The 55,939-nt window shown below is 72.4% G+C and carries 54 protein-coding genes (1 of these 54 cut by a window edge); 27 read left to right on the forward strand and 27 right to left on the reverse strand.

All coding sequences use genetic code 11. The features are described 5' to 3' along the window. From AB0K28_RS37730 to AB0K28_RS37745, 4 genes are all read right to left on the reverse strand, one after another. Positions 1–692 (reverse strand): glycine betaine ABC transporter substrate-binding protein (locus AB0K28_RS37730; RefSeq protein WP_364379548.1); only part of this gene is annotated, 692 nt, incomplete at its 3' end. 73 nt (positions 693–765) lie between these two features. Beyond that, positions 766–1,539 carry an ABC transporter permease gene (locus AB0K28_RS37735; protein WP_364379551.1) on the reverse strand — a complete coding sequence of 258 codons (774 nt, stop codon included), beginning with the start codon at positions 1,537–1,539 and terminating at the stop codon, positions 766–768. Next, positions 1,536–2,528 carry an ATP-binding cassette domain-containing protein gene (locus tag AB0K28_RS37740; protein WP_364379554.1) on the reverse strand — a complete coding sequence of 331 codons (993 nt, stop codon included), beginning with the start codon at positions 2,526–2,528 and terminating at the stop codon, positions 1,536–1,538. The genes AB0K28_RS37735 and AB0K28_RS37740 overlap by 4 nt, the downstream gene beginning before the upstream one ends. Then, complete coding sequence (locus AB0K28_RS37745) at positions 2,515–3,168, reverse strand: ABC transporter permease (RefSeq protein WP_355432505.1); 654 nt, start codon at positions 3,166–3,168, stop codon at positions 2,515–2,517. Before AB0K28_RS37745 ends, AB0K28_RS37740 begins: the two co-directional genes overlap by 14 nt. Positions 3,169–3,337: 169 nt before the next feature. Between AB0K28_RS37745 and AB0K28_RS37750 the strand changes: the two genes are divergently transcribed. After that, positions 3,338–4,261 (forward strand): IclR family transcriptional regulator C-terminal domain-containing protein, encoded by a 924-nt coding sequence (locus AB0K28_RS37750; protein WP_364379937.1) that lies wholly within the window; start codon positions 3,338–3,340, stop codon positions 4,259–4,261. Positions 4,262–4,295: 34 nt separating this feature from the next. On the opposite strand, the gene AB0K28_RS37755 is transcribed toward AB0K28_RS37750, so the two are convergent. Beyond that, the gene (locus tag AB0K28_RS37755; RefSeq protein WP_364379557.1) at positions 4,296–4,874 is read right to left on the reverse strand and encodes a dihydrofolate reductase family protein; all 579 of its coding nucleotides are present in this window, start codon (positions 4,872–4,874) and stop codon (positions 4,296–4,298) included. Positions 4,875–4,974: 100 nt separating this feature from the next. Then, on the reverse strand, positions 4,975–5,496 hold the full coding sequence (locus tag AB0K28_RS37760; protein ID WP_364379560.1) for a peptidase inhibitor family I36 protein: 522 nt from the start codon (positions 5,494–5,496) through the stop codon (positions 4,975–4,977). 179 nt (positions 5,497–5,675) lie between these two features. Between AB0K28_RS37760 and AB0K28_RS37765 the strand changes: the two genes are divergently transcribed. Beyond that, positions 5,676–6,482, forward strand: coding sequence for an SAM-dependent methyltransferase (locus AB0K28_RS37765; protein ID WP_364379563.1), 807 nt, complete (start codon positions 5,676–5,678; stop codon positions 6,480–6,482). A gap of 6 nt (positions 6,483–6,488) precedes the next feature. Here AB0K28_RS37765 and lexA read toward each other — a convergent pair whose 3' ends face one another. Continuing rightward, positions 6,489–7,142 carry a transcriptional repressor LexA gene (lexA, locus tag AB0K28_RS37770; protein ID WP_364379566.1) on the reverse strand — a complete coding sequence of 218 codons (654 nt, stop codon included), beginning with the start codon at positions 7,140–7,142 and terminating at the stop codon, positions 6,489–6,491. A 160-nt stretch (positions 7,143–7,302) separates the two neighbouring features. On the opposite strand from lexA, the gene AB0K28_RS37775 reads away from it, so the two are divergent. After that, the gene (locus tag AB0K28_RS37775; protein WP_364379569.1) at positions 7,303–8,304 is read left to right on the forward strand and encodes a hypothetical protein; all 1,002 of its coding nucleotides are present in this window, start codon (positions 7,303–7,305) and stop codon (positions 8,302–8,304) included. Between the two features lie 42 nt (positions 8,305–8,346). On the opposite strand, the gene AB0K28_RS37780 is transcribed toward AB0K28_RS37775, so the two are convergent. Next, positions 8,347–8,727, reverse strand: coding sequence for a hypothetical protein (locus AB0K28_RS37780; protein WP_364379572.1), 381 nt, complete (start codon positions 8,725–8,727; stop codon positions 8,347–8,349). 143 nt (positions 8,728–8,870) lie between these two features. On the opposite strand from AB0K28_RS37780, the gene AB0K28_RS37785 reads away from it, so the two are divergent. The 3 genes from AB0K28_RS37785 to AB0K28_RS37795 are packed head-to-tail and all read left to right on the forward strand — an operon-like array spanning position 8,871 to position 10,710. Further along, positions 8,871–9,521 carry a hypothetical protein gene (locus AB0K28_RS37785; protein WP_364379575.1) on the forward strand — a complete coding sequence of 217 codons (651 nt, stop codon included), beginning with the start codon at positions 8,871–8,873 and terminating at the stop codon, positions 9,519–9,521. Between the two features lie 10 nt (positions 9,522–9,531). Next, positions 9,532–10,161 (forward strand): helix-turn-helix domain-containing protein, encoded by a 630-nt coding sequence (locus AB0K28_RS37790; RefSeq protein ID WP_345385552.1) that lies wholly within the window; start codon positions 9,532–9,534, stop codon positions 10,159–10,161. A 45-nt stretch (positions 10,162–10,206) separates the two neighbouring features. Continuing rightward, on the forward strand, positions 10,207–10,710 hold the full coding sequence (locus AB0K28_RS37795) for a hypothetical protein (RefSeq protein ID WP_364379579.1): 504 nt from the start codon (positions 10,207–10,209) through the stop codon (positions 10,708–10,710). A 169-nt stretch (positions 10,711–10,879) separates the two neighbouring features. On the opposite strand, the gene AB0K28_RS37800 is transcribed toward AB0K28_RS37795, so the two are convergent. Next, a complete protein-coding gene (locus tag AB0K28_RS37800; protein WP_364379582.1) occupies positions 10,880–12,493 on the reverse strand; it encodes an FAD-binding oxidoreductase in 1,614 nt (537 codons plus the stop codon). Positions 12,494–12,605: 112 nt separating this feature from the next. Next, positions 12,606–13,178 carry a MarR family transcriptional regulator gene (locus AB0K28_RS37805; protein ID WP_364379585.1) on the reverse strand — a complete coding sequence of 191 codons (573 nt, stop codon included), beginning with the start codon at positions 13,176–13,178 and terminating at the stop codon, positions 12,606–12,608. Between the two features lie 164 nt (positions 13,179–13,342). On the opposite strand from AB0K28_RS37805, the gene AB0K28_RS37810 reads away from it, so the two are divergent. Then, positions 13,343–15,295 (forward strand): serine/threonine-protein kinase, encoded by a 1,953-nt coding sequence (locus AB0K28_RS37810; protein ID WP_364379588.1) that lies wholly within the window; start codon positions 13,343–13,345, stop codon positions 15,293–15,295. Here the strand turns inward: AB0K28_RS37810 and AB0K28_RS37815 are convergent. Further along, on the reverse strand, positions 15,292–15,612 hold the full coding sequence (locus AB0K28_RS37815) for a metalloregulator ArsR/SmtB family transcription factor (RefSeq protein WP_345385540.1): 321 nt from the start codon (positions 15,610–15,612) through the stop codon (positions 15,292–15,294). The genes AB0K28_RS37810 and AB0K28_RS37815 overlap by 4 nt on opposite strands. A 31-nt stretch (positions 15,613–15,643) precedes the next feature. Further along, on the reverse strand, positions 15,644–16,675 hold the full coding sequence (locus AB0K28_RS37820) for a saccharopine dehydrogenase NADP-binding domain-containing protein (RefSeq protein WP_364379593.1): 1,032 nt from the start codon (positions 16,673–16,675) through the stop codon (positions 15,644–15,646). A gap of 72 nt (positions 16,676–16,747) precedes the next feature. Between AB0K28_RS37820 and AB0K28_RS37825 the strand changes: the two genes are divergently transcribed. The 10 genes from AB0K28_RS37825 (at position 16,748) to AB0K28_RS37870 (ending at position 27,469) form a co-directional block, all read left to right on the forward strand. Beyond that, positions 16,748–17,686 (forward strand): helix-turn-helix domain-containing protein, encoded by a 939-nt coding sequence (locus tag AB0K28_RS37825; RefSeq protein WP_364379596.1) that lies wholly within the window; start codon positions 16,748–16,750, stop codon positions 17,684–17,686. A 94-nt stretch (positions 17,687–17,780) separates the two neighbouring features. Then, positions 17,781–18,770 (forward strand): sugar ABC transporter substrate-binding protein, encoded by a 990-nt coding sequence (locus AB0K28_RS37830; RefSeq protein ID WP_364379599.1) that lies wholly within the window; start codon positions 17,781–17,783, stop codon positions 18,768–18,770. Continuing rightward, positions 18,767–19,798, forward strand: a complete 1,032-nt coding sequence (locus tag AB0K28_RS37835; RefSeq protein WP_364379602.1) for an ABC transporter permease — start codon at positions 18,767–18,769, stop codon at positions 19,796–19,798. Before AB0K28_RS37830 ends, AB0K28_RS37835 begins: the two co-directional genes overlap by 4 nt. Beyond that, a complete protein-coding gene (locus AB0K28_RS37840) occupies positions 19,795–20,574 on the forward strand; it encodes an ATP-binding cassette domain-containing protein (RefSeq protein WP_364379605.1) in 780 nt (259 codons plus the stop codon). The genes AB0K28_RS37835 and AB0K28_RS37840 overlap by 4 nt, the downstream gene beginning before the upstream one ends. Before the next feature lie 79 nt (positions 20,575–20,653). After that, positions 20,654–21,625: an alpha/beta hydrolase gene (locus AB0K28_RS37845; RefSeq protein WP_364379608.1), complete on the forward strand. Its 972-nt coding sequence runs from the start codon at positions 20,654–20,656 to the stop codon at positions 21,623–21,625. 192 nt (positions 21,626–21,817) lie between these two features. Beyond that, complete coding sequence (locus tag AB0K28_RS37850) at positions 21,818–23,125, forward strand: MFS transporter (protein ID WP_345385532.1); 1,308 nt, start codon at positions 21,818–21,820, stop codon at positions 23,123–23,125. After that, complete coding sequence (locus tag AB0K28_RS37855) at positions 23,122–24,066, forward strand: hypothetical protein (RefSeq protein WP_345385530.1); 945 nt, start codon at positions 23,122–23,124, stop codon at positions 24,064–24,066. The genes AB0K28_RS37850 and AB0K28_RS37855 overlap by 4 nt, the downstream gene beginning before the upstream one ends. Further along, positions 24,054–25,088: a DUF917 domain-containing protein gene (locus tag AB0K28_RS37860; protein ID WP_345385528.1), complete on the forward strand. Its 1,035-nt coding sequence runs from the start codon at positions 24,054–24,056 to the stop codon at positions 25,086–25,088. The genes AB0K28_RS37855 and AB0K28_RS37860 overlap by 13 nt, the downstream gene beginning before the upstream one ends. Beyond that, complete coding sequence (locus AB0K28_RS37865) at positions 25,085–26,581, forward strand: helix-turn-helix domain-containing protein (RefSeq protein ID WP_364379612.1); 1,497 nt, start codon at positions 25,085–25,087, stop codon at positions 26,579–26,581. The genes AB0K28_RS37860 and AB0K28_RS37865 overlap by 4 nt, the downstream gene beginning before the upstream one ends. Positions 26,582–26,605: 24 nt before the next feature. Further along, positions 26,606–27,469 (forward strand): metallophosphoesterase, encoded by an 864-nt coding sequence (locus tag AB0K28_RS37870; protein WP_364379615.1) that lies wholly within the window; start codon positions 26,606–26,608, stop codon positions 27,467–27,469. A 72-nt stretch (positions 27,470–27,541) separates the two neighbouring features. Here AB0K28_RS37870 and AB0K28_RS37875 read toward each other — a convergent pair whose 3' ends face one another. From AB0K28_RS37875 to AB0K28_RS37885, 3 genes are all read right to left on the reverse strand, one after another. Further along, positions 27,542–29,170 (reverse strand): hydantoinase B/oxoprolinase family protein, encoded by a 1,629-nt coding sequence (locus AB0K28_RS37875; protein ID WP_364379618.1) that lies wholly within the window; start codon positions 29,168–29,170, stop codon positions 27,542–27,544. After that, a complete protein-coding gene (locus tag AB0K28_RS37880) occupies positions 29,167–31,191 on the reverse strand; it encodes a hydantoinase/oxoprolinase family protein (protein ID WP_364379621.1) in 2,025 nt (674 codons plus the stop codon). The genes AB0K28_RS37875 and AB0K28_RS37880 overlap by 4 nt, the downstream gene beginning before the upstream one ends. Positions 31,192–31,363: 172 nt before the next feature. After that, a complete protein-coding gene (locus AB0K28_RS37885; RefSeq protein WP_364379624.1) occupies positions 31,364–31,681 on the reverse strand; it encodes a hypothetical protein in 318 nt (105 codons plus the stop codon). A gap of 80 nt (positions 31,682–31,761) precedes the next feature. Here AB0K28_RS37885 and AB0K28_RS37890 point away from each other — a divergent pair, with 80 nt between their 5' ends. Further along, positions 31,762–32,382, forward strand: coding sequence for a YigZ family protein (locus AB0K28_RS37890; RefSeq protein WP_364379627.1), 621 nt, complete (start codon positions 31,762–31,764; stop codon positions 32,380–32,382). A gap of 9 nt (positions 32,383–32,391) precedes the next feature. Here the strand turns inward: AB0K28_RS37890 and AB0K28_RS37895 are convergent, their stop codons facing one another. After that, the gene (locus AB0K28_RS37895) at positions 32,392–33,621 is read right to left on the reverse strand and encodes an isochorismate synthase (protein ID WP_364379630.1); all 1,230 of its coding nucleotides are present in this window, start codon (positions 33,619–33,621) and stop codon (positions 32,392–32,394) included. 218 nt (positions 33,622–33,839) lie between these two features. On the opposite strand from AB0K28_RS37895, the gene AB0K28_RS37900 reads away from it, so the two are divergent. Next, a complete protein-coding gene (locus AB0K28_RS37900; protein ID WP_364379633.1) occupies positions 33,840–34,679 on the forward strand; it encodes a GDSL-type esterase/lipase family protein in 840 nt (279 codons plus the stop codon). A gap of 1 nt (position 34,680) precedes the next feature. Here AB0K28_RS37900 and AB0K28_RS37905 read toward each other — a convergent pair whose 3' ends face one another. Next, on the reverse strand, positions 34,681–35,394 hold the full coding sequence (locus AB0K28_RS37905; protein WP_364379635.1) for an HNH endonuclease family protein: 714 nt from the start codon (positions 35,392–35,394) through the stop codon (positions 34,681–34,683). A 72-nt stretch (positions 35,395–35,466) separates the two neighbouring features. Here AB0K28_RS37905 and AB0K28_RS37910 point away from each other — a divergent pair, with 72 nt between their 5' ends. The 3 genes from AB0K28_RS37910 (at position 35,467) to AB0K28_RS37920 (ending at position 37,321) form a co-directional block, all read left to right on the forward strand. Next, a complete protein-coding gene (locus AB0K28_RS37910) occupies positions 35,467–35,922 on the forward strand; it encodes a CrcB family protein (protein WP_364379638.1) in 456 nt (151 codons plus the stop codon). Next, on the forward strand, positions 35,919–36,278 hold the full coding sequence (gene crcB / locus AB0K28_RS37915; protein ID WP_364379641.1) for a fluoride efflux transporter CrcB: 360 nt from the start codon (positions 35,919–35,921) through the stop codon (positions 36,276–36,278). Before AB0K28_RS37910 ends, crcB begins: the two co-directional genes overlap by 4 nt. Positions 36,279–36,400: 122 nt before the next feature. After that, a complete protein-coding gene (locus AB0K28_RS37920; protein WP_345385503.1) occupies positions 36,401–37,321 on the forward strand; it encodes a trypsin-like peptidase domain-containing protein in 921 nt (306 codons plus the stop codon). A 145-nt stretch (positions 37,322–37,466) separates the two neighbouring features. Here AB0K28_RS37920 and AB0K28_RS37925 read toward each other — a convergent pair whose 3' ends face one another. The 5 genes from AB0K28_RS37925 to AB0K28_RS37945 form a co-directional block, all read right to left on the reverse strand. Further along, positions 37,467–38,765: a glycosyltransferase family 4 protein gene (locus AB0K28_RS37925; RefSeq protein ID WP_364379644.1), complete on the reverse strand. Its 1,299-nt coding sequence runs from the start codon at positions 38,763–38,765 to the stop codon at positions 37,467–37,469. Between the two features lie 159 nt (positions 38,766–38,924). After that, positions 38,925–42,128 carry a PDZ domain-containing protein gene (locus AB0K28_RS37930; RefSeq protein ID WP_364379647.1) on the reverse strand — a complete coding sequence of 1,068 codons (3,204 nt, stop codon included), beginning with the start codon at positions 42,126–42,128 and terminating at the stop codon, positions 38,925–38,927. Between the two features lie 97 nt (positions 42,129–42,225). Next, positions 42,226–42,348, reverse strand: coding sequence for a hypothetical protein (locus AB0K28_RS37935; RefSeq protein ID WP_345385495.1), 123 nt, complete (start codon positions 42,346–42,348; stop codon positions 42,226–42,228). A 157-nt stretch (positions 42,349–42,505) separates the two neighbouring features. Further along, the gene (locus AB0K28_RS37940) at positions 42,506–44,380 is read right to left on the reverse strand and encodes a translation factor GTPase family protein (protein ID WP_364379650.1); all 1,875 of its coding nucleotides are present in this window, start codon (positions 44,378–44,380) and stop codon (positions 42,506–42,508) included. Positions 44,381–44,522: 142 nt separating this feature from the next. Then, positions 44,523–45,563, reverse strand: a complete 1,041-nt coding sequence (locus AB0K28_RS37945; RefSeq protein WP_364379653.1) for an Rv2578c family radical SAM protein — start codon at positions 45,561–45,563, stop codon at positions 44,523–44,525. Between the two features lie 133 nt (positions 45,564–45,696). Between AB0K28_RS37945 and AB0K28_RS37950 the strand changes: the two genes are divergently transcribed. The 3 genes from AB0K28_RS37950 (at position 45,697) to AB0K28_RS37960 (ending at position 47,920) form a co-directional block, all read left to right on the forward strand. After that, a complete protein-coding gene (locus AB0K28_RS37950) occupies positions 45,697–45,978 on the forward strand; it encodes a DUF3040 domain-containing protein (protein WP_345385487.1) in 282 nt (93 codons plus the stop codon). Between the two features lie 319 nt (positions 45,979–46,297). Continuing rightward, a complete protein-coding gene (locus tag AB0K28_RS37955; RefSeq protein WP_364379656.1) occupies positions 46,298–46,945 on the forward strand; it encodes a PadR family transcriptional regulator in 648 nt (215 codons plus the stop codon). Between the two features lie 138 nt (positions 46,946–47,083). Beyond that, complete coding sequence (locus tag AB0K28_RS37960; protein ID WP_364379659.1) at positions 47,084–47,920, forward strand: alpha/beta hydrolase; 837 nt, start codon at positions 47,084–47,086, stop codon at positions 47,918–47,920. Between the two features lie 12 nt (positions 47,921–47,932). Here the strand turns inward: AB0K28_RS37960 and AB0K28_RS37965 are convergent, their stop codons facing one another. The 5 genes from AB0K28_RS37965 to AB0K28_RS37985 all read right to left on the reverse strand — a co-directional run bounded on the left by AB0K28_RS37965 (position 47,933) and on the right by AB0K28_RS37985 (position 53,532). Continuing rightward, the gene (locus tag AB0K28_RS37965) at positions 47,933–49,507 is read right to left on the reverse strand and encodes a penicillin-binding transpeptidase domain-containing protein (protein ID WP_364379662.1); all 1,575 of its coding nucleotides are present in this window, start codon (positions 49,505–49,507) and stop codon (positions 47,933–47,935) included. 81 nt (positions 49,508–49,588) lie between these two features. Then, positions 49,589–50,248, reverse strand: a complete 660-nt coding sequence (locus tag AB0K28_RS37970; RefSeq protein ID WP_364379665.1) for a lysophospholipid acyltransferase family protein — start codon at positions 50,246–50,248, stop codon at positions 49,589–49,591. 336 nt (positions 50,249–50,584) lie between these two features. Beyond that, entirely contained in the window at positions 50,585–51,181 is a 597-nt protein-coding gene (locus AB0K28_RS37975; protein ID WP_364379668.1) for a CoA pyrophosphatase, read from the reverse strand. A gap of 50 nt (positions 51,182–51,231) precedes the next feature. Further along, positions 51,232–51,501, reverse strand: a complete 270-nt coding sequence (locus tag AB0K28_RS37980) for a hypothetical protein (RefSeq protein WP_345385472.1) — start codon at positions 51,499–51,501, stop codon at positions 51,232–51,234. 54 nt (positions 51,502–51,555) lie between these two features. After that, a complete protein-coding gene (locus tag AB0K28_RS37985; protein WP_364379671.1) occupies positions 51,556–53,532 on the reverse strand; it encodes an ATP-binding domain-containing protein in 1,977 nt (658 codons plus the stop codon). A gap of 68 nt (positions 53,533–53,600) precedes the next feature. Between AB0K28_RS37985 and AB0K28_RS37990 the strand changes: the two genes are divergently transcribed. Then, positions 53,601–54,203, forward strand: coding sequence for a TetR family transcriptional regulator (locus AB0K28_RS37990; RefSeq protein ID WP_364379674.1), 603 nt, complete (start codon positions 53,601–53,603; stop codon positions 54,201–54,203). Positions 54,204–54,610: 407 nt separating this feature from the next. Beyond that, positions 54,611–55,939: the 5' portion of a SulP family inorganic anion transporter gene (locus tag AB0K28_RS37995; RefSeq protein ID WP_364379940.1), read on the forward strand. 294 nt of this gene lie beyond the right edge of the window; only the first 1,329 of its 1,623 coding nucleotides appear in the window; the start codon lies at positions 54,611–54,613; the stop codon falls past the right edge of the window.

A 55,939-nucleotide genomic window follows, 5' to 3' on the forward strand; every position in this document is an offset into this window, starting at 1 on the left:
TCACCGAAGTTGCAGGTCTGTCCCTTGTCGGTCTCGGTGTAGACGACGCCGGTGTCGAGCAGCTTGACCTGGTTCTTCGGGATCTCCATCTCGTACGCCTTGGACAGGCCGGGCAGGCCGTCGTCACGCGTGGAGAACTCCGTCTCGATGCAGAGCGTGACCTCCTGCGGTTTGGTCTTGAGCAGCTCGGCCACGTCGGAGACGGTCTTGACGCCCAGTTCCTGCGCCTTCTCGGAGCGGATGGCCAGGGCGTAGGTGTTGTTGAGCGGGGTCGGCCCGATCCACTTGATCTTGTTCTTGCTCAGGTCGGCCTCGGCGGTGGCCTTGAACTGCTCGGCCGAGTCCTGGATCGGCTTGGTGTTCTTGAGGAACTCGATCCAGCCGGTGCCGGAGTAGTCCCAGTACAGGTCGATCTCGCCGGACTCGAGGGCCTTGCGGTTGGGTACGGTGCCGCCGAGGTTGGTCTTGTCCTCGATCTCCGCGCCGTGCGCTTGGAGCAGGTGCACGGCGATCTTGCCGAGCATGATGTTCTCGGTGAAGTCCTTGGAGCCGATCACGAGCTTGGCGCCCGCCAGCTCGTCACCGGCGCTGCCCGTTTCGACGGAGCCGGAGCCGCCGCACGCGGCGGCCGACAGGGTCAGCGTCGCGGCGGCGAGAAGGGTGAGTGTCGTCCTGAGGGGACGGAAACGCATGTCAGAAACACCTCGTGTGGGGGTTGCGTGGGGGAACTGCTTGACGAAACGGGGGGATTTCCGGGGGGCGGGGTCACATGCCGCGCGGCTTGAGCGCGTGCTCGGCCAGACCGCCGAGCCAGTCGATGAGGAACGCGATGCACGCGGTGAGCACGCCGCCGACGATGGTGACGGGCATGCGGTTGAGCTTGAGTCCATTGATGATCAGCTCGCCGAAGCCGCCGGCCGCGACGAAGGCGCCGAGCGTGGCCACGCCGACGGTCAGGACGAGCGCGGTACGCAGCCCGGCCAGGATCGCCGGCACCGCGAGCTTGAGCTCCACCCGCCGCAGCACCTGGCCACGGGTCATGCCCATGCCGCGCGCCGCCTCGATGAGCGCGGGATCGACCTGCTGCACGCCGACCATGGTGTTGCGCAGCACGGGCAGCACCGCGTACGCGACGAGGCCGACCAGCGCGGTCTGGAAGCCGACGCCCATCAGGAACGTGGCGAGCACCAGCAGGCCGATGCAGGGGACGGCCTGGCCCAGGTTGCCCACGGTGAGGATGAGCGGCGCGACGATCTTGTTGCGGGCCCGCGAGGCGACGATGCCGAGCGGGATGGCGATGACCACGACGAGGAGGGTCGCGGCGGCCGTCATCTTCAGGTGCTCGACGGCCTTGGTGACGATGACGGAGGTGTTGAGGCTGCGCTGCTCGATCGAGTCCAGCTCCAGCGTGCCGACCCAGAGGTAGAGGGCGGCGAGCACGACGAGCACCGCGATCGGGGTGAACAGCAGGCTGCGGACGCGGGGCATGCGCCGTTCGAGGGGACGGACGGGCGCGACGCGCAGGGTCTGGGCGGTCACCGGAGACCTCCGCTTCCCGCGCCCTCCTGCTCGGGCGCGCCGACCGCCGCGCAGAGCGAGGCGTAGGTGAGCACCCCCGACGGCGTGCTGCACCGGTCGGTGCCGTGGGCCAGCATGAGGTCGAGCGCCTCGCGCAGCGTGGTGCCGGCCGCCACCTGCAGCAGCGCCGGATCCGGGGACGACTCGGCGGGCGGGATGTCCTCGACCCGCAGCAGCGCCAGCCGCTTGAGCGTGCCGTCCTGGCCGATGAAGCTGGCCACGTAGTCGTCGGCGGGGTCGGCGAGGATGTTGGCGGGGGTGTCGTACTGGGCGATGTGGGAGCGTTCGCGGAGGATCGCGATGCGGTCGCCCAGCTTGATCGCCTCCTCGAAGTCATGGGTGACGAAGATGATCGTCTTGCGCAGCTGCTTCTGCAGGCGGACGAACTCGTTCTGCAGGTGCTCGCGGGTGATCGGGTCGGTGGCGCCGAACGGCTCGTCCATGAGCATCACGGGCGGGTCGGCGGCCAGGGCCCTGGCGACGCCGACGCGCTGCTGCTGGCCGCCGGAGAGCTGGCGCGGGTAGCGGTCGCGGAACGCCGACGGCTCCAGGCTGACCAGCGCGAGCAGCTCCTCGACGCGCTCGGCCACCTTGGCCGGGGCCCAGCCGAGCAGCTTGGGCACCAGGCCGATGTTCTGTGCCACGGTCAGGTGGGGGAACAGGCCGACCTGCTGGATGGCGTACCCGACGTGCCGGCGCAGCTGGTCGGGGTTGAGGCTGAGCACGTCCTCGCCGCCGATGCGGATCTCGCCGGAGGTGGGCTCCACCAGCCGGTTGATCATCTTCATCGTGGTCGTCTTGCCGCACCCGGACGGCCCCACGAACACGACGAGCTCGCCCGCCGGGATGTCGAGGGTGACGTTGTCGACCGCTGGGGCGGCCTGCCCCGGGTACTGCTTGGTCAGCGAGCGCAGCTCGATGCGCACGCCTTCGGAGTCACGGTCGAACACGAAGCCCCCTCGGGGTGGTCAGTAGGCGGACGGCGAAGAAGAACAGGTCGAACAGGATGGCGATGACGACGACGCCGAGGGTGCCGGCGAGCGTGGCGTTGAGCGAGTTCACCGAGCCGAGCCTGGACAGGCCCTCGAAGATCTGGTTGCCGAGGCCGGGCCCGTCGACGAAGGCGGCGATGGCGGCGATGCCGATGAGCATCTGCGCCGAGATCCGCACGCCCGCCAGGATCAGCGGCCAGGCCAGCGGGAGCTGCACCTGCAGCAGCACCCGCGTACGGGTCAGGCCCATGCCGCGGCCCGCCTCCACGGTGGCCGCGTCCAGGCCGTTGAGCCCGGTCACGGTGTTGCGGATGATCGGCAGGAACGCGTACACGACGAGCGAGACCAGCGTCGAGCCCCAGCCCAGGCCGGTGATCGGGATGAGCAGGGTGAGCAGCGCCAGCGAGGGGATCGTGAGGATCGCCGCGGAGACCGCTATGGAGCTGCCGCGTACTCTCGGAGAGTCGTAGGAGAGGAGCCCGACGGCGACGCCGATGAGGGTGGCGATGAGGATCGCGATCGCCACGACGAGGGCGTGTTCGGCGGCGGCCAGCGAGAGGGTGTCCCATCGAGAGACCACGTACTCGCCGAAACTCATGAAGTGACCACCTTCGCTTACGCTTGCATGGATTCGCAAACGTATGCGATCTGTTGCGGTGAGCGCAAAATGAGATGCAGCTAGCGCAACACTAGTGCAATGCTTTCGTTACGAACGGACAAGGATGACGGAGAAGCCGCCAGTGTCCTCGGCCGGGCTACGCCGGGACATGGAGATCCTCGAAGTACTCGCAGGTCATGGGGATGAACGGGACGCCGACGGCTTCGGCGTGAGCTGGATCGCAGAGCGGCTCGACCGGGAGAAAAGCCAGGTCTCGCGGGCTCTGCGGTCACTGGAGCTCGAAGGCATGGTCGAACGCGACCCGCTCACTCGCCGTTACCGGCTCGGGTGGCGGCTGTTCGCGCTCGCCGCCCGCACCCAGCACGCGCGGCTCGTACGCCTGGCCGCCCCCTACGTCCGGCGCCTGGCCGCCGCGTTCGACGAGGACGCCTACCTGTGCGTGCTGCGCGGCAGCATGGTGCTGACCCTGCTGTCGGTACCCTCCTCGCGGGCCTATCACCGGGTGTGGGAGGGTGTGTCGGTCCCCGTCATCATGGCGGGGGCAGGTCGCTCCCTGCTGGCCGACTGGGACGACGACCGCGTCCGCGAGCTGCTGCGCGCCACCCTGCCGTCGGGGCTGGACAGCGCGGTCGGCAGCGAGGAGCAGTGGCTGGCCGAGCTGGCGCACGTGCGCACGGCCGGGTACGCGATCTCCGACACCGAACTGGACGACACCGAGGTCGGGGTGTCGGCTCCCGTACGCGATCATCGCGGGCTGATCACGGCGGCGCTCACCGTGTCGGTCACCCGGACGTCGGGGCGGGCCCGCCTGCACGAGATCGGCGGGGTCGTGGCGCAGACGGCGGGGGAGTTCTCGATCGGGCTGGGCCACGGCCCGGCGGGCCCCCGTCCGCCGGGCGAACCGGCCCGCACCCGCCGCGCCACCCGCCCCACCGCAACAGAGCCCGCCTGCTCGGACCCCGCCGCATCGGACCCCGCCGCATCGGACCCCGCCCCCGAGGCCCCATCGGACCAGGGCCTCGCCGTTTCGCCAGACCCCGCCGTTTCGCCCGACCCCGGCTGCGAGCTCTAGCGAGCTCTAGCGAGCACTGGCCGGCTCCAGCGGCTCAGCGGCTCTGGCGGCGGACGCGGTAGCGCAGGTGGAGCACGCGGTCGCCCTGGATGACCACGTGCGGGTCCTCCAGCAGGTGCTGCGTGTCCAGCGAGCCGAAGTACCGCTTGCCGGAGCCGAAGACGACCGGCACGACGTCCATGGCCACCTCGTCCACCAGCCCGAGGGCGAGGGCCTGGCCGCCGACCTCGCCCGCCGCCACGCCGACCGTGCGCTCGCCGGCCAGCTCGCGCGCCTTGGCGACCGCTTCGGCGACGCCCTCGACGAAGTGGAAGGGCGCGTCCGGGTGCCAGCCCTCGGGCCGGGGCCGGTGCGTCACCACGACGACGTGCTCGCCCGACGCCGGCCGGCCATTCCAGCCGTCGGTGGTGTCGAACAGGTGCCGGCCGATCACCAGCGCCCCTACCTCCGGCAGGACCTGCTGGAGGTAGCCGGCCGACGCCTGCGACACCCGGCCCAGGCCGACGTCCACGGTGCCGTTGCCGTACCAGTCGAACAGCGGGCCGACCTGGCCGTGCGCGTCGGCGATGAAGCCGTCGACCGACACCACGTTGTGCATCACCACGGTGCTCATGAGATCTCCTGACAGCGTCCGTGAGCCGGCCCCGGACGGGGCCGCTCACCCATGCGTCGAACGGCCGGCCCCCGGATCGACACGCCTCAGGTGAGATTTCTTACAGGCCCTTGGCGGCGTAGTCGTAGCGGTCGTTGAAGCGCACCCACGCCTTCTTGCCCTCGAAGAGCTGGAACGGGTCCGGCTGCCACCTCTTGTTGTCCTTGAGGAAGTAGTTGCCGCGCTCGCACGAGCCGCGCGCCCAGAACGACGAGACCTTGTCGCGCCAGTAGCGGGTGAAGTTGAACTTCTTGCACTTCGCCGGCGACGAACGCCACTTGGCCATGGCGCCGCGCCAGTTCCTGTGCTCGTACACGCAGTACCAGCCGTGCGGGCAGGACGCCTGCGTGGCCGACAGCAGCAGCCGCACCGAGCCGCCCTCCCAGGCGATCTCGTTGTTGCTGATCTTCGTCCCGTACGGGACCGCGGCCAGATAGGCGTTGATCCGCGCGGCGTTGGCGGCCGCCTGGGCCGGGGCGGCGTTGAGAGCGCCCGCCACGACCGCGCCGGCGGCGATCACCGAGCCCGCCCGCACCAGCGTGCGCCGCGCCCGGCCGGTCCCGGTCCTGGTTGTGTGCCTCATGTCGTCCTCCCCCTTCGGGTGATCCGTCGGGGGAGACGCTAGGCGGCGCCGTGTTGAGCGCCTGTTGAGTCCCTGTTGAGCGAATGGAGCCACCTGCGGCATTTGCCCGGCGAAGGCGGGGGATGGCGTCTATGTTGATCTCTTGGAACTTTGAAGATGATGCTGATGAGGAGGCTGTGATGGGGGAGAACGCAGACCGCGCCGAGCTGGCCGCACGCATGGACACCTCCGTCCCGCACCCCGCCCGTGTGTGGGACTACTGGCTGGGCGGCAAGGACAACTACGCCCCCGACCGCGAGGTCGGCGAGGAGATCGTGAAGGTCATGCCCGACCTGCCGGTCAACGCGCGGGCCGAACGGGAGTTCATCGGCCGCGTCGTGCGCCACCTGGCCGACGAGTGCGGCATCGACCAGTTCCTCGACGTGGGCACCGGCATCCCCACCGCCGACAACACGCACCAGGTGGCCCAGCGGGTCAACCCCAAGGCCAGGATCGTGTACGTCGACAACGACCCGATCGTGCTGGTCCACGCGCGGGCGCTGCTGGTGGGCACCGAGGAGGGCGTGACCGACTACCTCGACGCCGACCTGCGCGAACCCGCGCCGATCCTGCGCGACGCCGCTCGTACCCTCGACTTCTCCCGCCCGGTCGCGCTGCTGCTGATGGGCGTGCTGGAGTTCGTGCCGGACGCCGAGCTGGCGCACGCCTCGGTGCGCGCGCTCCTCGACGCGCTGCCGTCCGGCAGCCACCTCGCGCTCGCGCACAGCGTGCGCAGCGCCTCGATGGACAAGGCCGCCGCCGAGTGGAACGCCAGCGGCGCCACCCCGCTGACGCTGCGCACCGAGGACGAGCTGCGCGCCTTCTTCGACGGCCTCGACCTGCTGGAGCCCGGTCTCGTCTCGCTGCCGAAGTGGCGCCCAGAGCCGGAGACGAGCTTCCAGGACCGCGAGGTCTTCCAGTTCGGTGCACTCGGCAGGAAGCCCTGACCGTCCTCAGACGCTGCGCAGCACCGACACCACGATGCCCAGCACGGTGGCCTCGTCGCCGTCGATCACCTCGTACGCCGGGTTGCGCGGCTCCAGATAGACGTGGCCGCCGCGGCGGCGGAAGACCTTGACGGTGGCCTCGCCGTCGATCATCGCGGCGACGATCTGGCCCGAGTGCGCGTCGGGCTGCTGCCGTACGACGACGACGTCGCCGTCGCAGATCGCCGCCTCGATCATCGAGTCACCGCGCACCCGCAGCGCGAACACCGTGCCCCGGCCCGTCAGGTCGCGCGGCAGGGTCAGCGTCTCGTCCAGCAGTTCGTCGGCCGGGATGGGCACGCCCGCCGCGATGTCGCCCACCACCGGCACGCTCACCAGGCCGGCCGCCGGCTCGGCGGACTCGGGGCGCAGGAACAGCCGTACGTCGATCGGCCGCGCCATCGCCGCGCCCCTGCGCAGCAGCCCCTGATCCTCCAGCGCCTTCAGGTGCTTGGACACCGTCGAGGCCGACCGCAGCCCCACCGCCCTGGCGATCTCGCGCGTGCTCGGCGGGTAACCGTGCCTGACCACCCAGTCCCTGATCGTGGCCAGGATGTGCTGCTGCCGCTGGGGGAGGTGGTGGACGTCGAGGTGCTCGAACGCGTCGCCGTAGGTGCTCACCGCCGAAATGCTAGAGCCTGCCGCGTCTTTCCGCGGTCATCGAGGCGTCAGGTGAAGGACGAAGGTCCTTCGAACGCGGGCCCTCCAGCACTGACACCCTGCCCTGTGTGCGGCTGTGATGGAGAGGTACGAACAAGGCGCCTCGGAGAGGAAGCCCCCCATGACCACCATGCACAAGCCCGCGGACCTCGGCGAGCAGGCTGAGCAGGCCGTCCGGGCCGCGCTGGAGGCGGCCACCTGGGCGCCGTCGGTGCACAACAGCCAGCCGTGGACGTTCACCGTCTCAGGGGACGAGATCACCGTGCGCGCCGACACCGCCAGGAGGCTGCGCCGCGCCGACCCAGAGGGCCGTCACCTGCACATCAGCTGCGGGGCCGCGCTGTTCAACCTGTGCACGGCGCTGCGCCGCCACGAGTACGAGCCGGTCGTCCGCCTGCTGCCCGACCCCGACAAGCCGGCGCTGCTCGCCATCGTCCGGCTGGGTGAGCGGACCGCCCCCGACGAGCACACCAAGACGTTGCACGGGGAGATCAGGCACCGCCGCACGCACCGCGCCCCCTTCACCGGCATGCCCGTCCCCGACCGGCTGGTGGAGGCGCTGGTCCGCCAGGCCGCCGCAGAAGGCGCCCGGCTCACCCCGGTCCGGGAGCCCCGGGCCATCCGGGTCCTCGCCGCCCTGACGGAGGCGGCGCAGCACGTCCAGTCCATGGACCGGGCGTTCACGCTGGAGCTCATCCGCTGGGCCAGGCCGCCGGGCAGCGCCCGCAAGGACGGCGTCCCCGCCGACGCCTACCCCGCGCACTCCGCCGAGACGGGCTCCTCCGGCTTCGCCCAGCGCGACTACGCCTGGCGCCACGACTGGGGCACCCGCGGCGACCCGGCCGCCACCTCCATCGGCGTGGTGGCGCTGCTCACCACCCCGGGCGACACCGCCGCCGACTGGATCACCGCAGGTCAGGCCCTGCAACGCGTCCTGCTGCACGCGAGCGCTTACGGCGTCAGCGCCGCCTTCCACACCCAGGCGCTGGAGTTCCCGCACCTGCGCGCTTTTCTGAGCGAGGAGCTGTGCTCGGGGGCGCATCCGCAGATGGTGATGCGGCTGGGGATCACGTTCGACGAGCACGGCGCCGTCCGGCGGCCGGTGGCCGACGTCGTGGAGTGACCGCGGCTCCGATTCGTCCATGACACGTTCGGCTCTTCGGCCCTAGCCTTCGGCCGTCCGCGTGGCGGCCACTTTGCCGCGAACGCCGTGACCGGTCGGCGGGCGCCAGTCGGAGCGGCGGGGCCTGATCGCGCCGCGCAGGTAGAGGGCGTGGGCGGCGCGCCTGGCGAGGATGTCGAGGTGCGCGTCGAGCAGCGGCACCCGGGTGTCGGCCAGTTCGGTGCGGATCACGCGTACGAGATGGTCGAGCAGCGGCAACTCGGCCGGATCGGCGGGCCGCTCAGGCGCGATCTCATTACGGTGCAGCCCAGGCCGCCGCGGGTCCTCCTGCTCCCCACAGACCCGGCACTCCTCCTCGGCGTCCTGGTCGCCCGGGTCCTTCCAGGCGACGTAACGATGAGGCTGGACATGCGACTCATACATGACAATCACCTCATACCCAGCCTAGAAGCCCATATGGCCCCCGACCAGCATCAGGCCGAGCCGTTTCGAGGCGCGCTCCTCCGCTGCTAACGTTCCTTATATTGATTATAAGTAGCGTTAACTCAAATCGAAGGGGCGCCGAGATGGAGTTCACCGTTCTGGCGGGGCTGGGTGGGGTCGGGTTCGTGCTCGTGGGTCTGGTCGTCAACGCGATCTATCTCCGCTCCGGCCTTCCGCTGCCGACCTCGGGACAGGGCCTGGACGCGGCCACCGACTCCTACGACGGCATCGCGGGCGCGTTGAAACGGCCGTCGGTGGTCGTGCCGGTGACCTGGCTGTGCCTCACCTTCTTCGCTGCGGGGCTGCTGTCGGTGTTGTGGCGCGGCGACGCCGACCAGGGGGCGTGGGCGCTGATGGGGTTCGCCGCGGTGGTGCTGCAGAATGCGACGTTCACCTGCATCGAGGCGCTGCGGTTCGGCATGGCGACGGCCGCCCGCCACGGACGCGGCTCGATGGCGGGTCTGTGGGGGATGAGCAACGTGCTGTTCGGGTTCAACCAGGCGTTCCTGGCCATGGCGCTGCTCGGCTTCACGGTCGCGGGGGTGAGCGGCGGGCTCGTGCCCGTCTGGCAGGCGGGTCTCGGCTACGCGAGCGCGGCGCTGCTCCTGGTGTCCTCGCTCGCGGCGCCGTACAACGTCGAGGGCGGCAACCGTCTCGGGCTGGCCGGGCTGATCGGCTGGCTGGGGTGGCTGGCGTGGATCGTCGCGTACAGCGTCACCCTGCTGCTGCGATAACGTCCTCGTCATGAGCGCAGAGGGGACCCGGCGCCGCTACGACTCGCTGCGCCGCACGGCGCAGGCGATGGAGACCCGCGCCGAGATCGCCCAGGCCGCACGCCGCCTCTTCGTCGCGCGCGGCTGGAGCGCGACGACCGTCCGCGACGTCGCCCGCGAGGCGGGCGTGTCCGTGCCGACGGTCTATGCGGTGTACGGCAACAAGGCCGGCCTGACCCGGGCACTGGCGGACGCCGCCGGCCTGTCCGCCGACCCCGCCCGCCAGCTGGCCGAACTGGAGGCCCCTGAGGCGACCCCCGAACGTCAGCTGGCCGTGATGGCCGCCTTCGACCGCCGCCTGTTCGAGCAGGCGGGCGACGTCATCGTGCCGCTTCGCGAAGCCGCCCGCGCAGAGCCCGACCTTGCCGCGTTCTACCGCGACAGCCGAGCCCGAGCCGACGAGACCCGCCTCGCCGTCTTCTCCTCCTGGCCCGCAGGAACCCTCCGCCCCGACCTGACCGTCCGCACCGCCACCGACATCTACGCGGCCCTGTGCAACATCGACGTCTACACCACCCTCACGAACGAACGCGGCTGGCCACCGTCCCGCGTCGAAGAATGGTGGTCAGAAGCCCTGCCCCGCGAACTCCTCAACCCCTGACGGCCGGCTTCCTGTGCCGGCCCGTCGCTACTCTTCGCTCAGATCATGACCGTCGATCAGCCCCTGAAGCGGGAGCAGGCCAGGATGTCCGAGCCGATGAAAGCGTTCACCGAACCATCCGGGATCTCGCATCTCTTCGGAGTCGCGGACCTCGAAGTCATCGAGGGGATGTTCCCTGCCGAGACCACTATCTGGCATCTCGGAGATCCGTATCCCGAATGGCTCATGACCGGCCCCAACGGTGTGACCTTCGGACTCGAGCGCGACGTGCGGGCCTACGTGCGTTACGAGTTATGGGACGTGCCGCCACCGCCGCCGGACCCCTCATGGCGGACATGGGAGGGGGAGATCTTTCTGACGTCCGGGCGGATCGTCGCGGTGAGCTTCTTCGACGAAGCCGATTACCACACCGTGTTCGACCTGGGCCGCCGGGCCGCGAAGTGGCCGGTCCGGATCTCCACGAAGGCTCCGGTCAATGTCGACGACCCCGCGTTTCCGCGCGACATCTTCCGGGTGCACCTGTTCACCTTGCAGTTCTGGATCGGCTGACCACAGGGGAGCCCGCCACCACCAGGACCGCGTGCGTGACCGTGAAGGGGAACAGGTGGCGGCGGGGCTCCCGGATCCGGCCGGCAGCGGGGCGTGCTCGTACCCGGACGGGCGGCCGATCATCCGCGCTGGTCCTCGGGCAGGGAGGCGGATCATCCGCGGCTCGTCGTCAGGCGGGGAGGCGGATGGACATGGCGTGGTGGAAGACGTTCCGCGGGTCCCAGCGGGCCTTCACGCGCTGCAACCGCGGGTAGTTCCCGCCGAAGTACAGCGTCGTCCAGGGGACGCCGGAGGTGTTCCACTTCGGGTCGGCGTGGTCGGTGTCGGGGTAGTTGATGTAGGCGCCGCCGCAGTTGCCCCCCGGCACCGGTACGCCCCCGGTCGTCGCGTACAGGTCCCGGTGGAACTCCCGTACCCACCGGAGCTGGGTGGCGTCGTCCTTGGCGTCCTGCCAGGTGGCCAGGCAGAAGACCTTGAGGATGGAGTCGCGTTCCGCGGTGGCGGTGGCGGCGGAGGGGACGGTGTTGACCTGGCCGCCGTACGACACCGCCCACAGCGCCCGCGTCGTCGAGGCGGGCTTGCTCAGGTGGTCGTAGGCGACGTCGATCTGCCGGTCGGTGAAGCGTTTCCGCAAATATCCGGACTTGACCTTGAAGTGGCTGGACTGCTCGCCCTCGCTGAGCGCGAACGAGCGGATCGCCTGGTACCAGGGCTGCCGCCCGATCGGCAGGACCGTCGCGGCCGGCGTGACGCCCTCGCCCACGGCGGCGATGAAGTCCTTCATGCGCTTCTCGGCGTCGGGCCCTGTGGCGTCCATCTGGCAGGCCAGGACGATGCCGCCGGGGTCGGCGCCGTCGCTCCTGCCGTTCACCATCAGCACCCCGAACAGCGACGCGTACGGCGAGGACGGGTCGCTGTTGCGCTCGTGCCAGGCGCCGTGGTTGCGCAGCAACCGGCGGAACGACTCCTTCGTCATGCCCTGCCAGGACCAGACGGCGACCCCGGTGAGCAGCTCGGCGGGCGGCCTGGGCAGCAGCTTCGCGGGGTCGTCGCCCTTGGCCTTCGGGTCGCGCAGCCAGTAGCGGGTGACGACGCCGAAGTTGCCGCCGCCGGCCCCGGTGTGCGCCCACCACAGGTCGTGGCCGGGGTCGCGCGGGTCGCGGGTGGCGACGACGGCGCGGGCCCGGCCGGACTTGTCCACCACCACGACCTCCACGGCGTGCAGGTAGTCGATGGTGAGCCCGTACCGGCGGGACAGGGCGCCGTAGCCGCCGCCCACGATGTGCCCGCCGGCCGCGACGGTGCCGCACTGGCCGCCGGGCAGCGTCACGCCCCAGCCGAGGTGGAGCGTCCGGTACACGTCCATCAGCGTCGCTCCTGGCTGGACCATGAACGCGCCGCGCCGCTCGTCGAAGGAGACCTCGTTCATCTCGCACATGTCGATGACGACCTGCGAGCCGTCGCCGACGAAGTCCTCGTAGCAGTGGCCGCCGCTGCGCACGGTCACCCGCTTGCCGGCGCGCACCGCGTCGCCCACGGCTTTCACCACCTGCTCGGTGGAGCCGACCACCTGGAAGTACTCGGGCTCGGGACGGAAGCGCCGGTTCATGCCGCGGACGGCGAGGTCGGCGTAGCGCGGGTCCTTCTGCCCGATGCGGACGGGGCCGAGATCGGCGTGCCTGGTCGAGGCGGCGGCCGGCAGCGCGGGGATGAGGCCCGCGGTGACCACGCCGCCCAGCGCCGCCGTACCGCCGAGCAGCCGCCGGCGCGTCACATCACTCATGTCAGCGACTCCAAGTCATGGGAGGGGAAAATCCGACCCCACCGACGCTAGGAGCGGCGCGATGAACGAGGAATGCACCTAGGTACACCCCCGGGCGAAGCTGGTTGCACTTTCAGGATCGGCGGCGGCGGCCGCTGCGGCGCGGCGCGGGCTCGGCGCCGTCGAGGAGGGCGAGCCGCCGCTCCTCGCCGTGCTCCTCCACCTGCAGGACGACCTGGCGCAGCCCGTCGGTCAGCGCCAGGCAGGCGTCGCGGTCGAGGCGGGAGGTGATGAACGACTCCTCGGCGTCGAACGCGGGCAGCGACCCCCGCATGAACTCCTCGCCGGCGGCGGTCAGGCGCACCAGCACGAGGCGGCCGTCGGAGGCATGCCGGTGGCGCTCGACCAGCCCGCGTGACTCCAGCGTGTGCAGGACGCCGGTCAGCGTGCCCTTGGAGATGCCCGACTCGCGGGCCACGTGGCGGCTCTCCGGCTCGCCCCAGATCCAGATCACCCACAGCACCACGAACGCGGTCCAGGTGAGGTCGCCGCTGCGCAGGACGGCGTTCTCCAGGTGGTGGCGGACCGCGGCGGCGGCGCGGTAGATGTTGGCGACCAGGGCCATGCGCTCCCGGTCGATCGGCGTGCCGCCGAGCTTCGCCTCGACCAGTTTCTCCGCCTCGGTGATCGACCGTTGCCCGGGCACGCGGCCCTCCCTACGCCTTTTGAGCGGAAGTCCGGCTCCGAAGTATAGGTGCGGCGCCGGGCCCGCCCGTTGTGCCGATTCCGTGGATCGCCGAACCGTTTCGCCGCTTCGGACGTCTTCATGAGAACGGGGGCGTATTGGAGTGAAAGGTGGGCCGGACGAACATGATCATGCCGGAGACCGTGCTGGCGGGGCGCTACCGCCTGCTGTCGCGGCTGGGCAGCGGGGGGCACGGCGAGGTCTGGCGGGCCCTGGACGTCCTGCTCGACCGGGTCGTCGCGGTGAAGACCGTCCGCGCGGGGCTCGACGGGGACGCGGCGGCCAGGTTCCACGCCGAGGCCAGGTCGATGGCGACCGTCGAGCATCCCGGGGTGGTCGGGGTGTTCGACTACGGGATCGCGGACGTGGACGGGCGGCGCACGCCGTACCTGGTGATGAAGTACCTCGACGGGGAGCCGCTGCACCTCCTGCTGGAGCGCAGGGGACGCATCTCGGCCGGCGCCACGATGGACCTCGTCGCCCAGACGGCCGAGGCGCTGCAGGCCGCGCACGACGCCGGTGTGGTGCACCGCGACGTCAAGCCGGGCAACCTCATCGTCAGGGCCGACGGCAGCGTCGTGCTGACCGACTTCGGCATCGCCCGCGCGGCCGAGGGGCACAAGCTGACGGCCTCGGGCATCGTGCTGGGCACCGCCACGTACTGTGCGCCCGAGCAGGCGGAGGGCGCCGAGCCGAGCGCGGCCATGGACGTGTACGCGCTGGGCGTCGTCGCGTACGAGTGCCTGTCGGGCCGGCCGCCCTTCCACGGGGACAACGCGGTCGCGATCGCGCTCCAGCACGTCCACGATCCGCCACCGCCGCTGCCGGCGGACGTTCCCCCGGCGGTCGCCGAGGTCGTGATGCGGGCCCTGGCCAAGGATCCGGCCGCCCGCTGGCCCACGGCAGGCGCGCTGGCCGCGGCGGCCCGCGCGCTGTCCGGCGAGGTGGCCTCCGACTCGCCGCTGACGGACGGTTTCCCGGTGGCCCCCTCGACCGAGGAGCCGACGCCCAGCCGGTCCGGGACCGGTGCGGGCGACACGGCCGGGCATGCGGCGGAGAAGACCACCCGTGCGCGGGCCGGCGCCGGGAGAAGGGCCGCCCGGCGGCGCGGCGCCGCGACCGCGGGCGCGCTGGCCGCCGCCGGCATCGCCGCTGCCGCCGTGTGGGCGCTGCTCCCCGACGGCCAGCCCCGTACGCCGACCCAGGCCGGAGCCGAAGTGACGCCGGAACCCGCCACCCCGGCCGACCCCACCCCCGACCTCGTGACGCAGACGAAGGACCCCGAGCCGAGCGAGACCCCGGAGACCACCACCGAGCCCCCGACCGTCGAGCCCACGGAACCCACCCCCACCCCGGAGGAGGGCGCGATCGTGGGCGGCATCAGGTACGCGGGCGCGTCCAAGGACTACCAGCCCGGCATGGTGCAGGTCTTCACCGACAAGGGCAAGCGCGTGGCGCAGCGCAAGGCCGACCGCGACGGCTACCGCTTCTCCCTCCTGCCGGGCGGCTACCGCCTCCAGACGGCGCTCGGCGACACCAAGTGCTGGACGCTGGCCAAGGTCAGGTCGGACCGGACGACCAGGGCCGACCTCACCTGCCGCGCCCCGAAGCCGGAGGAGCCGCCGTTCCAGGGCGCCGCCGTGCGGGACGCGGCCGGCGACGCCAAGCCGGGCACCCCGGACGCCGGCAAGGCGCCCCCGTACGCGGACCTGCTGGCGGCGGTGGCCAAGGGCGGCGAGGACAGCGTGACGGTGGAGTGGGTGACCGGCGGCGCGGTCCCGGCGGACGGCGCCGGGCAGTGGACGGTCACGTTCACGCAGTCCGGCCAGAGCGGGACGGTGACGCTGACGGGCGCCAAGGGAGCGTGGACCGTGGACGCGTTCGGGAAGACGACGGCCGTCAAGCCCGCGCTCTCCGGCCAGGGGGTCGCGGTCACGCTCAGCCGGGCGACGCTGGAGGATGCCCCTGTCGACCTCACGAAGCCGTACGAGGTGGGCGGCGCCGCCGCCACCGTGACCGCCACCGTGACCGCCACTGGGACCGCCGGCGCGCACACCTGGACGGACACGGCCCCCTAGAGCGAGTGGCCGAGCACCGCGACGAACGCGGCGATGCGCTCCTCGTCGCGCCGGTAGTGCGTCCACTTGCCGATGCGGGTCGAGCGCACCAGCCCGGCCCGCTCCAGCGCGGCCATGTAGGCCGACACGGTCGACTGGGCGAGCCCGGTCTTGGCCTGGATGTGGCTGACGCACACGCCGGCCTCGTGCGGGTCGGCGATGCCGTCGGCCACCGGGAAGTGCCGCTCGGGGTCGCGCAGCCACGACAGCACCTGCAGGCGCACGGGGTTGGCGAGCGCCTTGAACACCTCGACCAGGTCGGGTGGCGATGCGGTCATGGGCGGTCCAATGGCAGAGCGAAAAGTATCGTTATGCTACCGGCCCGAGCTCGAAGGAGAGGTGCGGGGCCAGGGCGCGCAGGAAGTCCGCGGCGTCGAAGAGCGCGCCCGCCGACGCCACGCCTGTGGTCCTGACCCGCCCCGAAAGGATGCGCTCGACCGCCTCCACCGCGAGTGGCGCGCTGACGGCGTAGATGTCGCGGCCACGGGCCACCGCCCGCCGCTCCTGGCCGCCCGCGCGGACGACGACGTCCACCAGGAACGTCTCCGCCGGCCTGTCGCGCTCGTCCGCCGCCGCAGGGGCGGCCAGTTCCAGGGCCGCCTCGGCCGCCATGTACGAGCGCACCTCGGGAATCCGCAGGTGGCTGGGGATCGTGACGATGTCGGCCATGGAGAACTCGCCGATCACCGCTCGGGTGCCGAGCGGCTCGGGGAAGTCCCAGTCGAGCGCGGGCGGCTGGTCGTCGTGGTACTCGATGCGGCCGCCGGCGTAGCGCACCCGGAGGCCGCCGCGCCGCTCCCGGGAGACCGCGCCGGCCAGGCGGGTGCCCTCGGTGGGCCGCCAGCCGCTCAGTCCGTACGCGACGTGCGCCTCGTCGGCCGCCGTCCACTCGCGCATCGCGGCCGTCGCCAGCAGGTCGCCGAGGCCGCCGTAGAAGGCCATCGCGGGCAGCACCACGGTGCCGGCCGCGCGGGCGCGCTCGGCGAAGTCCGCGAACGTGTCCAGATTGGCCTCGATCTCGGCCGCCACGTCCACGTACGGGATGCCCGCCCGCAGCGCGGCCTCGATCAAGGGCGCCGCCGTCGTGGCGAAGGGCCCGGCGCAGTTGATCACCGCCGTGGCGCCCTCAAGGGCTTTGTCCAGGGCTTCCGGGTCGTCGGTCGACGCCTGCCGGGTGACCAGCCCCGGGTCGGCCGCCGCCAGCTCCTTCAGCTTGATCGCGTCGCGCCCCAAGGCGATCGGGACGAGCCCCCGTTCCTTCAGCTCCGCCAGCACGAAACGCCCGGTGTGCCCGTACGCGCCGTAGACCGCCACCGCCATGATGTCCTCCTCGTTCGTCATCGGTGACCATCCTGGCGCCGGTGATCGCCGGGCACGAGTGTCGGGAACGCCGTCACCCGTACACTTTCGGACATGCACACCGTCGCGCTGGCCGTCACCGACGGCATGCTGCACCTGGAGCTGTCGCTGGCGTACGAGGTCTTCGGCGGCGGCCCCGCCGAGGACTGGTACGAGCTGGTCCTGTGCGGCCAGGAGGCGGTCAGGGTCGGCCGGTTCCTGGTGGAGCCCGAGCGCGACCTCGACGCGCTGGCCCAGGCGGGCACCGTGATCGTCCCCGGCTGGGCGGACATCGACGTCGACCCGCCCGCCGACCTGGTCGCGGCGGTGCGCGCGGCCCACGAGGCGGGCGCCAGGGTGGCCTCGCTGTGCACGGGCGCGTTCGTGCTGGCCGCCGCCGGGCTGCTGGACGGGCGGCGGGCCACCACGCACTGGGCGCACACCGGCGTGCTGGCCGCCCGCCACCCCCGCGTCGAGGTGCACCCCGACGTCCTGTACGTCGACAACGGCAGCGTGCTCACCTCGGCGGGCAAGGCCGCCGCCCTCGACCTGTGCCTGCACCTCGTACGCCGCGACCACGGCTCGTCGGCCGCCAACGCGGTGGCCCGCCGCCTGGTGGTGCCGCCGCACCGGGAGGGCGGCCAGGCCCAGTTCGTCACCACGCCGGTGCCGGAGCGCGGCGACCACCCGCTCGGCGAGCTGTTCCCGTGGGTGCTGGCCAGGCTCGACCAGCCGCTGACGGTCGAGGACCTGGCCCGCAGGGCCAACATGAGCGCCCGCAACCTGGGCCGCCACTTCAGGGCGGTCACCGGCACCACGCCGCTGCGCTGGCTGCTGACCCAGCGCGTCCGCCGCGCCCAGGAGCTGCTGGAGGTCACCGACGACAGCGTGGAGCGCATCGCGGCTGCCACCGGCATGGGCACCGCGACGACGCTGCGCCGCCACTTCGGCCGCACGGTCGGCGTGGCTCCCGACGCCTACCGGCGCACGTTCAGGGCGCGTACCAGGGCATAGGCGGGGCGCGCTGACAGCATTGGTCAGCATGTCTATACATAAAGTTGATATTGAGGTACAACCAGGGCGAGCCCGATGGTTCTGGAGGTGTCTCGTGAGACGTACCCCGATCGTGCTGGCCCTGCTGGGAACGCTCGCCCTCAGCGGCTGCTCCTCAGGCGGCGGAGGCGGTGAGAGCAGCAGCGCGCCGCCCGCCACGGCGGCGCAGGCGGGCGACGGCCGCTACGCCGTCATCACCCACGCCGCCGCCGGCGACTCCTTCTGGGACGTCGTCAAGAACGGCGCCGAGGCCGCGGGCAAGCAGTACGGCGTCACCGTCAGCTACCAGGGCGACGACGACCCGGCCAGGCAGTCGCAGCTCATCGACCAGGCCGTCTCGGAGAAGGTGGACGGCATCGTCGTCTCCATGGCCAACCCCGACGCGCTCAAGGAGTCCATCGGCAAGGCCGTCGCCGCCGAGATCCCGGTGGTCACCATCAACTCCGGCGCCGACTCCTCCAAGGAGTTCGGCGCGCTCACCCACGTCGGCCAGTCGGAGGACGTCGCAGGGCGCGGCGCGGGCGAGCAGCTCAAGGCGGCCGGCGTCACCAAGCTGCTGTGCGTGATCCACGAAGCCGGCAACGTCGGGCTCGACCAGCGCTGCAAGGGCGCGGAGGAGACACTCGGCGGCACGGTCGAGCGGCTGCAGGTCAACGTCAGCAACCTCGCCGACGTCACCTCCAAGGTCGCCGCCAAGCTCCAGACCGACCAGCAGGTCAACGGCGTGCTGGCGCTGAACCCGGCCGTCGCGGTCGCCGCCAGGGACGCCATCAGGGACGCCATCAGGGACGCCGGCTCACCGGCCAGGCTGGCCACGTTCGACCTGTCGGCGGACGTGGTGAGCGCGATCAACGACGGCGAGATCCTGTTCGCCGTGGACCAGCAGCAATACCTCCAGGGCTACCTGCCGATCACGTTCCTCACCCTCTACAAGTCCAACCTCAACACGGTCGGCGGCGGCCTGCCGGTCAACACCGGGCCGGGGTTCGTCACCAAGGACAACGCGGCGCAGGTGGCCGAGCTGGCGGAGGCGGGCACGCGATGACGGTGGCGGCGGACGAGCGGGTGGCCCGGGTCGGCCTGGCCCGCCGCCTGCTCATCAGGCCGGAGCTCGGCGCGGTGGTCGGGCTGGTGGCGGTCTTCGTGTTCTTCGCCGCGCAGTCGCCGGTGTTCCGCTCGCCGGATGGCATCGCCAACTGGCTCGACCCGGCCGCGACGCTGGGCATCATGGCGGTCGCGGTGGCGCTGCTGATGATCGGCGGTGAGTTCGACCTGTCGGCGGGCGTGCTGACCGGGACGAGCGGGCTCGTGCTGGTGACGCTGGCCACCAGGTTCGGCTTCGACGTCTGGACCGCCATGCTCGTGGGGCTGGTCGTGGCGCTGGCGGTCGGGTTCGCCAACGGGCTCGTGGTCACCAGGACCCGGCTGCCCAGCTTCATCGTCACGCTGGGCATGTTCCTCATGCTGCAGGGCGTCAACCTGGGCGTCACCAAGGCCATCACCGGCACCGTGCAGGTCAGCGGCCTGCGCAGGGCCGAGGGCTTCGAGGCGGCCAACGCGATCTTCGCCGGCACGATCGACGTGGGCGGCACCTCGTTCCGGGTGGCGATCCTGTGGTGGATCGTGGTGACGGCGGTGGCGACCTGGGTGCTCATGCGGTCGCGGGCGGGCAACTGGATCTTCGCGGTCGGGGGCGACGAGCAGGCCGCGCGGGCGGTGGGCGTGCCCGCCGCCCGTACGAAGATCGCGCTGTTCATGACGACGGCGTTCGCCGCCTGGCTGGTCGGCTCGATGCTGGCGCTGCGCTACACGTCGGTGCAGGCCAACATCGGCATCGGCCAGGAGTTCATCTACATCATCGCGGCCGTCATCGGCGGCTGCCTGCTCACCGGCGGGTACGGCTCCGCGATCGGCGCCGCCATCGGCGCGCTGATCTTCGGGATGGCCGACAAGGGCATCGTGTTCCTCGGCTGGGACGCCGACTGGTTCACCTTCTTCCTGGGCGCGATGCTGCTGCTGGCGACGCTGGCCAACCGGCTGGTCCGGCGCTACGCCGAGGAGGTGCGGCATTGACCCCGATCCTGGAGACCCGTGGCATCGGCAAGACGTTCGGCTCGGTGCTGGCGCTGCGCGAGGTGTCGATGAGCGTGGCGGCCGGCCAGGTGGTCTGCGTGCTGGGCGACAACGGCGCGGGCAAGTCCACGCTGATCAAGATCCTGTCGGGGGTGCACCAGCACGACGCGGGCGCGTACCTGGTGGACGGCGCGGAGGTGCGGCTGACCGGCCCGCGCGACGCGCTCGACCGCGGCATCGCCACCGTCTACCAGGACCTCGCGATGATCCCGCTCATGTCGGTCTGGCGGAACTTCTTCCTCGGCTCGGAGCCGCGCAAGGGCCTGGCCTTCGACGTGGCGAAGGCCCGCAGGGTGGCGCGCGACGAGCTGCGCGCGATGGGCATCGACATCCGCGACGTGGACCAGCCGGTCGGCACGCTGTCGGGCGGCGAGCGCCAGTCGGTCGCCATCGCCAGGGCGGTGTACTTCGGCGCCCGCGTGCTCATCCTCGACGAGCCCACCTCGGCGCTCGGCGTCAAGCAGGCGGGAGTGGTGCTGCGCTACATCGCCCGCGCCCGCGACCGGGGGCTCGGCGTCGTCTTCATCACCCACAACCCGCACCACGCCTACCCGGTGGGCGACCGGTTCCTGCTGCTCAACCGGGGGACCGCCATCGGCGAGTACGGCAGGGCGGACATCACCCCACAGGAGCTGACCGCCCTCATGGCGGGCGGCGCGGAGCTGGAGGAGCTGGAGCACGAGCTGCGCCGCGAACCACCTTTGGGAGACATTTGACGCGATAGGGCGATCGCCTGGAGGAAAAGGCAGGCAGAGACATCTGGCATGCCGAACACGAGAGGCGCAGGTGATCGCCATGACGACCGGCACCGGCAAGGTCGTACTGGAACGGGCGGCCCAGGAGTTCGCCGAGGGCACCGCCACGCCGCCCTTCATCTACGAGCTGCCGCCCCAGCAGGGCCGTGACCTGCTGGAGAAACTCCAGTCCGGCACCGGCGTGCACAAGCCGGACATCGACGAGGAGTGGATCCAGGTCGAGGGCGGCCCCACCGGGACGGTGCCGGTGCGGATCGTCAGGCCGAAGGCCGCCACCGGCACGCTGCCGGTCATCTTCTACATCCACGGCGCGGGATGGGTCTTCGGCTCCGCCCGCACCCACGACCGGCTCGTCCGCGAGCTGGCCGCACGGGTCCACGCCGCGGTCGTCTTCCCCGAGTACGACCGGGCGCCCGAGGCGAAGTACCCCACCCAGATCGAGCAGAACTACGCCGCCGCCCAGTGGGTGATGCGGCACGGCGCGGAGAAGCACCTGGACGCCTCCAGGATGGCGGTCGCGGGCGACTCCGTCGGCGGCAACATGGCGATCGTGCTGGCCATGATGGCCAAGGAGCACGGCGACGTACGGCTGCGCGGCCAGCTCGCGTTCTACCCCGTCACCGACGCGGCCTTCGACACCGGCTCCTACCAGCAGTTCGCCACCGGCTACTACCTCAACCGCGACGGCATGAAGTGGTTCTGGGACCAGTACACCACCGACCCGGCCGAGCGGGCCGACCCGCACGCCTCGCCGCTGCGGGCGAGCACCGAGCAGCTGCGCGGCCTGCCGCCCGCGCTCATCATCACCGACGAGGCCGACGTGCTGCGCGACGAGGGCGAGGCGTTCGCGGCCCGGCTGCGCGAGGCGGGCGGCGACGTGACCACCGTGCGGATGGCGGGCATGGTGCATGACTTCGTCATGCTCGACGTGCTGCGCGACACCAACGCCGCCGGGGCCGCCATGGCGCTGGCCACCGGCAAGCTCCGCCGGTGGCTGGAAGCTCCGCGGTAGGGCGGCCGGCATGACCCTGTGGCAGGGGCCACCCCCGGGGCCGTTATTACCCGGGCGACCGATGCGGCGGACCGCTCCTGGAGGGCGGTCCGCACAGGTCGCGGAGGCCGGATAAGGCGGCGCGCACAGCCGCGCCGGCACAGGCCGGACGTAAGGTGCCGCCAGCATTCCGCCCCCCTCCGAGGAGCATCCATGACCGCCACCCAAGCGCGGACGCTGCCCATCGGCGCGGCGTTCGACCGCATGCCGTTCACCCGCCGGCACGTGCTCATCGCGCTCGCGCTCTTCGTCGCGTTCGTCATCGAGTCGTGGGAGCAGCTCGCGCTCGTCTACGTCTCCGGCGACCTCGGCGCTCAGCTGGGCATCGGCGAGGCGGGCATCGGCGTGGTGCTGTCGGCGGTGGCGTTCGGCATGATCCCCGGCGTGCTGGTCTGGGGGCCGGTGGCCGACAGGATCGGACGCCGGCCGACCGCGTTCTGGTCGCTGCTCGCCTACGGGGTGCTCGCGCTGGCCTCGGCCTTCGCCACCGGCGCGGAGGCCCTGGTGGCGCTGCGGGTGGCGTCGGGGCTGGCGCTGGCCGGCGTCTACACGATCACGTTCCCGTTCTTCCTGGAGCTGCTGCCGACCCGGCACCGTGGGCGGGCCGCGGTCTACCTGTCGATCGGGTGGCCCATCGGCATGCTGGCCGCCATCGGCGCGTCCGTGCTGCTCGGCGACCTCGGCTGGCACGTCGTGGTGATCGCCAGCGCGGTGGCCGGGCTGTGGGCGTTCGCGGTGCGGGCCTGGGTGCCCGAGTCGCCGTACTGGCTGGCCGCGCGCGGCCGGCAGGAGGAGGCACGGGCGGTGCTGCGCGAGCTGGGCAGCCCCGACGCCGATGCCACGTTCACCGTGGCGAGCGAGCGGGTCGGGCGGCCGCTCGACCTGTTCAAGGGCGGGCTCGGCCGGATCACCCTGGCCATGCTGGCGCTCAACTTCGTCTTCAACTGGGGCTACTGGGGGCTGCAGACGTGGCTGCCGACGCTGCTGCAGGAGCGCGGGCTGACGCTGTCGGCCTCGCTGGGGTTCGCGGCGCTGAGCGCGCTCATGATGATCCCCGGCTACGTCAGCGCCTCCTGGCTGACCGGCCGCTACGGCCGCAAGAAGGTCTTCCTCGTGTACGTGGTCGCCGCCGCCCTCGGCGGCCTGTGGTTCGCCACCGCCTCCTCCACGACCGGCCTCTACCTCGGCAACTTCGTGCTGTCGTTCTTCAGCCTCGGCGCGTGGGGTGTGTGGAACACCTGGAACGGCGAGTTCTACCCGACCGCCCTGCGCGGCACCGGCTACTCGTGGGCCACGGCCGCGCAGCTCGTCGCCACCACCGTGGCGCCCTCCGCGGTGGGCGCGTTGCTCGCGGGCGCCACCGGCTTCACCGCTACCATGCTGATCATCAACGCGTTCATGGTGGCCACGGCGCTGCTGGCGCTGCCGCTGCCCGAGACGGAAGGGCGCGAGCTGGAGTGATACTCGGCGTCGCGCTGGAGGCGGCGGGCGGGCCGGGCCCGCCCCCGATGCTGGTGGCGGCGGACGAGGGCGGTCCGGTGTGGCCGGTGTCGCGCGCGGCGGCCCGCACGGCGGCCCGCGTGTGCGTGGCGCTCGACCTGACCGGCGCGCCGGTGGCGCCGGTGGCCGCGATCCGGGTGGGCGGCCGCTGCCCCGAGGCGCTGCGGCCGGTGGCCGACCCCGGCGTGGCGACCATCGTGCGCGGCGGGCACAGCGTGACGGGGCGGCGGCTGGCGCCGCTCGACACCGAGGCCGTACGCCGGTTCGCGGCGGAGTGCGGGCTGCTCGACTTCGCGGTGACCGCCACGGGCTCGCCGGTCCTGCCCGAGCACGAGCTGGAGGTGGCCGCGATCATCGCCGCCGAGGTGCCGGGCGCGCGCATCACCCTGTCGTACGAGTTCGGCCATCCCGGGCTGCGCGAGCGCGAGGCCGAGACCATCCGCAACGCCGCCCTGTCGGCCGAGGCCGACCGCATCGCCGACGACGTCGCCAGGGAGCTGCCCGGCGTGCCGGCCTACTTCGCGCGCTCCGGCGGCGGGGTGGTGTCGGCGCACTACTTCCGGCGCTTCCCGCTGGCCTGCGACCTGGGCGCGACGGCGAGCTCCGCGCGGGGCCGCGCGGAGCTGGGCCCCGACGTGCCCGACGGAGTGGCGGCGGCGTACGGGGCGCTGCTGGGCGAGCCGGCCGCCCAGGTGGAGCGGATCGTGCAGGCCCGCGGCAGGGCCGAGCTGGACCGCATACTGCAGGACGCCAGGGACGAGGCGCTGACCAGGGTGGTGAGCGCGGGCGCTGCGCCGGGGTCGGCCCGCATCGCGGAGACGACGGTGAACCCGCTGTCGTACCTGCCCGACGGGCTCTACCGGGTGCGGGTGACGGCGGGCGGTCAGCTGTGGTCCGGCTGATCGACCCCGCCGGTCTCGACCGCCTCTCCGCCGGGTCGCGGGTGCTCGCGACGGGAGCGGCGGAGTCGTCGTACAACCTGGCGCTGGACTGGGCGCACTCGGTGGTCGGCGGCGGCGTGGAGCTGGCGGCGGCCGGCGAGCTGCCCGATGAGACGGTGTGCGTGGCGGTCAGCCTGGTCGGCTCGACGACCGCGCTGGGCGAGCAGCTGCCCGCCGGTGACGAGCCCGAGCGGGCGGTGCGGGCACTGGAACGGCGGCTGGGCGAGCGGGTGGGCGCGGTCGTGGCGCTCAACCTGGCCGCGGAGAACGCGCTGGTCCCGCTGATCGCGGCGGCCGCGCTGGGCGTGCCGCTGGTGGACGGCGACGGGACGGGGCGGGTGTTCCCGCTGGTGGAGCAGACGACGTACAGGCTGGGCGGGGTGAGCGCGGCGCCGCTCGCGCTGGCCGGCGGCTCGGGGGAGCTGGTGGTGCTGGAGACGGCGGCCGACCGGGTGGAGGAGTTGCTGCGGCCCGTCGTGCTGTCGGTCGGCGGCTGGGCGGTGGCCGCCTGCTACCCGATGACGGCCCGTGACCTCGCGCGGGTGGTGGTGCCCGGCACGGTGAGCCTGCTCATGCGGGCGGGCGAGCCGGGCGTGCCGCGTGCGGCGGCGGCCCCGTACGGCGCGCGCACGCTGTGCCGGGGCCGGATACTCGCGGTGGAGGGCAGCACCGGGCACGGCTCCGACATGGGGCTGCCGTCGCAGCCGTCGTCCATCGTGCTGCGCGAGTCGGAGGGGCTCGGCCGGCTGGTTCGGCTGGAGGCGCACAACGAGGTGGTGCTGGCGCTCGCCGACGGCGCCGTGGTGGCCGTCGTGCCCGACCAGATCTGCATGATCTCGCTGCTCGACGGCATGGTGGTGGACGTGGACAAGGCCGAGCCCGGCCTGGAGGTGGAGATCATGGTGGTGCGGGCGGCGCCGGTGTGGCACACGGAGCGGGGCCTCGCGCTCGGCGGGCCGCGCGCGTTCGGGATCCCGCTGTGAGCGGCGTGCGGACGGCCGGCTGGGAGGCCCCCGTCACGGTGGCCGAGCTGGTCAACGCGGGGCCGCTGGCGGGGGCCCGCATGTACGGCGCGGGCGAGCATCCCGTACGCGGCGTGCGCATCGTGGACGAGCTGGCCGTCTTCGCCACGGTCACGCCGCACACGGCGGTCGTGCTGAGCGGGGCGGCGGCCGGCGGCGGCTGGGCGGTCGAGATGGCCATGCGCCGGGCCTGGGAGCAGGCCGCCGCGTGCGTCATCGCGCCGTCGGGCGGGCTCAGCGAGGGCTCCGGCGAGGTGCTGGCCGAGCGGCTCGGCGTCACGCTGGTCTTCGTGGACGACGACCCGCTGCTCGTCGCGGTACGCGTGGCGTCGGCGGCGGCACGTCCCGACGCGGCCCGCACCCAGCTCGTGGCCCGCTGCGCGACCCGGCTGGCCGAGGCGGGCACCTCGCCGCGGCGGGTGCTGGGCGTGCTGAACGCCGAGCTGCCCGGCACCGCCGTGGCCTTCCTCGACCGCTACGGCCTGCCGCTCGCGGGCCGCCGCGACGCCCTCGACCCGCAGACCGGGCGCGGCCGGTGGTCGGCCGAGGTGGAGGTGCCCGACCTGGCGGGCGAGGCGCTGGGCCGGCTGGTGGCGGCCGGCTCGTCCCGCTCGCCCGGCTGGCCCGCCGTGGTGCGCACGGTGCTGGGGCTCGCGGTGGCGCCGCTGACCGCGTGGGCGGCCGGCGAGCGGCTGCGCGCCTCGCACGACTTCGCGCTCCAGACGTCGCTGGCCGAGCGGCTGCTGCGGGAGGCGAAGCGGCCTGGCGCGCCGATCGAGGAAGAGGAGGAGGCGGCGGCGGTCGCGCTGGGCTGGGCGGTGCGGGGCCCGCTGACCGCCTACCACGTGCGCCCGCTGGCCGAGGCGCCGGCCGACCCGGTGCCCGCCGGCACGCTGATCGCCGCCGCGCTCGGTCAGGTGCCGGTGCTGGTGCGGGCCGGCGGCTGGGCGGGCTGGTCGGCGCTGTCGCCGCAGGACGTCGCCGAGCGGCTGCTGCGCTGCCTCCCCGCGATGCCGTGGCCGGCCGCCGCGGGCGTCGGAGCCCAGGTGGACGGGCTCGCCGCGGCGGAGGAGTCGCTGCTCGGCGCGCAGGCGGCGGCGTTCGTGGCCGCGCCCGGCACGGTGGCGCGGGCCGACCGCATGGGCCCCGCCGAGCTGCTGGGCGCGCTGCCGGTCGGCGGGCTGCGGGCGCCCGCGGAGGTGGTGCTGCGCCCGCTGCTGGCCGTCGACAAGGACGGCACGCTGCTGGAGACGCTGTCCGCGGTGCTGGACGAGGGCGGCGCGCTGCGCGCCGCCGAACGGCTGGGCGTGCACCGCAACACGATCACGACCAGGCTCGAACGCATCAAGGCGGCCGGCTTCGACCTCGACGACGCCCCCGCCAGGCTGGCCCTGCAGCTCGCCTGCCACGTGCTGCTGCGATCACCGGGGACGCCCGACGTGACATCCTCTTGAGAGCAGCAGGAAAGGAGACCCCCGTTGCCGGACGCCAGACTGCTCGCCGTCAGCGACCTGCACGTCGCCTACCCCGAGAACCGCGCCATCGTGGAGGAGCTGAAACCGCTCGCGCCCGGCGACTGGCTGCTGGTGGCCGGCGACGTGGGCGAGCGGCTGGCCGACATCAGGTGGGCCCTGGGCCTGCTGGCCGGCCGGTTCGAGCGGGTGGTGTGGGTGCCGGGCAACCACGAGCTGTGGACGCCGCCCGGCGACCCGCCCGAGCTGCGCGGCGTGGCCCGCTACGACGAGCTGGTGCGCATCTGCCGTGAGCTGGGCGTCGTCACGCCGGAGGACGACTATCCGTTATGGCAGGGTGCGGGCGGCCCGGTGCGGGTCGTGCCGCTCTTCCTCCTGTACGACTACACGTTCCTCCCCGAAGGCCACCCCACCAAGGAGAGCGCGCTCGCCTACGCCCACAGCACCGGCGTCGTCTGCACCGACGAGTTCCTCCTGCACCCCGACCCCCACCCCACCCGCGACGCCTGGTGCCGCGAGCGCGTGGCGCGCACCGAGCGCCGGCTGGCCGAGCTGGACGACGACGTGCCGCTGGTCTTCGTCAACCACTACCCCCTGGTACGCGAGCCGACCGACATCCTGCGCTACCCCGAGTTCGCCCAGTGGTGCGGCACCACGGCCACGGCCGGCTGGCACGTACGCCACCCCACGGCCGCGATGATCTACGGCCACCTGCACATCCCGCGCGTCACCCGCCACGACGGCGTGCGCTTCGAGGAGGTGTCGCTCGGCTACCCGCGCGAGTGGAAACGCCGTCCCGGCGGCCGGCGGCTGCTGCGTGACGTGCTGCCGGAGGCGCAGAAGGGGGAGGCGCAGAAGGGGGAGGCGTAGAAGAGCGAGGCGTGGAAGGGGGAGGCCCGCCGCCCCGATGCCAGGGGAAAGCACCGGGACGGCGGGCGGGTCTCATCCGGTGACCATGCCTTCCGCGCGGTCCTCCGCCACCGCCTCGGGCGCGCGCTCCTCGGGCGGCCCGTAGCCGCCGCCACCGCCCGACTCGCAGCGCAGCACGTCACCGGCCTTGACGGGCAGCGCGTTGACCTTGAGCATGTGCCGTTCGCCCGGCGTGCCGGGGTTGAGCGTGACGTGCGGCGGCGCGCCGTCGGCGCCGCCCGCCAGGCCCCACGCGGGCGTCACCGACCGCTCGAACCACAGCGACAGCGAGGTGTCGCCGCAGAACTCGTACTCGCGCACCACGCCGTTGCCGCCCCGCCAGCGCCCCGCGCCGCCGGTGTCGGGGCGCACCTCGTAGCGGGTGACCCGGACGGGGAACAACGTCTCCAGCACCTCGATCGGCATGTCGCGCAGCGACCCGTTGACGTTGTTGATCAGGCAGCTCTCGCCGTCGCCGCCCTCCCAGGCGCCCCAGCCGCCGACGGTGGCCTCCTGGGAGACGTACAGCTTGCCGGTGCGCGGGTCGGTGCCGGTGAACTGCACGATCATCGAGTCGCCGTACGACGCGGCGGCCGCCTTGTCCGGCAGCACCGGCGCCAGTGCCCTGACCACCAGGTCGATGAGCAGCCCCAGGTGGGAGTAGTAGTACTGGCAGGCGGCCGGCGACTCGGCGGCCAGCATCGAGCCCGGCCTGGTGCGCACCGACAGCGGCCGGAACGAGCCGCCGTTCAACGGCACGTCGCCGGAGACCAGCAGCTTGTAGCCGACCCGTACGGCGGCCACCGCCTGCGCGGCGCCGCAGTTGACCGGGCCGGTCGCCTGGTCGGCGCAGTCGGTGAGGTCCACGTGCATGCTCTCGCCCGACACCGTGACCGCCACCGTGACCGGCAGCGGCGTGTCCAGGTCGATGCCGTCGTTGTCGAGGAAGCCCGAAGCCCGGTAGACGCCGTCGGGGATGGCCGCGATGGCCGCGCGTTCCATGCGCTCGGTCTGGGCGAAGATCTGCTCGCGCGCCTCGGCGAGCGTGGCGAGGCCCCACCGGTCGACGATCTCCTTCAGCCGCCGCTGCCCGGTCATCGCGCAGCTCACCTGTGCGCGCAGGTCGCCCAGCGTGGCGTGGGGGAAGCGCACGTTGCGGGCGATGAGCTCGTGCAGGTCACGGCAGGGCTCGCCGCCCTCGTACACCTTGACGGGGCCCATCCGCAGGCCCTCCTGGAAGATCGAGGTGGAGTCCATGGAACCGCCGGGGTCCTTGGAGCCGACGTCCAGCCAGTGGGCGCGCGACGCGGCGAACCCGGCCGGCTCGCCGCCCGCGAAGATCGGCCCGTAGACGGTGACGTCGTTGAGGTGGGTGCCGCCGATGTAGGAGTCGTTGAGCACCCACACGTCGCCCTCCCGCCACACCTCGGGCCCGTACAGGCGCTCGGTCTCGCGGGTGCACACCTCCAGGTTGCCGAGGAAGATCGGCAGCCCGGACGACTGGCCGAGGACGTTGTGGTCGCGGTCGAGCAGCGCGACCGCGCAGTCCTTGGCCTCGTAGATGACGGGGGTGTAGGAGCTGCGGATGAGGGTGGTGTTCATGTCCTCCGCCGCCTGCAGCAGCGCGCAGCGGATGATCTCGGTGGTGACGGGGTCGATCACGTGTTCACTTTCATGATGAGGAGGCCGTTGTCGTCCACGCTCGCCAGGCAGCCGGGCGGGACGACCGTGGTCGCGGTCTCCTCCACCACGATCGCCGGCCCGGCCAGCTCGCCGTCCAGGCCGGCGCGGCGCAGCACGGGGGTGCGGTGCACCGCACCGTCGAAGATCACATCCCGTACGCCGATCTCCTGAGGCGCCTCGGCCCCGGCCACGGGGGCGGCGGTGCGGGGGAAGGAACCGAACCCGGTGCTGCGCAGCATCACGAACTCCACCGGCGCCTCCGGGGTGGCGTGCCCGTAGCGGCTCGTGTGCGCCTCGGCGTAGCGGGCGGCCACGCACTCCAGGAACCCGGCCTGGGCGGGCTCGGTGGCGTCGCGCAGCGGGATGGTCAGCGTGTAGTCCTGGCCCTCGTAGCGCATGTCCACCGCGTGCTCCACGCGGCGCCGCTCCTCGGGCACGCCCTGCGCGTCGAGGGCGTCGAGCGCCTCCCGCTCCAGGGCCACCAGCCGCTGCGACATGTCGCCACCGTCGAGGACGTCCCGCGGCCGGAAGTACGGGTCCGTCAGGTCCCTGCGCACGTCCGCCTCCAGCATGCCCCAGGCGGAGAACGCGCCGGGGAAGCGCGGCACTACCACCTCGGAGATGCCCAGCTCCCGCGCGATGAATGCGGCGTGCATCGGCCCCGCACCACCGAAGGCCACCAGCGCGAACTCGCGCGGCTCCACCCCGTGCTCCACCGTGAGCGTGCGGATGGCCTGCGCCATCTTCGCGTTGGCCACCGCGCAGACGCCCTCGGCCAGCTCCAGCGGGTCCAGCCGCAGCCGTCCCGCCAGCTCCGCCACCGCCGCCCCCGCGGCCTCGGCGTCCAGCGTCATCAGCCCGCCCGCGAACCAGGCGGGATCCACCCGCCCGAGCGCCGCATTCGCGTCGGTGACGGTGGCCCGCGTGCCGCCCCTGCCGTAGCAGGCGGGCCCGGGATCGGCGCCCGCCGACTCGGGGCCGACGCGCAGCGCGTCCGCCTCGGCGTACGCGATCGAGCCGCCGCCCGCGCCGATCGTGTGCAGGTTGACGATCGGCATCAGCACCGGATGGCCCTCGATGCTCGCCTCCGCGCTCACGTCGGGCCGGCCGTCCACCACGAGCGACACGTCGAACGAGGTGCCGCCCATGTCGATGCAGATCGCGTTGTCGCGGCCCAGCAGCCGGGCCGCCGCCACGCCGCCCATCGTCCCGCCGACCGGCCCCGACAGCAGCGTCTGCAGCGGCCTGCGCATCGCGTACGAGGCGTTGACCAGCCCGCCCGACGACTGCATGACGTGTACCGGCACGCCGAGCCCGCGCTCGGAGAAGCGCCGCTCGATGCCCGCGAGGTAGCGCCGCACCACCGGCCCCGTGTACGCCTCCAGCACCGCCGACGAGGTGCGCTCGTACTCGCGCCACTCGCGCGCCACCTCGTGCGAGAGCACCACGAGCACGTCGTCGCCCAGCTCCTCGCGCAGGATCCGGCCCGCCCGCAGCTCGTGGTCCGGGTTGACGTAGGAGAACAGCAGGCACACCGACACCGCGTCGAACCCCTCGGCCCGCGCCCTGCGGCCCGCCGCGCGTACCGACTCCTCGTCGAGCGGCTGCAGCTCGCGGCCCCGGTAGTCCAGCCTGCCGCCCGCCTCCATCACGTCGCGGCGCGGCACCAGCGGCTCCGGCTTGCGGTAGCGCAGGTCGAACATGCGGTCGCGATTGCCGCGCGCGATCCGGTAGACGTCACGCGCGCCGCCGCTCGCCAGCAGCAGCACCCTCGCGCCCTTGCGCTCCAGCAGCGCGTTGAGCCCCTGGGTGGTGCCGTGCACGAAGAACGAGATCTCCGACGGGTCGTCCATCACCCGTCCGAGCGCGGCGAAGACGCCCTCGGCGAGGTCTCCCGGCGTGGTGGGCGCCTTCGAGGCGGTGACGGCACCCGTCGTGTCGTCGTAGCAGACGACGTCGGTGAAGGTGCCGCCGATGTCCATGGCGACGCGATAACTCATGTGCCGCACCGTACGCGGAAGCCCGCGCCGCCGTCCTGTGCGTCCCGCACACCCGCCACTCCGCACCCGTGCACCCCGCACCGCCCCTCAGGCCGGGGGCGAGGATGGGGGTGCTGGGAAGGCCGTCACGCTCCCGATCGGAAGGCGGGGGCCTCGCTCGCCGCGCCCCTCGTCAGGCGGGCGTGCGGGGGAGCATGGCCGCCACCTCGAAGCGCAGCAGGGGGTCGGCGCCAAGCTCTGCCGCGAGCGCCAGCCTCAGCGCGGTGCGGCAGGTCTCGTCGTCGGGCTTGGCGCCCGCCACCCGGCCGATCACCTCGCGGGAGGCGGCGTCGCCGCGGCCGAAGACCCGCTGCAGGATGCGCGCGCCCCTCGCCATCTCCGTGTCGGCGGCCAGCTCGCGAGTCCTGGCCAGCACGCCGGTGCCGTAGGCGTCGATCGCCGCCGTCACGTAGGGCATGACGGCGGTCGCGGTGTCGTTGGGACTGTCCATGAGACCCCTCCCGGTCCTGACGACCTGACGGCATGTTAGCTCTCGCCGGGGCCGCGCGGCGGGGGACTACCCTGTCGGATGTGCCAGCCCCGTACCTCACCCTGAACACCGTCGTCGAGCACGAGACCGAGGCGCGGCGCTCGCGCTTCATCTGCGCGCTGGCCCCGGCGCGCAGCGTCGACGAGGCCGCCGCGTTCATCGCCGAGCGCCGCAGGCTCTACTCCGACGCCACCCACAACTGCACCGCCTATGTCATCGGCGAGCGCATCCAGAAGGGCGACGACGACGGCGAGCCGGGCGGCACCGCGGGCACACCCATGGTGCAGGCGCTGGTGGGGCGGGGGTTCAGCGACATCGTGGCAGTGGTGACCCGCTACTTCGGCGGCACCCTGCTGGGCGCGGGCGGGCTCGTGCGCGCCTACGGCTCGGCCGTCACCGAGACGCTCGACCGGGCCGAGCCGGTGCGGATGGTGCCGGCCAGGCTCGTCCACGTCGCCGTCGCGCACGACCAGGCCGGGCGGGTGGAGAACGACCTGCGGGCCTCCCGTCACGCGGTGCGCGACGTGACGTACGCGGGCGAGGTGACCTTCACCGTCGCGGTGGGGGAGGACGAGGTGGCGGCCTTCACCGACTGGGTCGCCACGCTGACGGCCGGCCGCGCCCGCGTCGACCTCGGCGACCCCCTCCACGTCCCCGCCTGACCCGGGCGGTCAGCCCTCCAGGGCGTACTGCATGACGCGGAACTTCGCCTGGGCCTCGGCCAGCTCGGCGGCCGGGTCGGAGTCGCCCATGATGCCGCCGCCCGCGAACAGCCGGGCCCGGCGGCCCTGGACGAGGCCCGAGCGGAGCGCGATGCCCCACTCGCCGTCGCCGTGCGCGTCGATCCAGCCGACGGGACCGGCGTAACCCGCGCGGTCCATGCCCTCCAGCTCGCGGATGACCTGGATCGCCGTCGAGGTCGGGGTGCCGCCGACCGCCGCCGTCGGATGCATGGCGGCGACCACGTCGAGCACGGATGCCCCGTCGGCCAGCCGCCCGGTGACGTGGCTGGCCAGGTGCTGCACGTTGGGCAGCATCAGCAGCTCGGGCTCGTCGGGCGTGGTCAGGGACGAGCACAGCGGGGCCAGCGTCTGGCGTACGGAGGCGATCGCGCACTCGTGCTCGTGCCGGTCCTTGGCCGAGGCGAGCAGCGCGGCGCCGCGGGCGAGGTCGTCGGCCGGGCCGGTGCCCCTCGGGGTGGTGCCGGCCAGCACCAGCGACTCGATCTCCTGCCCCGTGCGGCGGATGAGCAGCTCGGGTGTGGCGCCGACGAGCCCCGCGACCGAGAACGTGTAGCACTCGGGGTAGCGGGCGGACAGCCGCGACAGCAGCAGCCGCACGTCGATCGGCCGTTCGGCGGTGGCGACCAGGTCGCGGGCCAGCACCACCTTCTCCAGCTCGCCCTCGCGGATGCGCTTGGCGGCCTGCGCCACCACATGCTCCCACTCGGGCGCGGACAGGCTGCCGTCGCCATAGCTGATGCGTCCGGGGTCGCGGATGGGCGTGAACCTCTCCAGCGGCGACTCGCCGACCGTGGTCAGCCACGCCCGGCCGCCCCTGCGGGCCAGCACGGCCCGGGGAACCACCAGCACGGAGCCGTGGGCGTCCTCGTCGAAGGTGAAGCTGCCGAAGGCGACCGCCCCGGAGCCCGGCGTGCGTACGGAGTCGTCGACCTGCGCCTCACCGAAGACGGTGGCCAGCCACTTGCGGGCCCAAGCGAACCGTCCTGGCCCCGGAGGGACGGCCACCCTGGCGGCCTCACCCCATCCGACGAGGCCCTCTCCGTTCCTGACCCAGGCGTAGGGGGCCGTGTGGGGGAGGGACGCCAGCAGGTCACCGGGGTCGCCTACAGGGGTGGTGCGAACCGGCAGCGGGCGGGTTGTTCCGAGCGCGACACTCACTCAAGACACTCTATGCGGGAACTGAACACGTTCGACTCGGACCCCCGTGAATGCATTGTTACCCGTCAAGAACCGGGAAAGAACCGGCCGCCGCCCGCTGTTGTGCACCGCCCCGGCCGGCCCCCGCCGTCAAGCCGCCCTATGAAGATGGTCCTGAACAGGCAGTACGCGCCTCGAGATCGTGGCAGGCCGGTCATCGCGTCCCTACCTTGGTGCCCATGATCGCTCGCCTGGGCTCCGTGCTCGCCGCCGCCGTCGTTCTCACCGCCTCGGGCACGGCCGTGCGGGCCGCCCCCTTCGCCCAGCCCGTGCCGCAGGTCATGGCCGCGCTCGGCGACTCCATCTCGACCGGGTTCAACGCCTGCGGCTGGTACGTCTCCTGCACCGCCCGCTCCTGGTCGTCCGGCGACAACAAGGACGTCAACAGCCACTACCTGCGCCTGTCCGAGCTGTCTGGAACGCTCCAGAAGAACAATCTGAACTTCGCCAAGCCCGGCGCGACCAGCGCCGACCTGCTCGGCCAGGTGAAGAAGGCGGTCGAGGCCAAGGCCGACTATGTGACGATCCTCATAGGCGCCCAGGACGCCTGCGTCCGCACCGAGCAGCAGATGACCCCGGTCGCCACCTACCGCCGCCGCATCGACGCCGCCCTGGCCGAGCTGCGCGCCGGCATGCCGGGGGCCAGGGTGTTCTTCGCCAGCGTTCCCGACCTGCGGCGGCTGTGGCAGGTCGGCAAGTCCAGCGCGCTGGCCAGGACGTTCTGGGGCGCCGGCCGTATCTGCCAGTCGATGCTGGACAACCCCGCCTCCACCCGCCGCGCCGACGACCAGCGCCGGGCCAGGGTGCGGGCCCGCGTCATCGCCTACAACAGGGCCGCCGCCGCGGCGTGCGCCGCGTACGGGCCCGGCTGCCGCACCGACGGGGGAGCGGTGTTCTCCTACCCGTTCACGCTGGAGCACGTCAGCCGCTGGGACTACTTCCACCCGAACTCGGAGGGACAGCGGGTGCTGGCCGAGCAGACGTACCGGCGGGGCTTCCGCTGGCTCGACCCGCGCTGACCTACCGGCACTGCTTCATCATGATCTTCTTGTCGGCCGGGCGGACCGGCACGTCGTACTTGAGCGCGACCTGCGCGAAGCGGGTCACGTAGGCGCAGCGGATGCCGCGTCTCGGGGGCAGCCAGCTCGCCGGCCCCGAGGCGTCCTTCTGCTCGTTGGCGTGCCCGTCCACGGGCAGCAGGTTGAGCGGGTCGTTGGCGAAGTCGAGCCGCTTGGACATCGACCAGCGCGGCGCGCCCATCCGCCAGCCGTAGTTGAGCGGCACCACGTGATCGACCTGCACCTCGTCGGCGTTGTCCTTGTGCCAGTGGATCACCCGGCCGGTGTAGGGGTCGGTCAGCTCCATGGAGACGACCTCGCAGTCGGAGCCCTTGCGGTACTTCACGTTCCGCCCGTCGCGGGCCAGCAGGTCGTCGCGGGTGCGGCAGCCGTTGCGGGCGTACGGGACGCCCATGGCCGAGTCGGCCCAGTTGCCGCCGTAGCGGGTGCGGGCGTAGCCGGTGTTGGGGCCGAAGCCCTTCGTGCGCAGCCGTTTGATGATCCCGCGTGCCTCGCCCTTCTCCGCGTCCGAGATGATGGGGGCCAAACCGGGCAACGTGCCGCTGACGTTGCCCAGCGGGCTGGCCGCGGTGGCGGGCGGGGTTCTGGCAGTGCCGACGAAGGAAGCGACGATGATGGCTCCGGCGAGGACGGCGATGGCGTCCTTGGTGCTCAAGCAGACCTCCATGAGCTCCGGGTTGTCTAGAGAGATTCCCGGCGCGCGGTATTTCGACACGGGGAGGGTTATGTGACTGATCGTCCCATCGATCCTGACGTCGATCTTCACGTCCCCGCCCAGCGCGCCGAGCTCCACTGGCCGGTCATCGCGGTGATCGCGGCCGGCGGGGCACTGGGGGCGCTGGCCCGCCACGGGCTGCAGACCCTGTTGCCGACGCCGCCCGGCGGGTTCCCGTGGTCGACGTTCCTCGTCAACGTGTCGGGCTGCCTGCTCATCGGGGTGCTCATGGTGGTCATCACGGAGGTCCGCACGGCCCACCGGCTGGTGCGGCCGTTCCTGGGGGTGGGGGTGCTGGGCGGCTACACCACGTTCTCCACGTACGTGGTGGACACGCAGCGTACGGTCGCCGCCGGAGCCCCGGTCACGGCGCTCGTCTACCTGGCGGCCACCATGGCGGCGGCGCTGCTGGCGGTCGCCTCCGGCATGTGGCTCACCCGCCGGGTGGCCGGAGGGCGAGCCCGATGACGGTGCTGCTGATCGTGATCGGGGCGGCCGTCGGGGCGCCGCTGCGCTACCTGGCGGACCGGGCCGTGCAGGCGCGGCACGAGACCGCCTTCCCCTGGGGGACGCTGAGCGTCAACGTCGCCGGGTCCGCGCTGCTGGGCTTCCTGGCCGCGCTGCCGGCGGAGGGCTCGGTGATGGCGCTGGCGGGCACGGGGTTCTGCGGGGCGCTGACGACGTACTCGACGCTCGGGTACGAGACGGTCCGGCTGGCCGAGGAGGGCGCCCGCTTCCATGCGATCGCCAACGCGCTGGCCAGCGTGGTCGCCGGCCTCGGCGCCGCCTACTGCGGTATGGCCGTCGCCCAGGCCCTGGCCTGACCGCCCGATTGTTTCCGCCCAGGCCCTGGCCTGACCGCCCGGTTGTTTCCGCCCCGGCCGTGCCCGTGAGGCGCGCTCCGGGAGTTAGCGTGTAAGCACGTAATCATCTCCTGGAGGGCGTGATGGCGGATCCCCTCGACGCCTACTCTCGCGTCGTGTCGTCCGTGGCGGCCGAGGTGCTGCCGAAAGTGGCCAGTGTGCGGGCCGGCCGGGGGAGCGGGTCGGCGGTGGTGTTCACCGCCGACGGGTTCCTGCTGACCAACGCGCACGTCGTCGGCACCGCACGGTCCGGCACCGTCGCGTTCGCCGACGGCGGTTCCGGCGGGTTCGAGGTGGTCGGCCGCGACCCGCTGTCGGACCTGGCGGTCATCAGGGCGCAGACCCCCATCCCGCCGCCCGCCGAGCTGGGCGACAGCGACGACCTCGTGGTGGGGCAGCTCGTGGTGGCCGTCGGAAACCCGCTCGGGCTGGCCGGGTCGGTCACCGCCGGTGTGGTGTCCGGTCTCGGCCGCTCGCTGCCCGCCCGCAGCGGGGCCGGCATGCGGCTGATCGAGGACGTCATCCAGACCGACGCCGCACTCAACCCCGGCAACTCGGGCGGCGCACTGGCCGACGCGCAGGCGCGGGTGGTCGGCATCAACACGGCCGTCGCAGGGGTCGGCGTCGGCCTGGCCGTGCCGGTCAACGCGACCACCAGGTCCATCATCGCCGCGCTCATCAGGGACGGCCGGGTCAGGCGGGCGTTCCTCGGCCTGGTGACCTCGCCGGCGCCGCTGCCCGAGCCGCTGCGCCGGCGCACCGGGCAGGACGGCGCGCTGCGCGTGGTCGAGGTGGTGCCCGGTTCGCCCGCGCAACGCGCCGGGCTGCGCGCGGGCGACCTGGTGCTGAGCGCGGGCCGTACCCCGGTGGGCGACGCGCAGAGCCTCCAGCGGCTGATGTTCGCCGACGCCATCGGCCGCCCGCTCCCCATCACCGTGCACCGCAACGGCGCTCTGGTGGACGTCATCGCCGAGCCGGTGGAACTCACCGGCACCGGCGTCTGACCGCAGGAGGCCGGCGGCGGCTTCGGACCTCCCGGCGATCGTGCGCTGCCTGACCGTGCGCTGCCTGACCGTGCGCTGCCTGACCGTGCGCTGGGCGTTCGGGAGCCCCTGACGGTGGCGGGCCCCCGCTACCACCCCTGCGAGCTCACGTGGCGGTGGGCGATGCCGGTTGCCGGGCGGCCACTTGTCTGCGGTAGCGGGCCTCGCGGTGGGTCAGCAGGTCGGCGAGGAGCTTGTCCCACTTCTGGCCGATCACGTGCACGTCGTACTTCTCCGCCTTCTCCAGCGCCCCCGCCGCCAGGTCACGCCGCAACTGCTCGTCCTCGATGACGCGGATGATCGCGGCCGCCAGGTTCGCGTTGGTGCGCGGCTTGACCAGCAGCCCGTCCGCCTCGTTCTTGATCATCTCCTTCGGCCCGTGCGGGCTGTTGAAGCTGACGATGGCCAGCCCCTTCGCCATGGCCTCCAGGATCGTCATGGGGAAGCCCTCATGACGTGAGCTCATCACGTAGATCGACGCCTTCTCCAGCTCGGCCCCGACGTCGGTGGTGGGCCCCGGCAGCTCGACCTTGCCCTCCAGACCGGCCTCCGCGATCTGCCTGGCCAGGTTCTCCTCCTGCGGCCCGGCCCCGAAGATGCGCAGCTTCCAGTCGGGGTGCGCCTGCGCGACCGTCTCCCAGGCGGTGATCAGCCGGTGGAAGCCCTTGATCCGGGTCATCCTGCCGACCGCGACGGCCACCTTGGCGTCGAGCTTGGACACCTCGCCGCTCATCGGCGGCACCGCGTTCGGGATGCGCACCAGCTTGCGCGGCGCCTTCTTCAGCGTGTCCTGATAGTCCTTCAGGTCCGCCTTGGTGAGCGTGACCAGCGCGTCCAGGCGGCGGTAGCGCCACTTGATCAGCTCCTGCACCGGCTCCGGCTGGGTGGCCAGGGCCACGTGCTCCTGCCCGATCGTGATGACGCCCGGTGGCGCTAACTGGGCGACCGCGAGATTCAGCCCGGGACGGGTGGCCATCAGCACGCCGTCGTCCAGCGAGCGGATGAACCGGGCCAGCTTGAGGTCGGTCCACAGATTGAACCGGTGGTACGCCGACTCCTCCTTCGGGATCAGCCGGCTAGGCAGCTTCGACAACATCGCGCGTACGGGGTCGTGCCCGGGGTTGAGACGATCGTCCAGATAGCGGAACGTCACCCGCGGGTCGACCGGGAAGAACGGCTGCTCGGCCTCCTTCAGGACGGAGACGATCTCGACCTCGTGCTCGTCGGCCAGGTGACCGGCCAGGTTGAACACGGTCCTGATCGTGCCGCCCATCCCGTGCGCGTGCAGGAGGAGGATGCGGATCCGCCTGGTCGAGGGCGGCGGCGCGGTGCGTGCCTTGCGCCGGTCGTACCCCCGATACAGCCGGACCATCGCCGACTTGCCCTTGCGTGCCAGTGCGCGCACCTGTCATGTCTCCTATCAGCGTCAAAAAAGCTGGACATACACATCGCCGGTGGTGAGGGCGTCAGCCTCACCACCGGCTCGGTCGTGCTCGGCGGGATACGCGTCCTTCATCCCCTGTGCGCTTTCCCCACCTATGATCATTAGACGCCGGGGAGGTGACTAAGGTTGCATTCCGGGCCGGTGCCGGGGGTCCGGGGTGTGCGGCGGATGCTCGGCGAGCAGCGCGAGAGCGGTGTCGATGGCCGTCTCCAGCTGCGTGTCCACGCCTCTCGCGTAGTCCTGCGGGGTGATGTCCACCTCGATGTCGGGATCGGTGCCGTAGTTCTCCACCTGCCAGCCCACGTCGTCGAACGCGAACGAGAACTCCGGCTGCGTCGTCACCGTCCCGTCCGCGAGCTGGTGGCGCGGCCAGATGCCGATCACGCCGCCCCACGTGCGCCTGCCCACCAGCGGGCCCAGGCCGAGCAGCTTGAACGTGTGGCTGAAGATGTCGCCGTCGGAGCCCGCCCACTCGTTGGTGACCGCCACCAGCGGGCCGCGCGGCGACTCCGGCGGGTACGGCTCCGCGTCGCCCCACCGCGGGTAGTCGTAGCCGAGCCGCCGCCTGGCCAGCTTCTCCAGCAGCAGCGCCGAGACGTGCCCGCCGCCGTTGAAGCGCACGTCCACGATGAGCGCGTGCCGGTCGTACTCGGCCAGGAAACCCCGGTGGAACTCCCCGAACCCCTCGGCCCCCATGTCGGGCACGTGCAGGTAGCCCACCCGGCCGCCGGAGCGCTCGTGGCAGCGGGCCCTGTTGAGGTTCACCCAGTCGCGGTAGCGGGCCGGGCGCTCGTCGGCGAGCGCGCGTACGGTGACCGTGAACATCCGCTCGCCGCGCCGCAGCGTCAGCTCGACCTCCTCGCCCGCCTGGTTGACCAGCCGCTCGTTCGGGGTGGCCGCCGTGCCGATCGGCGCGCCGTTGATCGCCAGCACCGCGTCGCCCGGCCGTACGTCGAGACCGAGCCGGTTCAGCGGCGAGGTGGCCTTCGGGTCCCACCGGTCGCCGGTCACGATCGAGCGGATGTGATAGACGCCGTCCCGGTGCTCCCAGTCCACGCCCAGCTTGCCCTGGCTGTAGTCGGGCCCTGGACGGTACTCGCCGCCGCTCTCGAAGGCGTGGCTGGTGGCCAGCTCGCCGTGCAGCTCCCACAGCAGGTCGGAGAACTCGCCGCGGGTGGTGACCCGGTCGACCAGCGGCTGGTAGCGGTCGTAGACGGCCGCCCAGTCCACGCCCGCCATGTCTTCGGTCCAGAAGTTCTCCAGCTGCAGCCGCCACGCCTCGCGGAACATCTGCCGCCACTCCGCCTCAGGGCAGACCGGCACCTTGACCCGCGACAGGTCGATCCAGCCGCTGTCGCGCCCCGGCGTGTCGCCGTCGCCCGGCACCTCGCCGGCCTTGACCACGCGCAGCCGGTCGTCCGCGCGGTACAGCAGCGTGCGGTGGTCGCGGCCCAGCTCGAACGCGGTGACGCCCTCGGCGAACGTCTCGCTCTCGCCCTTGGCGAAGTCGAACAGGTGCAGCGTGCCGTCGCCCTCCAGCGGGCTGGTGAGCAGCAGCGCCTTGTCCTTGCGCAGCCCGGCCACCTGCTCGTAGCGGCCCTCCGGCAGCGGGAAAGCGGTCACCCGGCCGGCCAGCCCGTCGAGGTCCACCCGAAGCGGCTCCTCGTGCTCTTCCTCTTCGTCGTCCTCGTCGTCCTTGTCCGTCAGCGGGTGCCGCCGGGGGACGAACGGGTCGGGCACGTCCGCGCGCAGCGCCACCGCGTACGGCCGGGTGCCCAGCGGGAAACCCAGGTCGAACTGGAGCTGGTCGTAGACCGGCGAGAAGACGCGCTGCCCGACGAAGTACAGGTATCGGCCATCCGGGTCGAAAGCCGGCATCGAGTCCTTCAGCACCGGCTCGCTGGCCTGCACCGTGCGGCCGGTCTCCGGGTGGTGCAGCTTGATCGCGGTGGTCTGGGCGTTGAGCGGGCTCGCGTACGCCAGCCACCGCCCGTCCGGCGACCAGGCGGGATCCTCCGGCGCGCCGTGCGGGTTGGCCTCCACCAGCACCGACCGGCCCTGGGACAGGTCGAGCAGGTACAGCTCGTGGCGGTGGTTGACGATCGCCACCCGGTCGTGTGCCGGGTCGGGCACCAGCTCGTTGATCCGCCCCAGCCGTGCCACCTCGACCCCGGCCCCCGCCCCCGCAGCCGGGTCCGCCCTCGCGCCCGCCCCCGCGTCTGCTCCTGCGCCCGCCTTCGCCTCCCGGGCGGCGCTCGCGCCGGCGTCGGCCGGCTCCAGGACCACCAGGCGCTCCTCGTCGCCGTCGTCGCTGGCCGCCGCGATGAGCCTGACGCCATCGTTCAGCCAGGTCAGGAAGCGGTAGCGGACGCCGTCGGTGGAGCCGTGCCGCCGCACGGGGCCCTCCCAGTTCGCCATCGCGTACGCCTTGCCGCGCGTCGTGAGCGCCACCGCGCTGCCGTCGGGGGCGAGGGTGGCGCTGTCGAGGAACTCGGCGGCGTCCACGAACCTGCGGTTGCGCTGCGTCCTGGAGCTGGCCAGCCGCACCTCCAGCCGGCGCGCACGCTCGCCCGGCTCCAGCAGGTACAGGTCGGCGCCGGCGTGGTAGACCAGGCGATGCCCGTCGCCCGACAGGTTACGGGCGTAATAGTCGTCGTGATGGGTGTGCTTGCGCAGATCGACACCGTCGGGGGTGCACGAGTAGACGTTGCCGACGCCCTCGTGGTCGGAGATGAAGCACACCCGGCCGTCGCTCCAGCAGGGCGAGGCCAGGTTGCCGGGCAGCCGGATCAGGCGGCGGAACTCGCCGTCGCCGCGCGGGTCGATCCACAGGTCGCCGACCGTGCCGCCGCGGTAGCGCTTCCAGCGGGCGGGGTCGGCGGTGTTGCGGCCCAGCACGATCATGCCGCCAGGCGCGTACGCGATCGAGTTCGCCGGCCCGTACGGCAGCCGCTCCGGCACCCCGCCGGGCGCCACCCGGTGCAGCCACTTGCGGCCCTCGAAGGGCTGGCCCTGGTCGCTGGCGTACAGGATGCGGCCGTCCAGGTCCCAGCCGGTCACCGTGCAGCGAGCGCCGTGGAAGGTCACCCTGCGGGCCGCGCCGCCGCCGGCCGGCATCACGTACACCTCTTCAGGACCCTCCTCGCGCCCCACGAACGCGAGCTGGTCGCCGCGCGGTGAGATGCGCGGGTAGCCGGCCTCGGCCAGCCCCGCGGTCAGCCGGAACGCCCGTCCGCCCTGGGCGGAGACCATCCACAGGTCGTCCTCGGCGGCGAACACCACCACGTCCTGGAACACGGCGGGGAAGCGCAGATAAGCCGACATGAGCGCAGCTCCACAGTCGATCGGACGGTCGAGGCCCCCAGCCTCGGCCGTCCGATCAGCTCACCGGACGGGCAGCCTGGGAGGGCTGCCCGGAAGATCACTCTTCGCCGGTCGGCTTGGTGCCTTCCCGCTTGGTCTCCTTGGCCTGCCGGCTGGTCTTGATGGCCTGCTTCTTGGACTTGCCGGACTTGGCCGTGGGTTTCTTCTTCGTGTCAGCCATGGAGATCATCCCCCCTGTACGGACGTGATGCACCTGATTGGTACACCAAGCCCCTTAATACCCATCGAACGACGAAACCCGACATGCCTCTTATGTACACTTCGTAACCCCGTAGCTACTCGGGCACGCAGCTCTCGAAATCGCTCACCGACGTCCGTCAACGGCCGCTCGCGACCCCTTGGCGGACCGGCCGGTCGCCGGACGCCTCCGACCACCACACCCCCTCGCCGTGCGACAACCCGGGCAGCCGCCGCTCGAAGACGTGCACCGCCGCCGCCGGGATCTCCCCGCCCAGCACCCACGTGTCCGCGCGCCGCGCCGTGTCGCGCAGCTCGCCGCCCAGCGCCGCGAGCTGCGCGGTCACCGGGCCGAACGTCTCCAGCGGCACCTCCACCTCGAACCGGTGGCACGGCTCGTGCACGATCGTGCCCGCCCGGCGCAGCGCCCGCGCCAGCACGATCGGGGTACGGCCGCGGAAGTCGGCCGCCACGGTCTCCGGCGCGCTGTAGCCGGTCCTGGTCAGCGTCACTGTCACGTCGGTCACCGGCCAGCCGTGCGGTCCCTCGTGCAGCGCCGCGCGCACGCTCTCCTCGATCGCCCGGTGGAAGGCCAGCGGCAGCGACCCGAGCGCCACCTCCAGCCGGTAGCCCACCCCCGAGCCGCGCGGCGCCGGGTCCACCCGCAGCCCCACCGTCGCGATGAACTCGTTGGGCCCGTGGCGCTGGATCTCCGCCAGCGCCTCGCCGGTGCCGGCGGGCCGCTCGAAGTAGACGGGGCGGCTCGGCTCGAACACCGCCTCCATGCCGTACTCCTTGGCCAGGGTCTCGCCGATGACCTCCTTCTGCACCTCGCCGTACAGCAGGACCGAGGTCTCGCCGCCCGCCACCGTGCGCGTGCCGATCAGCGGGTCCTGCTCGGCCAGCGCGAGCAGCGCCGCGTGCACGCGCGGCTCCTCGCCCGGCACGCGCGCCCTGACCACCGTCTCCAGGCTCGGCGGGGTGAAGTGAGCCCGCCCCGACGACCCAGGCCCGCCCAGGTGATCGCCGACCTGGAGCTCGGGCACGCCCCAGACCTTGACGATGTCGCCCGCCAGCGCCGTGCGCCGCTGCGGCGCGCCCGCCACGGCGAGCGCGGTCAGCCGCCCGTCGTAGGCGTGCGTCCCGTCCCGGTAGAAGCCGATCTTCTCGCGGGTGCGCAGCACGCCCTCGCGCACCCGTACGTACGCCGCCTTCTCCCCGGACGGGCCCCGCTCGACCGCGAACACAGGACCGCCCGGTCGCCCGCCCTCGGCGGGCTGGGGCACGGCGGGAAGCAGCTCGGCGATGCCGTCGAGGAGCTCGGGCACGCCCTGCCCGGTGATCGCCGAGCCGAACAGCACCGGATACGCCTCACCGGCGCCGCACTGGCGGGCCAGCGCAGCGCGCACCTGGCCGGCGCCCGGCTCGCCACCCTCGACCAGCAGCTCCAGCAGGTCGTCGTCGCGTTCGGCGAGCACCTCGGCGGCCGGCCGGAGCGAGGGGAGCGGCCGGGTGACGGCCGCGCGCCCGCCGATGCCCTCGACGGTGGTGATCGGCACGCAGGACGGCGACAACCGCCGCCGCATCTCGGCCAGCAGCTCGTGCTCGCGCGCGCCGGCCCGGTCGATCTTGTTGACGAAGATCAGCGTCGGCAGCCGCAGCCTGCGCAGGGTCTTCATGAGGACCCGGGTGTGCGGCTGCACCCCTTCGACGGCCGACAGCACCAGCACGGCGCCGTCCAGCACGTCGAGCGCCCGCTCGACCTCTGCCACGAAGTCGGCGTGCCCCGGCGTGTCCACGAGGTTGACCCGCAGGTCGCCGAGCGTGAAGGAGGCGACGGCGGCGCGGATGGTGATGCCGCGGCGCCGCTCGATCTCGCCGGTGTCGGTCTGGGTGCTGCCGGTGTCGACGCTGCCGAGCCGGTCGATGACGCCGGTCTCGAACAGCAGCCGCTCAGTCAGGCTGGTCTTGCCCGCATCCACGTGCGCGAGGATGCCGATGTTCAGGATGTGCACGGTTGAGGAACCCTCGGGAAACTCTCGAGCCAACAGGGCGCTGGGAGACTCCGAGGCACCTCATTCCGAACTCCTGATCTTCGACGTCGGGGTGCCCGCCATCCTGCCATCCGCCGGACGGCCGCCGCCAACCCTTTTCCCGCTAGAGCAGGCGGAGCTGCTCGGGCTCGGGCGGCTCAGGGGGAGTGGCAGGGCGGGCCGGTGGGAGGCGGCGGGCCACGGCGGGGGTGGCGCGGCCGGCGCCGTGGCGCCGGGCCAGCTCTTTCACCATGCCGACGACCCGCTGCTGGTACGCCTTCGGCGCGTAGGAGCCGCGGCCGTAGAGCTCCAGGTAGCGCGGCACCAGCCGCGGGTGCTCGCGAGACAGCCACGACAGCCACCACTCCCGCGCGCCAGGACGCAGATGCAGCACTATGGGCGAGATGTGGGTGGCGCCGGCGGCGGCGATCTCCTTGACCGTGCGGTCGAGCTGGGCGGGCGAGTCGGTGAGGTAGGGGAGGATCGGCGCCATCAGGACCCCGCACGCGATGCCGTTGTCGTTGAGTGTCGCGCACGTCTCCAGCCGCCGGCCCGGGTGCGGCGTGCCCGGCTCGACCGCGCGCCACGTCTCCGGATCGACGAACCCGACCGACACGTCGGCGCCCACCTCGGTCACCTCGGCGGCCTCGGTGAGCAGGTCGAGGTCGCGCAGGATCAGGGTGCCCTTGGTGAGGATGGAGAACGGGTTGGCGGCGTCGCGCAGCGCGGCGAGGATGCCGCGCATCAGCTTGTAGCGGCCCTCGGCGCGCTGGTAGCAGTCGACGTTGGTGCCCATGGCGATGTGATGGCCGCCCCAGCGCGGTGAGGCCAGCTCTTTGCGGGCCAGCTCGGCGGCGTTGACCTTGACCACGATCTTCGAGTCGAAGTCAGCCCCGGCATCCAAATCTAGATATTCGTGCGTTTTTCGGGCAAAACAGTAAATACAGCGGTGGGTGCACCCGCGATAGGGGTTGATCGTGTACTCGAACGGCACCCGGCTCGCGGCGGGCACGCGGTTGACGATGGATCGGGCCTGAATCTCGTAGAAGGTCATGCCGCGGAACTCAGGCGTGTCGAACGTTCGGGTGACCGCGCCGCGAGCGAACAGCGGCACGGCCGGATCGTCCCGGCCAGGCTCGGCCAGGCGCAGGTTGTCCCAGCGCATCCCATGATTAGAACAAGTATTCGAGGTTGATCGCAAACTGAAAGACGTCGCAATTACATGGTCAGCTTGGGGCTAATGATCTTCATGGTTGGGCAGAAAGACGCCACGGAGCTTGCGTTCGGGAGGTGCACCTATGGCCTGGTCGCAGGACGAGGAGCGGATGCTGGCCCAGATCGAGCAGCACCTCGTCGACGACGATCCGAGACTTGTGGCGCGGCTTGAGTCGTTCAACGAGCGGGTTCGTCGCAGCGAGGCGAGGTCCACGGGGCAATCGGGCCCCAAGCGCGGGCCGCGCCGCTCGACGGTCATCATTTTGATCAGCTGGGTGTTGATCGCCACTTTGGTCGCCACGTTGCTGATCATGGTTCTCCGCCACGAAGCCGCCGCCGCCATGGCTCTGTCCACCATGTTCTGAGCCCTGGCCGCAGACGGCCCACACGAAGATCTCCGGCGTCGAGCCTCCGTGCTCGTCGCCTCTTCTTGTGCGTTTCCGGCGATCACGGGATGGGGTCTGCCCGGAAAAGCCGCACAATCACGCGCCGCGGAGATTTCGCCTCAGCCGGCGAGACGAACCGTGGGTTCGTGCCGGACGGGGAAGTCCGCTCTCGCTCGGGGTGCGTCAGGGCTCAGGGCGAACGTGTCGAACCGCGAGCACAGGCCGCCGCGGGTCCTTGTCCCTCGGATACTCGCGTGCGTATACTCGCAGACGAGTATTCGATGGCGAGGAGCGGGTCATGGCGAAGCGGCGACCGGTGACGAACCTGCTGGCGCTGGCCGTGCTCACCGTCGTCGGCCGGCGCCCCATGCATCCGTACGAGATGGCCTCCGTCCTGCGCGCCCGGGACAAGGACCAGGACATGCCCATCAAGTGGGGCTCGCTCTACACCGTCGTCCGCAACCTGCACAAACACGGCTTCCTTGAGGCGGTGGAGAGCGGGCGGCAGGGCGCGCGGCCCGAGCGGACCGTCTACCGCATCACCGACGCCGGCCGCCACGAAGCCGCCGACTGGACGCGCGAGCTGCTGTCCACGCCCGAGAGGGAGCCGACGGCGTTCGAGGCCGGCCTGTCCGTGATGGGCGGGCTCGGTCCCGACGAGGTCGGCGCGCTGCTGCGGGAGCGGCTGGCCCGGCTGGAGGAGCAGATCGAGGCCGACCGGCGGGCGCTGGAGGCGGAGCGGGCGGAGCTGCCGCGCCTCTTCGTCGTCGAGTCGGAGTACGCGCTGGCGATGCGCGCAGCCCAGGCCGACTGGGTGCGTTCGCTGGTGGCCGAGCTGGACGGGGGCACGTTCCCCGGGATCGAGGAGTGGCGGGCCTTCCACCGCACGGGCGACCTGCCGGACGGGCTGGAGGACCTGGCCGCCCGAGGCACGCAGGACGACTGACCGGACAGGCCCGGCGGCGGTGCTGCAACACCGCCGCCGGGCGGATCTCGCACCCGAAGCGGAGCCCCGGCCACGAGATGGCATCGACAACGATAGCCGGGCTCCCCTTCACCGACCGATGAGGGAGCTCTCATGATCATGACCACCACAGGCGCCGTGACGTCCGATGACGGCGCGACGATCGGCTACCACCAGGTCGGCCGCGGCCCAGGGCTGGTGATCCTGCACGGCGCCATGCAGACCGGCCGCAGCCAGCTCGACCTCGCGCAGGCCCTGTCGGCCGACTTCACCTGCTACCTGCCCGACCGGCGCGGCAGGGGCTCGAGCGGTCCTGCCGGCACCGCGTACGGGCTGGAGCGGGAGGTGGCCGACCTCTCGGCGCTCATCGAGGCCACCGGCGCCCGCCACGTCGCGGGCGTCAGCTCAGGGGCGATCATCACGCTGCGCACCCTGCTCGTCCGTCCCGACCTGCACGGGGCCGTCGTCTTCGAGCCGCCGCTGCTCCCCGACGGCGCCGCCCTGGACGTCCATCTGAGCCGCCTCGACCAGGAGCTGACCGCGGGGAACGTCCCTGCCGCACTGGTCACCGGCATGAAGGCGGCCGAGCTCGGCCCGCCCGTCTTCAACCTGGTGCCGCGCAAGCTGCTGGAACTGCTCACCCGCAGGATGCTGAAAGGCCCGGGCGCGACGTTCGCCGAGCTGGCGCCCACCCTGCGCCAGGACCTCCAGCTCGCCAGGGAGGCGGCGGGCGACCTGGAGAGGTATCGGGCCGTGCGGCAGGAGGTGCTGCTGCTCGGCGGCACCAGGACCCGCCCCTACCTGCGCGCGGCCCTCGCCGGTCTCGAGGAGGTGCTGCCGCACGCCACCAAGGTGCTCATGGAGGGCCTCGACCACAGCGCCACCTCCAACACCGCCGACCGCGGCCGGCCCGGCCGCGCGGCCGAGGAGATCCGCCGCTTCCTCAAGGATCGGTGACGAGCGGGCCGATCAGTAGTTCTTCAGAAACGTGGCGGCGACGGGGGCGGCGACCGCGCCGCCACCGCCTCCGCCCTCGACGACCACCGCGAACGCCACGTCGCCCTTGAAGCCCATGAACCAGGCGTGCGACTCCAGCTTCTCGCCGGTGCCGAACTCGGCCGTGCCGGTCTTGCCGTGGGTGCCCGCGGGCAGGCCGGCCGAGCGAGCGGTGCCCTTGGTCACCACGGCCGACATCATCTGGTGCATCCCCGCCTTCACCTTGGCAGGCAGCTCGCGCTCTGACAGCTTCTGCTTCATCGACGGCACCAGCGTCGGCGGGCGCCAGGTGCCGTCGGCGATCGCGGCGGCGACCGAGGCCATCGACAGCGGGCTCGCGGTGATCCTGGCCTGCCCGAACGACTCCGCCGCCAGCTCGGCGTCGGACTGCGCCTTGGGGAAGCTGGCCTTGGTGGCCGGCACACCGATGGTCAGCGGCTGGTTGAAGCCGACGTCCTCCGCCGCGTCGAGCAGCTTCGCGGCCCCCAGCTTCGACTGGGCGAGCGGCGCGAACGTGGTGTTGCACGAGTGGGCGAAGGAGTCGAGGAACGAGATGGAGCCGAACTCCTCCTTGTCGGAGTTGCGGACCTTCAGGCCGCCGACGGTGGCGTACATGGGGCAGGTGACCTTGTCCTGCGGGGACACGCCGGCGGCGAGCAGCCCGATCGCGGTCACCGCCTTGAACGTCGAGCCGGGCGGGTAGCGGCCGTCGAGCGCCCGGTTGAACCCGCCCACGTTGTTGACCACGGCCAGGATCTCGCCGGTCGACGCCTTGATCGCGACCAGCGAGGTGGGCTTCTTCATGTCCTTGACCGCCGTCACCGCGGCGGCCTGGGCGCGCGGGTCGAGGCTGGTCTCCACGGGCTCGCCCTCGGCGCCCTCGATGGTCTTCAGCGTCTTGTCGCCGAGCTTGATCTCGGTCGTGGGCGTGCCGGCCAGCTGCTTCTGGAACGTCGCCTGCAGCCCGTGGCTCCCGACCGCCTGGCCGACCTTGTAGGACGAGCCGAGCTTGGCGACGTCCTTCTTGGTCGCCTTGACCAGGTAGCCCACGAGCTGCTGCACCGACCCGCCGGCCGTGCCGTCGTCGATGCGCGAGCCCTCGGCGTCGGTGATCGCGGCGCGCTCAGGCCAGCGGGTCTTGAGCGAGAACTCGGCGCCGGAGGTCAGCGACGGATGCAGCGTCGAGGGCTTCCAGTCGACCTTCCACGTACGGTCGGCCACCACGAGGTCGATCTTGCCCTCGTACGTCCACTCACCGATGTTCTTCAGCTCGAGCTTGGCGGTGTAGGGGACGCTGGCCCGGCCGTCGCCCTCGGTGACCCGGCCCAGCTCGATCGCGGTCGACTCGACGGCGAGCGCGTTGCGCTGCTGGTCGTAGGCGGTGAGCGGCTGCGCCTTGGCCAGCTCTTTCGTCATCGCGCCCTTGTCGCCCGCCTGCCACGCCGCAGCGAACCGCTGCGCGGTCTCAGCCGGCGTGCCGCGGGTGTGCAGCACATAGTAGGCGCCCCCGGCCGCGGCCCCCACCGCGAGCACCGACGCCACGGACACGATCGCGATGGTACGGCCCCGCGCCACTGATCAGCCCCCTGCTCCTCGACGACAGCTTCCGAGCCTAGCGGGAGCTCCCAATCAGGACATACCATTCTCAGCCTTGACGCTGGCCGCGTACTTCGGGACGTACTCCTGGCCGGAGAGCCGCTGGATGGCGGCCATGATCTCGTCGGTGACCCGGCGCCGGTCCTGCGCTTTGGTGTGGTCGCCGGTGAAGCGCAGGGGAGCGCCGATGGCGATGCCGATGGGCGCGGGCCGCGGCACCTTCGCGCCGAACGGCATCACCTTCTCGGTGCCGCTGAGCGCCACGGGCAGCACCGGGGCGCCGGTGCGCAGCGCCAGCCAGGCCACGCCGATCTTGCCGCGGTAGAGGCGGCCGTCGGGGGAGCGGGTGCCCTCGGGGTGGATGCCGAACAGCTCGCCCCGCTCCAGCAGCGCGGCGGCCTCCTCCAGCATGGCCTGCGCGGCGTGCGCGCTCTCGCGGTCGATCGGCAGGCTGCGGCCCAGACGCATGAAAAAGCCCGAGACGGGGTTGCCGGAGAAGTATTCGTTCTTGGCCGTGAACGTCACGTGCCGTGGCAGCAGCGCGGGCAGCAGGAACGAGTCGAGCACCGACAGGTGGTTGGCGGCCAGGATCGCCGGTCCGGTGCGCGGCACGTGGGCGGCGCCGGAGATGTGCGGACGGCACATCGCATGGACGAGTGGCGTCGAGGCGAACTTGGCCACGTGGTAAAGCAACGAGCTCTCCTGATGATCGGGCTGACGGCCACCCCACAATAAAGCAGGCGCCCCGCGGGTGTGCGGGGCGCCTGGGAAGCTGTTAGGCCGATGTGGCGGTCGCCTCCTCGGCGAGGTGCACAACACGGCTCCAGCCGAACGGTATTCCGTGAAGGCGGTAATTTGCGGCCCGGGGGACACAAACCACATCGGCAGTCTTGAGTTAAGCACACCAGGGGGCCCTGAAGGTAATCGTGGCGCGCTCTTGGGGGCCTGTTGGGAAGGGGTCCCGAGGCTCTGACCAGGCACTCCGTACCGTCCCGAATCACCCGGAATCGGGCGGTGTGCGAAGATCGGTCAGGTGCGGGTCCAGCGGGGCTGGGCGACGTCGAAGACGCGCTGCTCACGGCCCCGCAGCGCCACCTCGGCGAACTGCCACAGGATCGCCCCCGTCGGCGCGTGGATCACGATGGACGGGCCCAGCGGCATCTGCAGCAGGTCGCCCCGCCAGCGCGGCACCCCCGGCGCGAGGAAGCGCTCCAAGGGGACGGCGTGCACCGACGCCACCTCCCGCGGATCGCCCACCGGCTCCTGCCGCCCGCCGAAAGCCACCACCGGCGTGATCACGAACCCCGAGTCGGTGACGAAGTCGTCGAGCAGCCCGGCCACCTCGACCCCCGTGACGCCGGTCTCCTCGGCCAGCTCGCGCAGCGCCGCCGCCTCCGGCCGCTCGCCGTCGTCGGCCCGCCCGCCGGGCAGCGCCCACTGGCCGGCGTTGCGCCCGGCCGCCGCACGGCGGATCACCACGACGTACGGGCTGCGGCGGGCGTCCTCCAGCACGCATACCGTGACCCCGGCCCTGCGCAGCCCGTCGGCGACCGGGACCTCCCGCCGCCCGAAGGCGGCCAGCCGGGCGGTGACCTGCGGACGCAGCTCGTCGATGGGCGGAAGCATCCGTCAAGGATCTCACGCCTCACGGTGCCCGTTGCGGCGGCCGGACCGGGTCAGGTGGTGGTCAGGATGATGCCGAGCAGGGTGCCGATCAGCATGGCCGCGCCCGCCGCGGTGGCGGCCCACCGGCCGAGCGGCTCGCCGCGGGTGTGCCCGACGATGCCGAGCACCACCCCGGCCAGCCCGAACAGGATGGGGATGAACAGCAGGGCCATGGCCGCACAGGCGAACCCGATGATGGACAGCATCTGGTCGCCGGCGCGGGGCCGGGCGTCGGGCGGAGTGCGCGGGGCGCCGTCGGGCGGGTCATGAGGTGAGGTCATTGCCGGCTCTTCTCAAGGCGGTGACGGTCTGTTCGTTCCCGGCATCCGCCCGTCTCAAGCCGCGAGTTGCCGAGGGAGCGGGCGGGCGTGCAGGACGTCGAGGCGGGAGACGGCGCGGGTGAGCGCGACGTACAGGCGGTTGAGCCCGCGCCGCTCGGCCTCGGCGATGGCGGCCGGCTCCGCGACGACGACGTGGTCGTACTCGAGGCCCTTGCACAGCGTGGCGGGCATGACGCTCAGGCGCTCGTCCTCGTCGAGGCCCTCGTCCCTGAGCGCGGCGGTGAGTGCGGGGATGTCGGCGTCGGCGGCGATGACCCCGATCGACCCCTCGAACGTCATGGCCTCGCGCACCGCCGCGACCACCCCCTTGCCCAGGCCGGTGACGGGGATGACGCGCAGCCGCCCGTCCGACCGGTACGAGCGCGTCTCGGGCACCCGCACCTCCAGCGCGGCCAGCAGCCTGTTGGCGAGGTCCACCACGGCGGCCGGCACCCGGAAGCCGGTGGTCAGCGCGACGACCTGGCCGTCCGGCTTGCCGAGATGGGTCAGGCGGTCCTCCCACGAGGTGGCCGCCCACGGGGTGGTGCCCTGGGCCAGGTCGCCCAGCACGGTGAGCGAGCCGTGCTCGCTGCGCCTGGCGACGGCCCTGCACTCCATCGGCGACAGGTCCTGGGCCTCGTCCACGATGACGTGGCCGTAGCCGCGCGGCCGGTCGATGAGGCCGGCGACCTCGTCGAGCAGCACGAGGTCGGCCGCCGACCACTTCGCGGTCTTCACGCTCCGGGGCGGCCTGGCCCAGGTGAGCGCTTCGCGTTCGGCGTCGGTGAGCAGGCCGCGGGCGGGATCGGGGGCGTCGCCGGTGGGGCCGCGCAGGACCTCGTACAGGACCTGGACGGGTTTGACAGCCGGCCAGACGGTGTCGAGCCAGGTCGTGACGGCGCGGCCGATCTTGCGCAGCCAGGCGGCGTTCGGGATGGCGCCGCGCGACTCGGCCTGCCGGCGGACGGCCTCGACGACGCGGGCGCGCACGCGTTCGCGGCCGACCGCGTACGGCAGGGACGCGCGGCGGGTGTCGTCCACGATGCGGCGCAGCTCGTCCTCGTAGACCCGCCAGCGGTAGGAGCCGTCGGGGACGGCGACCGGCTCGACCGGCTTGCCGATGCGCCCGTAGAGCGCTTTGCGCAGCACCTCGGCCATGCGGACGTCGTGCTTGACGGCGGCCGTGGCGGGGGCGTCGGCGGCGGTGACAGGGACGGTGGCGAGCAGCCGTTCGAGTGTGGTCTGCTCGACGTCCATCTCGCCGAGCGCGGGCAGGACGGCGGAGATGTAGCCGAGGAAGGCGCGGTTGGGGCCGAGGACGAGCACGCCCGACCGTTCGAGCCTGCGGCGGTGGGCGTAGAGCAGGTACGCGGCGCGGTGCAGGCCGACGGCGGTCTTGCCGGTGCCCGGCGCGCCCTGGACGCACAGCGAGGTGTCGAGGCCGGCGCGGACGAGGTCGTCCTGCTCCGGCTGGATGGTGGCGACGATGTCGCGCATGGGGCCGACGCGGGGGCGTTCGATCTCGGCGGCGAGGATCCTGCTCTCGCCCTGCTCGCCCTGGCCGAGCCGCTCGTCCTCGAAGCTCGTCAGGGTGGTGCCGGACCAGCCGAAGCGGCGGCGTACGGCGACGCCCTGGGGGTCGCGGGCGCTTGCCCGGTAGAAGGCCCGCGCGACCGGCGCGCGCCAGTCGACCACCACGGGCGTCCCGCCGTGCTCGCCCGCGATGTGGCGGCGGCCGATGTGGTACGCGCGTCCCCGATGCTCGCCTGAGTCGTGGCCGAAGTCGAGCCGGCCGAAGAACGGCGGGCCTTCTGGCGCCTCGCTCAGCTCCTTGGCCAGGCTCTTGAGGTGGCGTCCCAGCCGCTCTGCGCTGTAGCGGTCGCCGGCCACGGTCTCGCCGACGATGACGTTGTCCCGTGCGTCCTTGAGCATCCTGCGCAGGCCGTCCTTGCAGCGTTCGACGTACGCGCGCTCCTCGTCGAGCGTCGCCATCACACCTCCCAAAGTGTTAACTCGGTTAAGAGATTAACCAGGTTAACACTTTTGCTAGGGTGGGCTTCATGACGGGACTGCGGGAGCTGCAGCGGCAGCGGGTGCGCGAGGCCATCTCCTCGGCCGCCATCACGCTCTTCCTGGAGCGCGGCTTCGACGAGGTGCCCGTGACGGAGGTCGCGGCGGCGGCGGGGGTGTCCAAGCCGACGCTGTTCAAGTACTTCCCGACCAAGGAGGACCTGGTCCTGCACCGCATCGCCGACCACCTGGGGGAGTCCGCGCGCGTCGTGCGCGAGCGGGCCTCGGGGGAGTCGCCCGTGCGGGCGCTGCGCCGGCACTTCCTCGACGGGCTGGCCGGGCGTGATCCCGTGACGGGGCTCAACGACGAGTCCGAGGTGGTGGCGTACCACCGGATGGTCTTCTTCACCGCGCCCGGCCTGCTGGCCCGGCTGCACCAGCACATGGCGCGCGACGAGGAGCTGCTCGCCGAGGCGCTGGCCGAGACCTCCGACGAGCTGACCGCGACCCTGCTGGCCGGGCTGCTGGTGTCCACCCAGCGGGTGCTGGCGCGGCGCAACTGGGCGATGCTGGCCGACGGCCGGCCGCTGGCCGAGGTGGAGGCCGAGGCGGTGCGGGCCGCCGAGCGCGCCTTCGCCCTGTTGCCCGCGTGATCGCCGAGAGCTTACTCGCGCGATGCCCGATTGGGGTGACGTTTAAGCAGGTGAGAGGGGGTGTAGTTGATATTCTGACAACCTCTTGACCGATTGCAAACTTCTGCAATTCGGGACATTCGCGGGGTTGTCTGGCACTCGGAGGGAGTGAGCGTGAGCGGTTCTTTCGCGCGCCAATGCCGTCACAGCAACGATCCGATCGGTAACTCGACGTGATGGCCGAGCCCGGGGGCGGCGGCCGCACCGCGCGATCCCGCCGCCTGTCCGCCGGGCTGTTCGGGCGCGTGCGGGTGGGGTTCCGCCGTCGACCTGGCGGGTTGTTGGGGCGCATACTGGCGTATTGCGGGGAATCCGCAGTGTTTCGGCGCGTTCGGGCGTTGTTGCCGCGGCGCGGCGATCTGGCGGAGATGCGGCGTCATCCGCGTACCGACCTGATGGCCGGGCTGACCGTGGCCGTCGTGGCACTGCCGCTCGCGCTCGGGTTCGGGGTCTCCTCCGGGCTGGGCGCCGCCTCGGGGCTGGCCACGGCCGTGGTCGCCGGGGCGCTGGCCGCGCTGTTCGGCGGGTCCGCGGTGCAGGTGTCGGGAGCGAGCGGCGCGATGACCGTCATCCTCATGCCGATCATGAGCGCCCACGGCGCCACCGGCGTGTTCACCGTCGGCCTGCTGGCCGGTCTGCTGCTCCTCGGGCTCGCCCTGGCCGGGGCCGGTCGCCACGTGTCCATGGTTCCCGCCCCCGTCGTCGCGGGGTTCACCGTCGGCATGGCCTGCGTGATCGCGTTGCAGCAGCTCCCGCACGCGCTCGGCGTGCCCGCGTACGACAGCGACAAGGTGGCCGTGATCGCCTGGCACGCCGTCGCCGGCTTCCTCGCCACGCCGCACTGGTGGGCACTCGGCACCACGCTCGCCGTCGCCGTCGCCCTGCTGGCCGGGGCCGCGCTGCGGCCCGCCGTGCCGTTCTCGCTGGTCGCCGTGGCCGCCGTCACCATCGTCGCCGAGCTGGCCGGGCTGCCGCTGGCCCGCATCGGCGCCCTGCCCGCCGGGCTGCCGGCGCCCTCGCTCGGCTTCCTCGACCTGGCCGCGCTGCCGTCCCTGCTCGCGCCCGCCGTCGCCGTGGCCGCGCTGGCGGCGCTGGAGTCGCTGCTGTCGGCGACCGTGGCCGACGGCATGACCGGGCGCACCCGCCACGACCCCGACCGCGAGCTGTTCGGGCAGGGCGTCGCCAACCTCGTCGCCCCGATGTTCGGCGGCATGCCGGGCACCGGCGCCACCGTGCGCACCGCCGTCAACGTGCGCTCGGGCGCGAGGTCCCGGCTGGCGGCGCTGGCCCACGCGCTCATCCTGGGCGCCCTCGTCTGCACCGCCGCCGGCCTGGTCGCCCGCATCCCGCTCGCCGCGCTGGCCGGGGTGCTGCTCGCCACGGCCGTCCGCATGATCGAGGTCGGCGCCGTACGCGCGATGGTCCGCTCCACCCGCGCCGACGCCGTGGTGCTCGTGCTCACCGCCGTGGCCACGCTGACCCTCGACACCGTGTGGGCCGTCATCCTCGGGCTGGTCGTGGCCGGGGCGCTGGCGTTGCGGGTCATCGCCGGGAACGTCCGCTTCGACCAGGAGCCGCTCCGCCACGACCTGCAGCCGCAGCACACCGTGGAGGAGCACGCCCTGCTGGCCGAGCACATCGTCACCTACCGCCTGGAGGGGCCGCTGTTCTTCGCCGCCGCCCACCGCTTCCTGCTG

It is taken from the genome of Nonomuraea sp. NPDC049504, from assembly GCF_040676845.1.
In the GTDB taxonomy this organism is placed as follows: Bacteria; Actinomycetota; Actinomycetes; order Streptosporangiales; family Streptosporangiaceae; genus Nonomuraea; species Nonomuraea salmonea.

Coding starts and splice junctions, on each gene's coding strand:
- AB0K28_RS37930 (WP_364379647.1), bottom strand. CDS start 42,128: ATGTCGGCTTATCTGCGCTTCCCCGCCGTGTTCCAGGACGTGGTGGTG.
- AB0K28_RS37975 (WP_364379668.1), bottom strand. CDS start 51,181: ATGCTTCCGCCCATCGACGAGCTGCGTCCGCAGGTCACCGCCCGGCTG.
- AB0K28_RS37845 (WP_364379608.1), top strand. CDS start 20,654: ATGACGACCGGCACCGGCAAGGTCGTACTGGAACGGGCGGCCCAGGAG.
- AB0K28_RS37760 (WP_364379560.1), bottom strand. CDS start 5,496: ATGAGGCACACAACCAGGACCGGGACCGGCCGGGCGCGGCGCACGCTG.
- AB0K28_RS37900 (WP_364379633.1), top strand. CDS start 33,840: ATGATCGCTCGCCTGGGCTCCGTGCTCGCCGCCGCCGTCGTTCTCACC.
- AB0K28_RS37990 (WP_364379674.1), top strand. CDS start 53,601: ATGACGGGACTGCGGGAGCTGCAGCGGCAGCGGGTGCGCGAGGCCATC.
- AB0K28_RS37950 (WP_345385487.1), top strand. CDS start 45,697: ATGGCCTGGTCGCAGGACGAGGAGCGGATGCTGGCCCAGATCGAGCAG.
- AB0K28_RS37765 (WP_364379563.1), top strand. CDS start 5,676: ATGGGGGAGAACGCAGACCGCGCCGAGCTGGCCGCACGCATGGACACC.
- AB0K28_RS37790 (WP_345385552.1), top strand. CDS start 9,532: ATGAGCGCAGAGGGGACCCGGCGCCGCTACGACTCGCTGCGCCGCACG.
- AB0K28_RS37755 (WP_364379557.1), bottom strand. CDS start 4,874: ATGAGCACCGTGGTGATGCACAACGTGGTGTCGGTCGACGGCTTCATC.
- AB0K28_RS37825 (WP_364379596.1), top strand. CDS start 16,748: ATGCACACCGTCGCGCTGGCCGTCACCGACGGCATGCTGCACCTGGAG.
- AB0K28_RS37880 (WP_364379621.1), bottom strand. CDS start 31,191: ATGAGTTATCGCGTCGCCATGGACATCGGCGGCACCTTCACCGACGTC.
- AB0K28_RS37810 (WP_364379588.1), top strand. CDS start 13,343: ATGATCATGCCGGAGACCGTGCTGGCGGGGCGCTACCGCCTGCTGTCG.
- AB0K28_RS37750 (WP_364379937.1), top strand. CDS start 3,338: ATGGAGATCCTCGAAGTACTCGCAGGTCATGGGGATGAACGGGACGCC.
- AB0K28_RS37945 (WP_364379653.1), bottom strand. CDS start 45,563: ATGCGCTGGGACAACCTGCGCCTGGCCGAGCCTGGCCGGGACGATCCG.
- AB0K28_RS37780 (WP_364379572.1), bottom strand. CDS start 8,727: ATGTATGAGTCGCATGTCCAGCCTCATCGTTACGTCGCCTGGAAGGAC.
- AB0K28_RS37745 (WP_355432505.1), bottom strand. CDS start 3,168: ATGAGTTTCGGCGAGTACGTGGTCTCTCGATGGGACACCCTCTCGCTG.
- AB0K28_RS37980 (WP_345385472.1), bottom strand. CDS start 51,501: ATGACCTCACCTCATGACCCGCCCGACGGCGCCCCGCGCACTCCGCCC.
- AB0K28_RS37775 (WP_364379569.1), top strand. CDS start 7,303: ATGACCACCATGCACAAGCCCGCGGACCTCGGCGAGCAGGCTGAGCAG.
- AB0K28_RS37835 (WP_364379602.1), top strand. CDS start 18,767: ATGACGGTGGCGGCGGACGAGCGGGTGGCCCGGGTCGGCCTGGCCCGC.
- AB0K28_RS37850 (WP_345385532.1), top strand. CDS start 21,818: ATGACCGCCACCCAAGCGCGGACGCTGCCCATCGGCGCGGCGTTCGAC.
- AB0K28_RS37955 (WP_364379656.1), top strand. CDS start 46,298: ATGGCGAAGCGGCGACCGGTGACGAACCTGCTGGCGCTGGCCGTGCTC.
- AB0K28_RS37815 (WP_345385540.1), bottom strand. CDS start 15,612: ATGACCGCATCGCCACCCGACCTGGTCGAGGTGTTCAAGGCGCTCGCC.
- AB0K28_RS37920 (WP_345385503.1), top strand. CDS start 36,401: ATGGCGGATCCCCTCGACGCCTACTCTCGCGTCGTGTCGTCCGTGGCG.
- AB0K28_RS37885 (WP_364379624.1), bottom strand. CDS start 31,681: ATGGACAGTCCCAACGACACCGCGACCGCCGTCATGCCCTACGTGACG.
- AB0K28_RS37960 (WP_364379659.1), top strand. CDS start 47,084: ATGACCACCACAGGCGCCGTGACGTCCGATGACGGCGCGACGATCGGC.
- AB0K28_RS37785 (WP_364379575.1), top strand. CDS start 8,871: ATGGAGTTCACCGTTCTGGCGGGGCTGGGTGGGGTCGGGTTCGTGCTC.
- AB0K28_RS37985 (WP_364379671.1), bottom strand. CDS start 53,532: ATGGCGACGCTCGACGAGGAGCGCGCGTACGTCGAACGCTGCAAGGAC.
- AB0K28_RS37795 (WP_364379579.1), top strand. CDS start 10,207: ATGACCGTCGATCAGCCCCTGAAGCGGGAGCAGGCCAGGATGTCCGAG.
- AB0K28_RS37935 (WP_345385495.1), bottom strand. CDS start 42,348: ATGGCTGACACGAAGAAGAAACCCACGGCCAAGTCCGGCAAGTCCAAG.
- AB0K28_RS37800 (WP_364379582.1), bottom strand. CDS start 12,493: ATGAGTGATGTGACGCGCCGGCGGCTGCTCGGCGGTACGGCGGCGCTG.
- AB0K28_RS37820 (WP_364379593.1), bottom strand. CDS start 16,675: ATGACGAACGAGGAGGACATCATGGCGGTGGCGGTCTACGGCGCGTAC.
- crcB (WP_364379641.1), top strand. CDS start 35,919: ATGACGGTGCTGCTGATCGTGATCGGGGCGGCCGTCGGGGCGCCGCTG.